This is a genomic window from Sinomicrobium sp., assembly GCA_029266035.1.
In the GTDB taxonomy this organism is placed as follows: Bacteria; Bacteroidota; Bacteroidia; order Flavobacteriales; family Flavobacteriaceae; genus Sinomicrobium.
The window spans coordinates 1-55916 of record JAJUFH010000021.1; the positions used below are offsets into that span (position 1 = coordinate 1).

Here is a 55916-nt window from a genome sequence, read left to right on the forward strand (position 1 = left end):
ATTCTTTGTAATTTCATAGACACGTAGAATAGAAAAACCCCGTTTTTTGGCACTTTGGCCAATTTTCGGGGTTTTGTTTCTCTAAATTACGGATTAATTCACTGAATTACAAATGTTTATTTAATTCTGAATGTACCTTTTATAGGAGTGAAAATATTCAAAAAAAAGCCCGAAAGCGTTTGTTTTCGGGCTTTTTTTTGTCGATATAGCTATTGAGAATCGCTGTCTTTTTTAAAGACGCGATATACCAGTCCGGCCAGTATAGCTCCGACGATAGGAGCCACGATAAATAACCAGAGTTGCTGTAAAGCGGGTCCGCCTACAAAAATGGCCTGACTAATACTACGTGCCGGGTTTACAGAGGTGTTGGTCACAGGAATACTAATCAGATGAATCAGGGTGAGGGCAAGTCCGATAGCAATTCCTGCAAAGCCCGCAGGGGCTCTTTTGTCGGTGGCGCCGAGGATTACGATAAGAAACATAAATGTCATCACGATTTCTGTGAGTAATGCCGCCTGCATACTGTAACCACCCGGCGATTGGTCGCCGTAACCATTGGAGGCAAAACCGCCGATATCACTGCCATTTCCAGTGGCGATAACATAGAGTATGCCCGCAGCCAATAAACCGCCCAATATCTGAGCTACGATATAGGGAGCTAGTTCTTTTCCACTAAAGCGCCCTCCGATAAATAATCCTACAGATACCGCAGGGTTGAGGTGTGCTCCCGAAATGTGCCCCAAACTATACACAATGGTCAGTACAGTTAAACCAAAGGCTAGGGCAACTCCTAGAAATCCGATTCCTGTTTCTGGAAATGCCGCCGCCAGAACTGCACTTCCGCATCCTCCCAGCACCAGCCAGAAAGTACCGATAAATTCAGCTAAAAATTTTTTCATAGGTTATTAATTAAGTTAAACTAACAATAGGGAGTCTCGTTAAATGTATTGAAGGAAAAGTAGTTACAGATTGTATTGCTCCTGCATGATTTCGTATTGTTCCATGATGCCATCCATACCAATAGTAGCTATGAGTGTGATGAAGTATACAAAATAGGCAAGGTTCAACACTATGCCGATAATGGCGATAATCTTTGCCGTTTTTACATTGTTGTAGTTGCTGTACAATTCGGGTTCTAATTTATATTTTTTTGTGTCTTTGTTGGCCAGAACTAGAGCTATGACTGCAGGTATAATCCCCAAGCCGTAAAAACAGCAACACAGTAAAGAGGCGATTCCGAGTACAAGAGCCATGGTGGCATTTGGTAATTTTTGCGTTTCCATAAGTAAAGTTTAGTTTGTTTAAATGAATTTAAGCATATAATTTCCAAGAATAAAGACAACGCTGATTGCGGCCAATATCCATGAGACATTTGAAAGCTTACTCTTTTCCCAAAGCTTATCCGCCAGCAATGAGGCAAAAAATAATACGAGGGGGTAGATGGCAGGGTACATGTGAAAAGCTCCGATAAAATCACCTTCAAATATAAGGGCAATAGCGCGCTGCATTCCACATCCCGGGCATTCTATGCCGAGAATTTGCTTGTTGATGCAGGGAAGCATATAGTGATCTGCCTTCAAAATTGAAAAAGGTATTTGTACGGTTATCTAAATTAATATTATTTTTGAGAAAAAGAAATATGCGCCTTAAAAATCACCCTTTGTTTTATCTTTTTCTGATTGTTATCGGAGCAGTTATGGCTTTTGTAGGCCAGGGACAAGGAGGCGAAGACAAGCCTTATATACTGATAGTGGGATTTGTTTTGTTGATGTACGGTCTCTACGGGACTGCCACAAAATGGGTAAAAGACAATCCGCGTCAAGATGAAGAGGATGATTCAGACGAGGATGAAGAGGAAACCACATAATTTAGGATTTCGGAGATGGAAGAAATAGGAAAGGGAGACCGGATAGAGGTTATAGACGATTCGCTTCGCGGGGATGTGATCGGTGTAGAGAAGGGGATACTTGTAGTGCGTACTGATGAGGGTTTTGAGTTGCGCCTGTCTAAGGCCGAGGTGGTAAAAATACCCGATGAATCCTTGTTGCACAATACCTCTTTGTCCCCCGAAAAATACCTTGCACATAAAGAACAACCCAAGCGAAGAAAAAAACCGACACCTAAGGCTAAAGAACGCGATATGCCAGGGATGGAAGTAGACCTTCATATCGAAAAATTGGTGTCGTCTGTAAAGGGGCTCAGCAATCACGAGATGCTCAATATTCAATTAGACACGGCTAGGAGACAACTGGAATTTGCTATTCGAAAACGGATCAGGAAGGTGGTGTTTATACACGGTGTGGGCGAAGGGGTGCTCAGAGCTGAACTCGAATTTCTCTTCGGTCGATACGACAATCTCAAATATTACGACGCGGATTACCGAAAATACGGAATGGGAGCTACCGAAGTTTATATCTACCAGAATGCGTAAAATATCGCTATCTTTGCAACCTTAAAAATATGAACTTATGCAAAATGGAATTTATGCGAGATTCCACACCACTAAAGGGGAAATCCTCGCAAAACTCACTCACGATAAGACGCCTGGTACGGTTGGAAACTTCGTTGGACTGGCAGAAGGAACCTTAAAAAATGACGTAAAAGAGGAAGGACAGCCTTATTACGACGGATTGAATTTTCACCGAGTAATCCCGGATTTTATGATTCAGGGTGGATGCCCTCAGGGAACCGGCGTAGGAGGTCCTGGCTATCAGTTTGACGACGAGTTTCATCCGAACCTCAAACACAGCGGTCCAGGCGTGCTTTCGATGGCCAATGCCGGCCCGGGTACCAATGGAAGCCAGTTCTTTATCACTCATGTAGAAACGGCTTGGTTGGACAACAAGCATACGGTATTTGGTTTTGTAGAAGAAGGTCAGGATGTGGTAAATGCCGTTCAACAGGGAGATCGTATAGAAAAGCTGGAAATTGTAAGAGTAGGTGAAGAGGCAGAACAATGGGATGCCGTTGAGGCCTTTAGAAAATTTGAAGCCTCTAAAGAAGAGCGACTCGCCTTGGAAAGAGAGCGGGCAGAATCGGCTTTACGCGAGCTTACCGAGGGCTTTGAAAAGACAGAAAGCGGACTTTGGTATAAAATATTGGAAAAAGGAGAAGGAGAAAAAGCTGTGAAGGGAAAAGAGGTTGCGGTTCATTATGAAGGGATGCTTACTGATGGTACCGTATTCGATTCTTCTTTCAGGAGAAATCAGCCCATCAGTTTCCGACTAGGTGCCGGACAGGTAATTTCCGGTTGGGATGAAGGTATTGGTTTGCTCACTACCGGAGGTAAGGCGAGATTGGTAATTCCCCCACAATTGGCCTATGGAAGCCGAGGAGCTGGCGGAATTATCCCTCCCAATGCCACTTTGGTTTTTGATGTGGAACTGGTGAAAGTAGGATGATATAATACGCTGCACAAAGACGCAGTAGTCAAGCTTTGCAGTGAGCAGGAAGAGTTTCCTGATGTTCGATAAAATGAATCGCGGTGGTTTAATTAAAACTATCGCGATTTTTTTTTAGATATGGCATAAGTAGGTGATAGAGAGAATGTATATCTGTGTGAATGTTAACCTTTTGTATAAACAGACATTAAAAGGCAAACTAATACATTCATACATCATGAAAACACAATCCAATACTTACAGTTTTTTAAGGGGGTGCTACCTCTTAGTGTGCAGACTGTTTTGTTTTTCAGAAAAGCAAACTGTTGCGAAGACCAAATTCGGACTAATGTCGCTTTTGTTCGCTATTGTACTGCTTTGCAGCTGTGATAATGACAGTGACAACAATGACGACATGGACGACAATTTGCCTCCTGAAGAAAATTTGTTTGACTGTGAGGCGAGTATCGACTTTGAAGATCAAACTCTAAACGAAACATTCACTCCCGGTGTTAACTTTACCGCTTCTGAACACTCGGTGTACATCGGAGATTTTACATTTGGAGATGGCACTTCCTATGCTGAAGATACAGCTCAAATACAAAACAGCATCAGTCCTGATAGTACCGGATTGAGACTTTGGTTTGAAAATACTAAAGCAGGCTTTTATTTTGGCGGTGATCTCAGTGGTCTCAGTTTGCGGTATAGCGATTACGGAGGTAATTCAAATATTGTGGTCAATGGCGAGTTGGTCATATTTAAAGAATTTTCTGAGATAGACGGTACTACTATTAGTGGCGTAGATATTTCGGCTCGCATTGATACCCCCAGTTATATCAGTGACTTGGGAATACTTCAATTAGATGGTGACATAAGGTCTTTTGCTATAGGTGGACAGGAATTGGCCGTAGACAACCTCTGTGTTCAGTATGCCGAAACTTCTGGAGATTGTGATGTAAACATGGCTTTTGAAGATCAAACCTTAGGCGAAGTTTTAACTTATGGAGATGAAATTACCGCTTCGGGATACACGGTTAATTTGCAGGAGTTTACGTTTGGAGATGGTGATACCACTGACGAGGGAGAGGTCTATGTGAGCAATAACCTTATGGCCGGTGGTTCCGGATTGGATATCGGGTTTAACAATCTCAATGCAAATTTTGACTTTGACACTGGCATCAGCGGTCTAAGCATGCGATATGGTGCTTATGGAGGAAATTTGAATATAGAGATCAATGGCGAATTTGTCAATTTTGAACAATTTTCAGAAATAGACGGTACCACCATAGGAGGCGTTGAGTTGAGCTTACCGGTATACGGGGGCGATAGAGGTATATTGAAGCTGAGCGGTACTATATCTTCACTGCTTATAGGCGGACAGGAACTTTGGATAGACGATGTGTGCATTTCATTGCCATAGTAATCAGCCTTGCCACATATTTATTAAAAAAGGAGCGATAACACTGTGTTTGTCGCTCCTTTTTTATGGTGATATATTACAATACCTTCTGTTTAGTCGAGGTTAGGTTGTGGCGTAAGCCTTAGATAAGGTTTTACTTCTTTAAAGCCCTTTTTGAATATACCTGTAGCCTCTTCGTTGGAAATTGCAGGAGAGATAACTACATCTTCACCGTTTTTCCAGTTTGCAGGAGTGGCCACTTTGTGATACTGAGTGAGTTGTAAAGAATCGATAACTCTCAGCAGTTCGTCAAAGTTTCTACCGGTAGAAGCCGGATAGGTGATTATCAATTTGATGGTCTTGTCTGTACCAATTACATAAACCGAACGAACAGTAAGTGTAGAGTTGGCATTGGGGTGGATCATGTCGTAAAGGTCGGAAACCTTGCGGTCTTCATCGGCAATGATAGGGAAGTTGACCGTGGTAGATTGGGTTTCGTTGATGTCCTTAATCCAGCCTTTGTGCGATTCCAGTCCGTCTACGCTAAGTGCAAGTACTTTTACATTTCTCTTAGCAAATTCGTCCTTGTATTTTGCTACAGCTCCGAGTTCGGTAGTACATACCGGGGTGTAATCTGCGGGGTGTGAAAAGAGAATGCCCCATCCGTCTCCGAGGTATTCGTAGAAGTCTATTTCTCCTTCGGAGGTCTGCGCCTTAAAGTTTGGAGCCTTATCTCCTAATCTCAGTGTACTCATAACTTTATTTTTAATGTTGTTTTTATATAAAACTATTTAGTCGATAAAATTAGTAGACTAATATGAGAAAACGAAATTTTGGGCATAAAAAATTTAAATAAAGGAATAGTTTTTTGCAATGGATAGAGCGGGTTTACTGTTTTTTCCATTTTATGTTACACCCTATACTGGGTTTTTGCACTTCACTGACGCTTTGTCCGTTTAACAAAGCGTCTAGAGCTCCTCTGAGGTCATGGCCTGTTACCGGAATGCCGTTTCCCGGTCTCGCATCGTCCAACTGTCCTCGATATACGAGGAGGAGCTCGGCATTGAAGATATAGAAATCGGGAGTACAGGCGGCGTCGTACGCTTTGGCTACCTCTTGTGTTTCGTCGTAGAGGTATGGGAAAGTAAATCCTTGTTCTGCTGCGTTTTTAGTCATGAGTTCTGGGGAGTCTTGAGGGTAATTTTCTACGTCGTTGCTGGAGATGGCTGCAAAGGCGATTCCCCTTGGAGTGTATTCTTTAGCTAAGGCTGCAATCCCGGGATTGACTAGTTGTACGAAAGGGCAGTGGTTGCATATAAACATGATTACCGTAGCCTTTTTTCCTCTAATGCTATCGAGATTTATATGTTTTCCCGAAACCGTATCGGGAAGCTCAAATGGAGCTGCTTTTGTTCCTAAGGGAAGCATATTACTGGGTGTCCTTGCCATTTTTATCTGTAAAAAAACTAAAATAGAGGTATAGGTATATGAGCGATACCTGCGAGAGGCTAAGTTACAATTTTTTGTGAAACCTCTCTTGTACGGGGTATTTTACTGTAGTATTTTTGAGGGTGTAACAACTAATTAAACCTTAGTAATATGGAAATAAGCTGGAGTGATTTTGCAAAAGTAGAGATGCGCATAGGCACCATTGTTGAAGTTCGCAATTTTCCCGAGGCACGTAAGCCTGCTTATCAGCTAGTTATCGATTTTGGAAAAGAAGTCGGAATACGCAAGTCGTCGGCTCAGATTACCAAAAGATACAAAAAGGAAGAGCTGTTGAATCGTCAGATTGTAGCCGTGGTGAATTTTCCGAAAAAACAAATCGCAAATTTTATGAGTGAATGCCTGATTATAGGTGCTGTAGGCGATGAAGGAGATGTGGTGTTGCTCGCCCCCGATTTTAAAGTGGAAAACGGACAGAGGATTGCTTGATAGCATATTCCTCTATCCGTTTTAAGTTTATGGAACTACATTAATTTGTTGAAGAAAATCGCATTCATCAACAACTTATTAGTGCCAAACCAGAAGGCTCTGAAATTGGTGTTGTCGGTAAACAAAATAACTCTTCCTTTGCCCGATTTTAGCACCTTAAAGGGGACGGATTCTTTCAGTAGTTCGAGGTTTTCTTCAGAGATATACCCGCTTACAAGAGGGGTGTCGGTATATTGAATAGGATTGTTGTAGCTCTGTTCGCTGGGTTCCATAAAAACATTGGTATTTCGAAACAGCGCTATGTCAGTGTTTTTATACCCAAAATTTATAGGGTGTGACCGATCGGTGGTCGCTTTAAATATAGCACCACCCGTTACCTGTGCTCCGCGAAAATTCCGCTGTTCTTCAAAAGTGATGTCTTTGGCGACAATGGCTTTCTTTCTGAGGTTTACATCGATAAGTTCATTGCTTTTTAGCCAATTTATAGCATTTCTGTAAGCGATAAGTGTACCTCCTTCTTTTACCCATTTCTTTAGCTTATTGGCAATAGAGCTGTCTATACCACTTCGAGTATTGGTGATTATAAAGGTGTTGTATTTGTCGAGGTTTACCCGGTTAAAATAACTCTCGTCTATTTTGGTGACGGGGATATTGTATCGCTGATCTAGTAAGTGCCACACTTCTCCAGCATCATATGGGGTAATGCCAATGCCAGTAAGCATAGCTATTTTTGGAGTGTTGAGTGTTCTGAATTGACTACTGCCGAGATCTGTCCCTATGGCGTGTCCGGTAGATACACCCTGTATTTCTATATGTGATTCTTCGGCAACTCTCGTTAAAAAAGAGTATAGCTCATCGCTGTTTATGATTTGGTTTTGTACCGGAATCATTACGGTACCGTAATCGTACTGCTGTCCGTTTATGGAGAAAACTTTTTTCCCCACCTTGGCGCGTATCCCTTTTTGCAGTATTTGATAGAGGGCTTTCGGAGTGTAGTACTCATGCCACTCAAACAGATAGGCATAGTTGCTTTTTTCTGTGACTTTCCCTTTTGGAAGTTGGAGATCTTCGATTTTACGACCGGTATGAGAGCTGTTTGTGTCGGTGTAATCCAGGCCAAATGCCAAGGGAAAAGTCCAGGATGAAATATCGTAGAAGAGGCTGTCTGTAAACTCGGTGCGGGTTTCGAACATAGCCTCAATAATCTTGAAATTTTTCTGATTACGGGGTACGATATAGCTATACCCTTTTTTGTACACTTTGCCTTTTTCTGTAAAATCGTCGGCCACATCGTATAATTCGATTTGGTGTTTTTTGAGTACTTCTGCCAGATGATAGGTTTTGGCCGCATCTTTTTCATCGCCAAATACTATGGCACTACCTTTACTTTTTGCAGCTTCTGAACGGGTTTTGTCGTAGAAATCTCGTTGGTAGTCGAGCAGTTTTTTTCGCATGTTTTTAGCTGCTTCAAGTGTAGAAAGGGCAGTGGTGAACTGGTTTTTTATGGTAAAGGGAAAGGTCAGAAGTCCGTTGTCACTTTCCTGTATATGTCCTCTTGAGCTACCCTGCTCAAAGAGGATGCCCACTCCGCCGTTTATATCGGGAAAAGTAGAGCCTTTACCGTAATAGAAATCGTCGTAATTCTCTTCTGAAAAATAGAGCGATCCGATGCTGTCTAGGGCCTTTATATGAAACTCTGCGATCTCTCTGGTCAGTTCTTGGTTCATTTCGGAGGTGAGTGGGTGTACTCGTGAAGGTTCTCCCGGTTGAAAGAAGAAGGTAGAATTTGTGCCCATTTCGTGGTGGTCGGTAAGGATGTTGGGTAACCATTGGTGGTAGGTAGCTAATCTGGAGCGGCTTTCGGGCAATTGGATAGGAAGCCAATCGCGGTTCATATCAAACCAGTAGTGATTGGTTCTTCCCCCCGGCCATGTTTCGTGGTACTCCCTTTCATTATTATCCGGATTGAGGTTATAGCTCCGATTTGTATTGGCCCAATGGGCAAATCGCTGCATACCGTCTGGGTTAAGAGAAGGGTCAAAGAGTATAACAACGCTCTTGAGTAACTCTTCTATTTCTTGTCCTTGCCCGGCTGCGAGGTAATAGGCTGCCAACATTGCGGCATTAGACCCGCTGGGCTCGTTGCCGTGAATAGAGAAGCCTTGATATACCACTACAGGCATAGTATCTGTGTTTAGATTTCCGCTTCCCGCTTCGGTGAGTTTGATATGTTGTTGTCGAATATTTTCGATATTACTTTGATTTTCAGGAGAGGAGATGATAAGTAGGGGTAAGGAGCGCCCTTCGTATGTAGTACCTCGTTCTTCCAGGGTAATTCGATTGGATGAAGCAGCTAGTACCTTCATGTATTCGATAAGTTTGTCATGGCTCACGTGCCATTCGCCAACCTCAAAACCGATAACGCTTTTCGGGCTTGGGATATCCGGGTTGTACGTAATGTTTTGAGGTAGGTAATAGTCGAGGTCTGAAGTTTGCTGTGCATACGAAAAGCGTATGAATACCAGTAGAGATAGTAGTGCTAATTTTTTCACGATTGGTTGCTTTTACAGTTGATGATAAATATAAAAAACCGTTCCTTTTTGAGGGGAACGGTCTTAGATTTTTAGAAATTTTGACCTCTAAATGTCGTCAAAACTCAGGTCGGTAAAATTATCGCTGGGAGAAGATTCTCCGTCAATTCCGATAACTTCCTTTTTAAAATCTTTTTGATGACGTTCTGAAATTACCTCTTCTCCTTTTTGGTCTACCACATAATCGGTCATTTCAGTTAGTATTTCCCTAAAAGCCTCAAAATCTTCCTTATAGAGGTAGATCTTGTGTTTTTTGTAGTGGAAAGAACCATCATCATGTGTAAATTTTTTACTTTCCGTAATGGTGAGGTAGTAATCTCCTGCTTTGGTTTCCCTTACATCAAAGAAATAAGTTCTCCTTCCGGCCCGTAAAACCTTAGAGAATATTTCATCTTTCTCAAGTAAATCTTTTTCACTCATAATCCCTCTAATCTTAAATTAGTTGTATAGTTAAACGGAATCAAAAATGTGAAAAAAAATGAAAACAAGCAACAAAAATATTAGATTTCTTTTTCGGGAAGCTGATTTAAATACAGTTTTTTATAATATCCTTCTGTATTTACAAGTTGATTGTGAGTGCCTTGCTGTATTACTTTACCTCCTTCGAGCACAATTATTCTGTCGGCATTTCGTGCTGATGAAACCCTGTGACTCACGATTATGGTAGTCTTATTGCTGGAAACCTTGTGAAGGTGTTTGAGTATTTTTTCTTCTGTTTCCGTATCTACGGCAGAGAGGCAATCGTCAAATAGATAGATTTCCGGGTCTTTGAGCAAGGCTCTGGCAATGGCGATGCGCTGTTTTTGTCCTCCGCTCAATGTAATACCGCGTTCTCCGAGAACCGTGTCGTACTTCTTTGTGAATTTCTCAATGTTTTTGTGTACCTCTGCCCGTTTTGCGGCATTTTTTACCTCTTCGTCGGTGGCTTGCGGTTTTCCGAATTTTATATTGTTTTTGATGCTGTCGGAAAAGAGAAAAGCCTCTTGAGGTACTGCACCTATGGCTCCCCTCAAGTCGTTGAGATTGAGCTCTGTTATAGGGGTGTCGTCTATGAGTATATCTCCTGACTCGGCGTCGTAAAGTCGCGATATCAGGTCGAGTATGGTCGATTTTCCCGATCCTGTATGGCCTATTACAGCCAGGGTTTCGCCGGGATTTAGAGTGAAGGATAGATTTTTTAGGGCGGTGACTCCGGTGTCTTCATAGGTAAATGAAACATCGCGAAATTCTATTTTACCCTTTATCGGGGTATGGGTGCTAATGTGATTCTGTATTTGGGGAACTGAATTCAAAAATTCGTTGATCCTTTTCTGAGAAGCTTCGGCTCGCTGTACTGTGGAGGTGACCCAACCTACTATGGCCACCGGCCAGGTAAGCATAGAGATGTATATGATAAATTCGGCAATGGTACCTACCGTGTCTATATCTCCGTTTATATATTGTTGTCCTCCAACATATATGGCTATAGTACTACTGATACCGATAAGGAGTACCATAAGAGGCATAAACCATGCTTCTACTCTGGCGAGATTCATGCTTTTTTCTTTCCCTTCTTCGGCCAGTTGTTCCAATTCTCTGTTTATTCTGGGGTGTATTCCGTAAGCCTTGATGACGAATATACCGGAAAAGGTTTCCTGAGAAAAAGTAGAAAGGGTGGAAAGGTATTGCTGCACCACGGTACTCTTTTTGTGAATAACCCGGCTTATCTTGTACATGAGTATGGAGAGTATGGGAAGGGGAATAAGACTGTACATAGCCATGGTGGGAGATTTGTAAAACATAATTGGGACAACGCACAAAAAAAGTGTAAGTGTCTGAATGCTATACATCACTGCCGGACCTGTGTACATACGCACCTGATTGACATCCTCACTGATACGGTTCATCAAGTCGCCCGTACGGTTCTTTTTGTAAAAATTAAGAGAGAGTTTTTCGTAATGGGCAAATATTTCGTTTTTGAGGTCGTACTCTACATATCTGGAAACATTGATTATGGTTTGGCGCATCAGGAAGGTAAAGAAGGCAGAAAGAAGGGTGGTTCCTACAATAACCAATATATTGGTGAGCAGAAGGGCGGTGAACTGTGCCCTATCGGCATTCGGATCGGAGAGGAATTGTTCTACCGCCGCTATAGATTTGCTGACATAGGGAGGCATAATCAGGGAAAATATCCGAGCTATAATGGTAATTACAATACCGATTAGAATTTTTGTTCTGTACTTTTTAAAGTATTTGTTGATGTATTTCAGTTCTTTCATAAAATCGTCAAAAACGAAGCTGTGTGTATCGGAGCAAAGATACGGGATTCAAAACAATTACGGGTATACTAAAAGGATGGGATGTGCGGATTTTGTGTGAATTTTACAATTGAATTTGTGCGATATGACAGGAAATACAAATTATTTGTATAGGGGGTGAGCACCCGAAAATGCTATGGTGGTATGTGGTGTCTGATTGAAAATTGAGTTAAGGTAATATAAAAAACTTGTAATTTGAAATCGGAAACCTTTATTTTTGCAGGGCGAAAGAATAGTTCTATCGCCTCGATTTTTCAAGACAGGTTCTTTAATATGCTAACAAGAAGACATATTCGCGTTAAGGTAATGCAGTCTATCTACGCACTCACACAGTCTCAGGAGGCTGATTTGGATAAGGAAGAAAAGTTTCTTTCTACAAGTATGGAGAATATGTACGACCTCTATCTGATACTGCTCAACCTGTTGAGGGAAATGAGCAAAATGGCTGGGGAGAAGCTTTCAGCTTCCGAAAAGAAATATCTCGCCACAGATGAAGAAAAAAATCCCAACAGGAAATTTGTAGACAATCAGGTGATTGCCTTGCTGGTGAATAACGTCAGTATTTCCGACGAACTGGAAAACAAAAAATTGAACAACTGGTATCTCGACGAGGAGTACGTAAAAGTATTGCTCCGAGAAATGGAGGAAAGCGAGTTTTATCGCTCTTATATGTCTACAAGAGAGTCGACATTTCAGGAAGATAAAGAATTTGTTCAGGAGCTTTTCAAGGAGGTGATAGCACCAAATGAAAAACTCTATGAATATATAGAGGACTACAATCTGACCTGGGTTGACGATTTGCCGCTGGTAAATACTTTTATTTTAAAACAATTCAGAAAGGTGAAACCTTATGCGGAGGAGTCTTATTTTCTTCCTAGGCTTTTTAAAGACGACGACGACAGGTTCTTTGCTAGAGAACTCTTCAGAAAAACATTGCTGAACGACGAGATACTGGCAAAGGAGATAGCCGGAAAGACTCCGAATTGGGATGCCGATCGCATTGCCGAAGTAGATGAGGTGCTGTTGAAGATGGCTATATGTGAATTTTTGAAATTTCCGTCCATACCTGTTAAAGTGACGATGAATGAATATCTCGAGATTGCCAAGGAGTACTCTACGCCCAAGAGCAGTATTTTTATCAACGGTATACTCGACAAAATGGTAAAGGAGTTCCAATCGGCCAATAAATTGAACAAAGCGGGGCGTGGATTAATCTAATTATCCTTATTTTTACACCGTTTAGTAAAAGAATTAATTATATATGATTATGAAAAAAGTTTTATTACTCGCATTTGCAGTGGCAGCTTTTACAGCTTGTAAAGACAATGCCACCAGTAAGGTGAAATCTGAAAACGTAGAACAGGCTGCTATCAGAGATGAGGCTTCTAAGAAGTTTCCCGTAGTCGAGTTTGATAAAGTAGAACACGATTTTGGCACCATTGAAAAAGGTAAGCCGGTAGAGACGGTGTTTAAGTTTACCAATACAGGCGAAGCTCCTCTTGTTATTACCGATGCTACCAGCAGTTGCGGGTGTACAATTCCGGAATATCCTAAAAACGAACCTATAGCTCCAGGAGAAACAGGAGAGCTGTTGGTGAAGTACAACGGTTCAGGACAGGCTGCTATCTCTAAAACCGTGACCATTGTCACCAATACTGAAAAAGGGAATGAGCAGGTGAGGATAAAGGCTTATGTGGAGGAAGCCGCCAATTAAAACAGTGAAAACTTCTTTAAATTAACTTATGGAATCAATCAGTCAACTTGCTCCTTTTTTATTGATGTTTGTGGTGATCTATTTTTTTATGATTCGCCCGCAGATAAAACGGCAGAAGCAGGAAAAGAAATTTGCATCAGAGCTCAAAAGAGGTGACAAGGTAGTTACCAAAAGCGGGATGCACGGTAAGATTGTAGAATTGAACGATGCCGATCAATCCTGCGTAATAGAAACACTTGCAGGTAAAATAAAGTTTGAACGATCAGCGATTTCCATGGAAATGAGCGCAAAGCTCAAGGCTCCGGAAGTATCAAATAAATAATACTACCCGCACTAAAAAGCAAAAAACCGTCTCGCTGGAGGCGGTTTTTTTGTGCTTATTAAACTTCTAAGCCGTTGATAGAAATTTTTTCTCTTTGATACTGGCTTTCTTTATCGGGTTATTTTTGTTCTGCCGTGATTTTAGCAATTTGTACAATCACTTCAGTAGCTTTTTGCATGCTCTGTACGGGTACGTATTCGTATTTTCCGTGAAAGTTGTGTCCGCCGGCAAATATATTCGGACAGGGGAGTCCCATATACGAGAGTTGAGAACCGTCGGTACCTCCGCGTATAGGTTTGATAATAGGGGTTATTCCCACAGCTTTCATCGCTCGTTCTGCTATCTCTACAATATGGAACACAGGTTCGATTTTTTCGCGCATATTGTAATATTGGTCCTTGATCTCGAGACTTATGACATTGCCATATCGGAAATTCAATTCGTTGGTTATTTTTTGAAGTAGCTCTTTTCGCGCTTCAAACTTGTCAAAATCGTGATCTCTTACAATACCTTCAAGCACGGTGTTTTCTATATCTCCCTTTATGCTGGAGAAGTGAAAAAATCCCTCTGTACCCTCCGTCAATTGCGGTATTTCTCTATGTGGAAGCATATTGGCAAATTTGTTGGCTATCAATATAGAATTTACCATTTTTCCCTTGGCATATCCGGGATGTACACTTTTTCCTTTTATTTTAATGGTAACACCGGCAGCGTTAAAGTTTTCGTATTCCAGCTCTCCTATCTGACTACCGTCCATAGTATAGGCCCATTCCGCTCCAAACTTTTCTACATTGAACTTGCTCGCTCCACGTCCTATTTCTTCGTCGGGCGTAAAACCTACTCTGATTTTCCCGTGTTTGATTTCGGGGTGTTCTATCAAATATTCCATGGCGGTTACGATTTCCGTAATTCCGGCTTTGTCATCTGCCCCGAGCAAGGAGGTGCCATCGGTAACGATAAGAGTTTGCCCTTTGTACTGTATAAGGTCTTCAAAATAACGCGGAGAGAGAATGATATTTTCCTCTTTGTTTAACACTATGTCTTTTCCGTCGTATTTTGGTATAACTCGGGGTTTTACATTAGCACCGTTAAAATCGGGAGAGGTATCCATATGTGCGATGAAACCTATTACAGGAACCTCGCGATCTATATTAGATGGCAGTGTTGCCATCACATAACCGTTCTCGTCTACCGAAACATCTTGCATGCCGATGCTTTTGAGTTCTTCAACCAATTTGTTGGCGAGAATCCATTGCTTGGCAGTACTTGGGGTGGAGGTCGATTTAGGGTCGGATTGGGTGTCTATGGTCACATAGCTGATAAAGCGGTCTATTATCTTCTGCATTCCAAAAAAATTTTTACGAAAATACTACGAATAGCGGTAATTATAAAATTTTGAACCGCTTCTTTGTCAACAGAAATTGGGCTATTTTTGCACTAATAGGACAGCTTGATCTCCTTGTACCTCACACCGTGGGGCCCAGCGTTTATTCCCAGAGTTTAGCTCTGTCAAAATTTGTATCTTTCCGGAAAATTTCGGCAATAATTTAATACCTGTAATACCATGGCAAAAGAGAAAGGGGTTGTCGCCTGTAACGGATTGGACGATTATATGACCAGAGTCACCGATGGAAAACATGTCTTTTTTGTCGACGAGCCGGAAAGTGCAGGGGGAAAAGACAAGAAGGCTTCACCTTCAGATTATCTTTTGGGTGCTTTGGCGTCTTGTACAGCGATAACCATGCGGATGTATGCTCAGCGAAAAGAGTGGTCGCCTGGAGCGATAAACGTACGAGCCTTCTTCGCCCCTGTGATGGCATCGGAAGGAGTGCAACAGCGAATCTGGAAAGAAGTCTCTTTTGAAAATGAACTTTCAGAAGCACAGATAAAGCGCATGATGGAAATTGGGGAAAAGTGTCCTGTAAGTAGAGTGTTGGGTACAGCCATACCGATGGAGATGAAAAATGTAAAGTGGAGTACCGAGGAAAAGTAGTCGAATATAGTTTACAATTGTTGAGATGTTACAGTTGATTCGAAATGTTTAAATAGGAATAAAGAAACTGTCGATCGAAAAATCTAATATTGTATATTTGTGCCTTTGAACTTTTTTGATAGAAGTTTAAACAGGTTTTTATCAAGGCTAAAAGCCATTTTTTAAGGTGTTTTTTGAATTGTTGTGCTGAGACTTCACGATAAATATTTTGAACCGTTCATTTCTGCGACCGATATCGATCGGTCGGTAGAACGTTTAGCGCGACAAATTAGCAGTGATTTTCCAGGAGAGGTGCCGATTTTTGTAGTGGTGCTAAACGGTGCTTTTATGTTTGCTTCAGACTTTTTGAAAAAGTACCCTAGGAACTGCAAAATATCTTTTGTGAAACTGGCCTCATATCAAGGGACTTCTTCTTCAGGACAGGTAAAGCACCTTATCGGCTTGGAGGAAAATGTAGAAGGACAGACTGTAATTGTGCTGGAAGATGTGATCGATACAGGAAATACTCTGGTGGAAATTCACCGTATATTTTCCGGTATGAATGTTAAAAAAATTAGGGTGGCCACGCTTTTTTACAAGCCAGAAGCCTACAAGCAGTCGTTTCCTGTCGATTATGTGGGTATGAAATTACCTGAGCGTTTTGTCGTAGGATATGGTCTTGATTACGACGGATTGGGAAGAAACCTCCCTGAAATATACCAATTAAAAGAAAGAAATATGATTAATTTAGTACTCTTTGGAAAGCCGGGAGCTGGCAAGGGAACTCAGGCAGTTTTTTTAAAGGAAAAGTACAATTTGGTACACATTTCAACAGGTGATGTGTTTAGGTACAATATCAAGGGAGAGACCGAGCTCGGAAAACTGGCAAAGCAGTATATAGATCGAGGTGAGCTAGTTCCTGATGAGGTGACCATCAATATGCTGCAAGCTGAGGTAGATAAGAATCAGGGAGCGGAGGGATTTATCTTTGACGGTTTTCCGAGAACTACTGCCCAGGCTGATGCCTTAGATCAATTGTTGAAAGCTAAAGGGATGAGTGTCAGCGCGACCATAGCGTTAGAAGCCGATGACGAGGTCTTGATCGGCAGATTACTCGAACGTGGAAAACTAAGTGGGAGAAGCGATGATCAGGACGAGAGCAAGATCAGGTTTCGCTTTGAAGAGTACAACCAAAAGACGGCTCCTCTTATCGATTACTACAAGAAGAGGGGTAAGTTTTTTAGCGTAAATGGTATAGGGAGTATAGAGGAGATAACAACTCGTTTGTCGGAGGTTATAGAAAAACTGGATACTGCGGTAAACAAATAATCCGAATTTAGGATAAGAGCCATAGACTATGACGGAGGGGAATTTTGTCGATTACGTAAAAATATATATTTCGTCGGGAAATGGGGGAAAAGGATCTGCCCACCTGAGGAGAGAGAAGTACGTACCCAAAGGTGGACCAGACGGCGGTGACGGCGGACGAGGTGGACATATAATAGTGAGGGGGGACAAAAACTTGTGGACGCTTTTCCATTTCAAATTTAAAAAACACTTCCGTGCTGGACACGGCGAACACGGAGGGAGTAGTAGAAGTACCGGAGCCGATGGGAGCGATGTGTATTTAGATGTGCCTCCGGGAACTGTGATAAAAGATACGGAAACGGGACAGATGCTGTTTGAAATCACTGAAGACGGAGAAGAAAAGGTTGTAGCCCGTGGAGGTAAAGGAGGTCTTGGAAACTGGCATTTTAGGTCGTCCACCAACCAAACACCGCGCTATGCGCAACCCGGACTGGAAGGAGAGGAGAAAAATATAACCTTAGAACTAAAAGTGTTGGCCGACGTAGGACTGGTAGGTTTTCCTAATGCGGGAAAATCGACCCTACTTTCGGTGGTCACCGCAGCCAAGCCCAAGATAGCTGATTACGAATTTACCACCCTAAAACCCAATCTGGGAATAGTACAGCATCGGGATTTTCAAACTTTTGTAATGGCCGATATTCCCGGAATTATTGAGGGTGCAGCCGAGGGAAAAGGACTCGGACACTATTTTTTGAGGCATATTGAACGCAATTCTATACTGTTGTTTTTAATACCTGCTGATAGCGATGATATCGCAAAACAGTACAGTATACTGCTAGACGAACTAAGGAGGTATAATCCTGAGATGTTGGATAAGAACCGGCTCATCGCTATCTCTAAATCGGATATGCTGGATGAGGAACTCAGATCTGAAATGAACGACGATCTTCGCAATGCTTTTGACGGTACTCCCTATATTTTTATTTCGTCGGTAGCTCAACAAGGGATACAGGAACTCAAAGATCGCCTTTGGGAGATGCTCAACCGCTAGCAAGGCTAGAGAGTGATACTTTTGCATAAATTGCTTACTTTTGAGAAAAGCAATATGTTATGCGAATTAGTGTTGTATTAATAATTCTTCTGTTTTTTGTGAGCTGCGCTTCCGTGAAAACTGATTACGATCCCTCGGTACAATTTTCTAAATACAGGACTTATGGGTTCTATCCCGATATGCGTTCGGGCTTGAATCAACTCGACGAGAAGAGAATAGTTGTTGAAGTGGAAAGCCTTTTGCGGGCAAGAGGAATGAGTTTGTCAGATCGTCCAGATATGTACATTAATATTTTCACTAAAAGTTATGAGAGACCCTATAACAGTTCTGTGGGAATTGGATTGGGAACCGGAGGCCGCCGAGGTGGAATAGGGATTTCTGGTGGCATCCCCATCTCTATCCGCTCTAATGCTACCTCACAAGAAGTGACTTTCGATTTTATTGATGCCGAAAAGGATGAGTTGTTTTGGCAGGGGGTTTATGAGGTAAAAGTGCGCAAAAACGCGAGTCCGGAAGCCAAACAAGAGGTGTATCGCAAGGTGGTGGAAAAGGTATTTGCTGCCTATCCCCCCGAGATGAAATGACAGAAGCCACCTCAAAAGGGTGGCTTCTTCAAATTTACTGACTAGACTAAATCTATGATTAAGAAATCGCAATAAGTTTTTTAGCCTTGGGTAATGCTTCTTCTCGTTTTGGTAATGTGAGTTTTAGAATGCCATTTTCGTATGAAGCATTGATGTCGTCGTCATTTACAGTATCGGGAAGATTAAAGGTTCTCTTAAAGGAAAAATGGCGGTACTCTCTATGGCTGTATCTCTCGTTTTCCTCATTTTTTTCTTCCTTGTGTTCAGAAGTGACGGTCAACACCTTGTCGTCTACCTCGATATTAAAATCCTCCTTGCTCTTTCCGGGGACTACCAACTCTACTGTAAACTCCTTGTCGTTTTCCTTGATGTTTACAGCTGGAATACGGGTAGCTGTTTGAATACCTCCCATCCAGTCGGGTTTAAAAAAATCTTCGAAAATAGTGGGAAACCAAACATCGTTATTTCTTTTTATAAGGCTCATAATACTGTTGTTTTAAAATTAGACATTTTTGTTTTTCGATTAGTGTATAGCAAATAAAAGTCCAATATTAAAAATAAGACAATTTGTCATTTTACATTTGATTTTCGATGACAAAAAGTCAGTTTTGTTGTTTGCCAAGCCCAGAAAAAGGAGAGAAAGTTGGTGTTGTGATAGAGCGGGATGAAATGGAGGAGTATAAAAAAACTCCCGGGAAAATTAATTCCCAGGAGTTTTTTAATATACTTTTTTGAGTATGATATGAAATCTTAGCTCAAAACTTCTTTTACTTTATCGGCAGCCTCTTGGAACTGTACAGCTGAGTGAACGGCAAGACCTGAATTGTCTATCAGTTCTTTGGCGATTTCGGCGTTCGTTCCTTGTAGTCTTACAATAATTGGAACTTGTATGCTATCTCCCATATTTTTGTAGGCATCTACTATACCTTGAGCAACGCGGTCGCAACGTACAATACCTCCAAAGATATTAACGAGTATAGCTTTTACGTTGGGATCCTTGAGAATGATACGGAAAGCAGTTTCCACGCGTTTAGCATCGGCAGTTCCACCTACATCCAAGAAGTTGGCAGGCTCTCCACCAGCTTGCTTAATAAGATCCATGGTAGCCATAGCCAAACCAGCACCGTTTACCATACATCCCACATTTCCGTCTAGGTCTACATAGTTTAGTCCAACTGCTTTGGCCTCTACTTCTATGGGGTTCTCCTCGCGGAGATCACGCATTTCATTATAGTCTTTATGACGATACAGTGCATTGTCGTCAAGAGTTACCTTGGCATCAACGGCCATAATCTTATCGTCTGATGTTTTTAGTACGGGGTTAATCTCGAACAAGGAAGCATCAGATTTAATATAGGCGGTGTACAGCGCGCTTACAAATTTAGTCATTTCTTTAAACGCAGTTCCGCTGAGTCCGAGGTTAAAAGCAATCCTTCTCGCTTGGAAAGGCTGTAGGCCTACTGCTGGATCGATCTCTTCTGTAAAGATGAGATGAGGAGTTTTTTCGGCAACTTCTTCGATGTCCATTCCACCTTCTGTAGAGTACATTATCATGTTTCTACCCTTGGCACGGTTTAACAATACAGACATATAAAATTCAGAAGTCTCACTATCGCCAGGATAGTACACATCTTCGGCTACCAACACCTGGTTTACTCTTTTCCCTTCCGGAGGGGTTTGCGGAGTTACCAGATCCATACCTATAATCTGCTCAGCTAATTCCTCTACCTGTTTCAGGTCTTTGGCCAGTTTTACACCGCCCCCTTTACCACGTCCACCTGCGTGTATTTGAGCTTTGATAACATGCCAACCGGTTCCGGTTTCCTGAGTGAGTTGTTTTGCCGCCGAAACAGCTTCCTGAGCATTGTGCGCTACGATACCGCGCTGAACCCGTACGCCAAAACCGGCCAGTATTTCTTTTCCCTGGTACTCGTGTAAATTCATAACAAAGATTTCAATCTGTTTGTATTTATTTTTCTTTTTACAAATCGGATTTTTTGTCCGATTGCCTGTGTACACTTAGTCGTAAACCCGACTAAATTGCCGTTTGTTTAAATAAAGTACAAAAGTAACAAACCTACCCTAATATAAACCAGTTTATCCCTGTTTTTTTAAGTAGATGTGCTAAACAGAAAAGGTCTTGATATGGTATTGACACAACCTATATGGCTGTTTGCCGTTGTGAAGATGATATTTTGTTTTATATATCACAAATTGTTTGTTTTTTATTTTATAGTTCCGTTTTTTCTTTTCTCTGTAGGTAAAACATTTATATTTGTGCGCTTATAGTTGAAAATACCGAATATTAATATTGTTATTTATATGAATAATCAGGATCTGTTACAGGTAGCGAATGAATACGGAGCTCCGGTATACGTTTACGATGCAGAGAAAATAATTTCTCAGTACGAAAGACTTACTACTGCTTTTGGAAAGGTAAAGCACCTGAAAATAAACTATGCCGTAAAAGCGCTTTCCAATATTTCGGTGTTAAAGTTACTGAATAAACTCGGAAGCGGATTGGATACCGTTTCACTACAGGAGGTACAGTTGGGTTTAAGGGCAGGATTTTCTCCGGGAGACATTATATTTACTCCCAACGGAGTCTCCTTGGAGGAGATAGAGGAGGTTTCGGCTTTAGGGGTACAGATCAATATCGACAACCTTTCTATATTGGAACAATTCGGAGCCAAACATCCAAATGTTCCGGTGTGTATCCGCATCAACCCTCATGTGATGGCAGGAGGAAACACCAATATTTCGGTAGGTCATATCGATTCTAAATTCGGAATCAGTATTCACCAAATACCACACCTGCTTCGCATTGTTGAAAATACCAAGATGCATATAAACGGCATTCATATGCATACCGGGAGCGATATTCTCGATATAGAGGTCTTCCTATACGCCTCCGAAATTCTTTTTGACACGGCAAAACAGTTTGAAAATCTCGATTTTATCGATTTTGGAAGCGGATTTAAGGTACCTTATAAAGAGGGAGATATAGAGACTAATATAGAAGAATTAGGAAAGAAACTCTCTAAACGGTTCAACGAATTCTGCAAGGAATACGGCAAAGACCTGAGCCTGGCTTTTGAACCCGGTAAGTTTTTGGTGAGTGAGGCCGGGTGTTTTCTGGCTAAGGTAAACGTAGTAAAACAAACTACTTCTACCGTTTTTGCGGGAGTAGACTCTGGTTTTAATCACTTGATTCGCCCTATGCTTTACGGAGCTCATCACGATATTGTCAATATCTCTAATCCCGGCGGGCGTGATCGCTTTTATTCGGTGGTAGGCTATATCTGTGAGACAGATACTTTTGCCAACAACCGTCGCATTGCCGAAATCAACGAAGGAGATGTGCTTTGCTTTAAAAATGCCGGAGCCTATTGTTTTACTATGGCCAGCAATTACAACTCTCGATTTAGACCTGCAGAAGTATTGTGGTATAACGGACAGTCGCATCTCATCCGAAAACGCGAAACCTTCGAAGATCTAGTACGCAATCAGGTAGAGGTCGATTTGAATACGGTAAAACAACAAACAACACAATTGGAGGAAGAAAACATAGCCGTAAAATAAAACCCGTTTTTAAAAGGGAAAGTAGTATACATTCAAATACAAAACCTGTGGTTTGAAGGCTATAACTTCTATACCACAGGTTTTTCTTATTACAAGGCTGTCTTTTATATTTTTATTCTATTGCTGTAAAGTTTGCATCACTCAGCGTTTTCATAAATGCAATCAGCTCTTCTTTTTCTCCTTCTGTAAGAGGAATGCTATTGCCGTTTTCTTTAAGTATAGGATCGAGGTTGGGAGCGTCGATGACGCCATTGTCAAAATAGTCTAGCACCTCTTTTAGAGTAGAGAACTGTCCAAAACTCCCGTAAGGAGCAGTGTATTCTACATTTCTCAACGAGGGTACTCTGAAACTCATATAGTCTTCCGGTTTTCCGGTAACTCTACCGCGGCCGGCCTCATCGGGATTAGGGTTTGTTGGAAATCCTATATTTCTGAAACTTTGGTCGGTAAACAGTTCTGTACTGTGACAAGCTGCACATTTCTGCTCGAAAATTTGATAGCCTCTCAATTCGCTTGCCGTAAAAGCTTCTCCTTCGTTCCGCATCACCCTGTCGTATTTGCTGTTGGCCGAGATCAGGGTGTATTCGTATTGGGCGATGCTGTTGTAAATTCGTTGAGGACTTATCTCTTCGTCTCCAAATGCCTTGACAAATAGTTTTTTGTAGTCCGGGTCATTGCTGAGTTTGTCGATGATTTCGAGAATGGATGAATCCATTTCTTCATGGGTTACAATGGGTACCAGAGGTTGTTTTTCGAGTAGGAGGATATTGCCGTCCCAGTTGTAAAATCTCATAAAGGACATATTCTGTATGGGCGGGGTGTTGCGCAGTCCTATCCTGTGGTGCACTCCTATGGCCTGGGGGCGATTGTCGGTAAAGGCATTGGACTGTTGGTGGCAACTGGCGCAGGAAATACTGTTGTTACTGCTGAGTTTTTTGTCGTGAAACAGTTTTTTGCCCAGTTCCACTCCGTATAGGGTAGGGGGATTGGCTTTTACCGAGGGATTGAGCTCGGGAAAACCTTTAGGAATATATATCGGGATCTCCGGATTGTCATAAAAAAATGAGGCTTCTGTGCCGTCTGCTTCACAGGACAGCAACAGCAGTACGATGGCGAAGATCCCGAATGTCTTTTTCATGCCTTATTTGTAGCTGGGTGTGGCTATATCAGTTGATTACTTCTTCTACAGAAAACATTCCGCTGAGGTCACTGGTGCCATTTCCGCCCAGATTATCCACAAATTTCAGCATAGCTTCAGCCGTATGAATGTTGGGTGTAGCATTGTCTTCTGCACTATCTCCAGTACTCAGGATAATAGTGTTGGTCTTTCCGCTGAGCAGTTTGTCAAAATCGGCCTTGATCGTTATGGTGGGAGCATTTTTCCCTACTGTAGCATTTACTGGAAGGTTTAAGCTAATATCCCTGTAGGCATCCACTCCTTGCGTATAGCTCTCTTCGTCTCCCTTGGTACCGGTTACTGTACTCCCGGTATGAATAGACATTTGTTTGTGATCGGTATCGTAAAAGCCTTCCAGTTTTACAAACCGGTAGCCGCTTCCCCATTCCCACATCATTTCCGTATCGTTAGCTCCTGCTGTGGCATAGAAATTAGGAAACCTCAGTTCGTCTAGAGTATTCAGCTCTTGTTTGATTCCCAGACCAAATTTTATACCGCTGTATTCTCCTGAAGGAATGTTGGTCAACACAAAATCTAAACTTTCCGATTTTGACTGGTCTATCACGGTTGCTCCTCTGTCGAGGTCGTTTATGTGATAGGGGAACTCCTCTCCGTTTTTACCTATCAGCCGGATGTTGCTGATCGCGTATTTCAGTTCTGAAAAATGATGAAGCTGTCCGGCTGCCGATTTGTTTGTGGTAGCCTCTGCGGAGGTAGCATTTCCGAGAACAATACCCGTGTCTTTAAAGGTGTTGTGAAAGTGTAGGGTGATCTCGTTGGCGACGGGATTGTCGTCGTTTGAGCTACAGGATAGTAGCGTAAATGTCAAGATTGCAAACAGTAGGAGGTTTTTGTAATATTTCATTGTTTTGATGTTAAGATTGATGTTTGTGTTTAAAAATTGAATTTCAGTGAGGTGAAAATGTTTCGTCCCATTCTCGGTATATTGCCCCAATCGGCATAAGTGCTGTAATATTGGTCGAACAGATTTTCTGCACCCACTTGTACAACAGTTACGCAATCGCCCATTGCAAAAGTGTAATCGGCAGAGACATTCCATATCGCATAGGCCGGGGTTTGGTCTTCTCCGTAAAAGGGACTGTAATCCCTTTGTGTCGCATCGCCGTTAAAGGAGGTTTGTAGGCCAAATTGATCTACTTTAAAATGCAAGGTGGTTTGATAGCTCAATGGGCGGATAAAAGGAAGGTTCCCATCGTTTGCATCTCTTCCTCGCGCATAGGTGAGTGCCGCTTCCCAATGCAGATTGGACAAAACTTGATAGCTGGCGTTTAGCGACAGATTGAAAAGGGTTGCATGGGGCAGAGAAGTATAGCCTTTTACTCCCACCGACTGATAATTCATAGGACTTCCGGCGTTTAAAATTTTCCCGACGATATAGTTTTTAATGTAGAAGTAGTTGACCTTGGCCTCTATGCTTGCTTTGTTGTTTTTAAATCCTGCACCGGCATTGATTTCATAGGAAATCTCGTTTTTTAGATTTGGATTTCCTATGTAGTCGTAGCGGTCAAAGCTGTTGTATATATAGTATCCGTAGCCCTCAGATACCGAAGGTGCCCTGTGCCCGTATCCCGACCCGATACTAAATTGAAAGTCTCCTGTTTCCAGCAGGTATCCCAGGTGTAGGTTTGGGAGAAACCTCGTCTTTTCGGCAGCTGCTTCGGGGTGAAATATACGGTTGAATTCGGCGTATTTTGAGCGGTTGTAATGCAGGGCGACAGCGCCTCCGAAATTCAACCGGCTCTTTTCTGAAATCTCCCAAGAGCCGTTGGCAGAAACCCCGGCAAAGCGGGTGGTGACCTCCGGCCAGCTATAGGCAAACATCGTCTTTTTGCTACGGTCTTGTGGGTACATATGCATTTCGGCTATCGAGAGGTTTTCATAGGCATTCAGTTGTATTTCGGAGGTGAATCGGCCTTGTTGCAGACTGGTTTTTGAAAGTAGACCATAGGTGGTGCTCCATCCGGGCATATCCATGTGAACTAGGTTTTCAGGACGGGTGGTGTCGTCCATATAGTGTTCAATAGCATTGAAATAGAGCTTGGTTTCCCAGTTTTTTGCCAGCTTACCTTCAAATAGCTGTCGGTAAGAAACAGAGGTGATTATCGCCCTAGACAACCACAAATCCATAGGTAATGCGGGAAAACCGACATTTTTGGCTACGTCAAAAATCGCATCGGCTCTCACCGAAGAGCGTTCTCCTGTTTTATAAGCCATTCCTAGAGAGGTGTTGAATTTACTAAACTGTGAGTGTTTCACTTCGTCATTATTCCCATCCGAATAATTGCCTGCCTTTCTGTAGGAAACGCTTGCATCTGCCGCCAGCCTTTTGCCGGAGTAGGATATATTACCGAGGTTAAACCACTGATTGTTGTTGAACTCAAAACCGGACTGATAACTAGCGCCCCATTTTTTTTCCAATCCGAAAGGAGTATTTTTTCTGTTCAGGTCGATATTCCCTGCAATGGTGGCGCCGTGCAGACTGCCAGTCTGTCCTGATTTTATTGCTATACCCGAAAGGTTATTGCTCTCTACATACGAAGTAACGGGATCCATCTTATCGGTACAGGCACCGAAAATATGCATTCCATCTATGGTTACCGAGGCGCGTTCGCTACTCATATTGTGGAGTAAAGGCTCCCAGGCGAAACTGCCTCGTTTTATAAAACTTATATCGGTAGAGGAAGAGAGGTATTCATCTACAGTAACTCCCATTTTTAAATCGGTCTCTATCTTCTTTTTGGCTGTACCTACTACTTCTACTTCTTCTAGAGTTTGTACACTGTCTTTTTCTGCTGGTACGGTTTGAGCATTAGCGGCCATTGTTCCGAAAATTGCTATTGCGATGATAAACTTCATACTGTCAGAATAAAATATCGATAAACAATTCGCTTTTTACTCCTTCCACTCCTGGAGTAAAATCTGAAGGTACTTTAGTCCCTTTTACGATTTTTCCGCTTTGGTCCAACAAGATAAAGTTGAGCGTCCAGTTGCCAGTCATGGTGTAGTTTACTACTCCGTGATACAGGCTGTCGCTTTGCTGAGTCAAATCTCTGTTGTTGGGAGAAGAGTGGTTTCCCATAGAGGGCTCTGGCATTCTCGGATCTAATTGCAGTGTATACCCATTTACCCGACTGTATGAAAAATGAGAAGAGTCGGGAAAGGTCTCGGGTTCTCCTGTGGGGTGATTGCGCTTGTAAATACCAGCTACGATATCGTTTTCGGCCACTTCTGGCTTTCTCGGAGCTATAAGAGCTATGGTGTAGGCTTCGCCATCATTTCCTGTAAACGAGGTCATATTCAGGTTTTTATTGGTCTGCTCGTTTACGGTGATGGAGCCATTGGTTTGGTAGGACACTCCGTTTACTGTAAAACCGATATAGATTTGCCAATCGCCCTTCTCACTCTCTTCGGTAAACACCGCATAGCCTTCAAAATACCCGTCGTCGTTGTGAGTAAGGTGGTATTGATGTGGGCAAGACAGATTGCTTCCATCGGCATACCTGCTCATAATTGGAAGGGAAGTTACTGTCGAGGCGTTTGCGTTTTTACCCTTAGAGTCTTCAATTTTTACGCGAATTTCGTTATATCCCTTGCGGAATTCGCCGTTTGGGACTTCAATACTGATATTGTAGCCTTGGGTGTGGAGAGTGGTTGCCTCTTCAAATTCGTATCGATCAGTTTCTGAATTACCGGCCTCCGCTTCGTAATCTGCTTTATCTATGGTACATGACACAGCGGTACAGCATAACGCCATGACAAAAAATATAAATTTTTGCATTTTTGGTGATGTTGGATGAGTATGGCTATTTCCGAGAATCCGGAACAACGATAGTTCTATTTTTCCGATATTGCCTTTTGGGCTTTAGCCATGCTCTCTTCGATGAGGTCTCTCATCTTGTTGACCTCTTCGCGTTCGGTTTTCAGCAATTCGATATCCCTTTGCAACTCTTCAGTAGTCTTTTGCAAGGGATCGGTGCCATAGGGAAATTTTTCACTGAAGTCTTTCATCCAATCCATCATGGTGGTATGCGATAATTTCAAACTGTCCAGTATCCCGGTATGTGACGATGAAACAGAATCTGTTTCTTCTTTTAGGGTTTTGGACAGCTTGTTGAGCTCTCCCATTTTAGGCATTACCTCGTCGTGAACGGCGATGATTTCTTGATAGAGTTCTTTGTATTTGTTAACTTCCTCAGAAGCTTTGTCACTGCAAGAGATAGTTGCCGTAAATGCGATAACCGACAACAGAGAAAAAAGGGTATACGATCTCATTGAATATATTTTTTGAATAAATAAATGTGATTGTCACCTACCGGAAAATTGTTTGATTACCGGAAGGGTGATGTTGTAATGATAACCATTACGACTGCTTAAGACAACGAGATCGGAGGTTTGAGGAAGGTTTTGATAAAAAGTGAGTTGTAGTGTTGCTGCTTGAGGCAGAAGTTTTCTTGTCGATGGGCGACGGTTGGGGTATCGGGCGCTTTTGTAACGATATTCTGGTGGAAGAGAAGTTGGTGTTCAAATTTTACGGTAAGAGTTTTATCTTTCTCGTCGTTTTCCACCTCTTTTTTTACTGCACTCATCAGGTAGCACTTGCCGAAACACTGCTCTTCAGGTTTGTCTTTGTTGATACATAGTACCTGCGATATATAGTCGTAATTTAGCGCATAATCCAGAAAGGGAAAGGCCGGTTTTAGACTGATAACTACCGCTACTATGAAGAAAAACTGTTTCACAGTACAAAAGTAAGGAATATAAGTTAGTTCTCGAAGACGTATTGTATAATATTAGCACCCATTTGTAGTGCCTTTTGCCGTACTTCTTCGGGATCGTGATGTACTTCGGGATCTTCCCAACCGTCGCCCAAATCAGATTCGAAGCTGAACAAGAATACCAATCGATCTTCGTGAAAATATCCAAATGCCTGTGGGCGTTTATTGTCGTGTTCGTGTATTTTGGGCAAGCCGTCGGGAAAGTGGAACTTCTGGTTGAATATAGGATGGTCTGGCGGAATTTCGATCCAAGTCTTGTCTGGGAATACTTTCTGCATTTCCTTTTCGATATATGGCTTGAGTCCGTAATTGTCGTCTACGTGAAGAAAGCCTCCCGACAACAGATAAGTACGAAGGTTTTCTGCTTCCTTCTCACTGAAAAACACATGTCCGTGTCCAGTCATATGAAGCAAGGGGTACTGGAAGATATCTATACTCCCCACCGCAACAGTGGCCGGTTTTTCTTCTATATGGGTGTTCAGTTGCTCGTTGCTGAACCGGATGAGATTGGGTAGGGCAGTGGGGTTGGCATACCAGTCGCCTCCTCCGCCGTATTGGAGAACAGCGATCTCCTGTGCAGCTACCAAAGAAGAGGTGAGAAACAGAAACAGTACGACCAGTTTGTTCATATTGTTTTTTTTGATTTGATACCGTTATTGATTTACAAGTGCTGCCGTATGACAGGCCACTACGGCGGCAGTTTCGGTGCGGAGCCTCGTGTTTCCCAAAGATATGGGAATATATCTTTTGTGCAGTGCCTTTTCGATCTCCTCTAGGGAAAAATCGCCTTCCGGTCCGATCAATATGGTGTAATGCTCTCGAGCTACAAGTCGCTGTTGTAGCAGAACGCGCTCCTGCTCTTCCTCGCAGTGTGCTATAAAAGTCTGTCCTTTTCGTTCCTGCTCCAGAAAGTGCGATAGAAGTAAAGGGGGATTGAGCTTGGGTAAATAGGTGGAAAGCGACTGTTTCATGGCCGATTGAACAATCTTTTCCAACCTTTCACTTTTAACGGTCGTCCTTTCAGAATGGTCGCAGATCACTGGTGTTATTTCGTCTATCCCAATCTCTGTCGCTTTTTCCAGGAACCACTCGTAGCGGTCGTTCATCTTGGTAGGAGCCACTGCCATATGCAGGTAATAAGGCTTCCTGGGCTGAGTGTTTTGCCCAGTGATGGCTATGGTGCAATGCCTTGAATCGGCAAGGGTGATTTCGGCTTGGAACAATTGGCCTCGACCATCGGTAAGATGTATGAAATCGCCTTCCGATTTTCGAAGGACTTTTACAATATGTCTGCTCTCTTCTCGGTCGAAGGTAAACGAATCGCTCTGATCAGTAATATCGGGATTAAAAAATAAATTCATCGACTTTAACTTATCCACCGACTTACAGATTTGTCGACATGGCTTGCTACTTTAGTGCGAAGATAGGAATATTTACGTATCGTATTCAATCTTTATACCTATACTTTAAAACGAGCTTTAGCAGTTACACCCTGAGAAGAAAAATTGTTTTCCAGATATTTGAGATAGCCTGTGATACCGATCATGGCGGCATTGTCTGTGGTGTATTCGAATTTTGGAATATAAGTTTTCCAACCGTATTTTTTTTCCCCTTCTTTTAAAGCGTCTCGTATTCCGGAATTGGCCGATACCCCACCGCCAATGGCAATCTGTTTGATGCCTGTTTCCTTGGAAGCCTTTTTTAGTTTGTCGATCAGTATGTTTACAATGGTGTGCTGTATGGAGGCACAGATGTCTTTCAGGTGCTGTTCTACAAATGAAGGATCCTCTTTCTGGTGTTTTTGTACAAAATAGAGTATAGAAGTCTTCAATCCACTGAAGCTGAAATTCAGTCCGCCTACCTTGGGTTTCGGAAAGCTAAATGCTTTGGGATTACCCTCTCTGGCATAACGGTCGATCAACGGCCCCCCGGGATAGGGAAGTCCGAGTATTTTGGCGCTTTTGTCAAAGGCTTCTCCTACGGCATCGTCGATGGTTTCTCCTATCACCGTCATATCGAAAAAATCATCTACGCGTATAATCTGCGTATGCCCTCCGCTAATGGTCATGGCGAGAAAGGGGAAGGAGGGTTTGTTTTGTCCTTCGTCTTCTATAAAATGAGCGAGGATATGCGCTTGCATATGGTTTACTTCGATGAGCGGGATGCGAAGTCCAAGTGCGAGAGACTTGGCAAAGGAAGTTCCTACGAGCAGCGAACCCAAAAGTCCCGGACCGCTTGTAAAAGCTATGGCAGATAAGTCTTTTTTACCGATATTTGCCTTGTTTAGGGCTGTGTGTACTACGGGAACAATGTTTTGCTGATGTGCCCGCGAGGCCAGTTCGGGAACAACACCGCCGTATTCTTCGTGAATTTTTTGGGTAGCGACAACATTACTCAAAACTTTTTCGTTAAGGAGTACGGCAGCCGAAGTGTCATCACAGGAAGATTCGATGGCGAGAATATATGTGTTTTGTTCCTTCATCTGGACTTTTGGAATAAAAATTGCTAGCTGCAAAGGTAAGTATTTTATAGCTGTTTCGAATAATTTGGCCAACTACCACCGCGCTTGTTTATAAACCCTTAAATAGTGTAAGGACTTATCAGAAAATTGAGGAAAATAGTAGTCAGGCTATTTATAGCGCTGTTCTTGTTGCTGATTGGGCTAAGTGTTTTTCTAGTGCTTCCCCCAGTACAGACTGCTATTGCCAAAAAAGTGACAGCTGTACTAAATGAAGACTTCGGAACTGATATTGAAGTGAGAAAGGTTTATATCTCTTTTTGGGGCAGTGTGAGTCTCCGCGATATCTATATAGCCGACCACCATCAAGACACTCTGATTTCGGTAGGACGACTGAACACTTCACTGCTGAGTGTGAGAAATATAAAGAGCATGATAAACGGTAAGCTCAATTTTGGAGATATCGATATGCAGGGGGTGTATTTTCATCTTAAAACCTATGAGGGAGAAGAGTCGACTAATCTCGACAATTTTGTGGCAAAACTGGAGGGACAGGATACCACAAGGACCAAAACATCTACTTTTTTACTCACCACTTCAGAAATACAATTGGAGGATGCGCGTTTTCGCATAACTGACAGCAATGCTAAAAAACCAGATATTCTCTATTTCAAAGAATTGAATGCCGAAGTTGAAGACTTTAAGATAGAAGGCCCCGAAGTAGATGCAAATGTTAGGCAATTGGGATTTGTAGCAGATAGGGGGATTAGGGTAGAAAATCTGAAAACCAATTTTTCATATAGTCTGAACCAAATGGATTTTAAGGAGCTTTCTATAGAAACTCCACGGTCTAGTATCAGAGGTGAACTGTCTTTTTTGTACCAAAGAGAAGATATGTCAGATTTTTTAAACAAAGTAAAAATCAAGGGTAGTTTTTCCAATGCAACCATAGCCTTTGATGAGGTGAATGTGTTTTACAACGAATTTGGAGGAGGAAGACAGGTGACATTCAGTTCGGAGGTAGACGGGGTACTAAACCGTTTACACACCACAAATCTCAGAGTAACCACCGATAATACGAGCATCAATGGGGATTTTGATTTCAAGGGACTCTTTTCTCCCGATATTCCTTTCCGCATAGATGCAGATATCAGCTGGGTTTCTTCCAATTATTATCAGCTTACGGGGCTACTTCCAAATATCTTGGGGCATGCCCTTCCTTCAACGCTTGCCAAGCTCGGACAGTTTAAGGCGAGCGGAAAGGCTGTGATTACCAAAAATGCTGTAAAGACAGATCTTGAATTGGAGACCGAACTCGGAAAAGGCTCTTCAAAACTGGAGCTTACCGATATAGACGATATAGACAACGCTTCCTACACAGGTTCTATCAGTATGACCGATTTTGATTTGGGAGAATTTATAGAAATAGAGAAGTTGGGTAAGACATCGCTTCACGTAGATGTAGACGGCAAAGGGTTTACTAAAGAAAATCTCAATACGGAAATCATAGGAGAGGTAAACAGCTTGGCGTACAACGCTTATCACTACAAGGATATAGCGGTGGCGGGGGTGGTCAAAGATCAGCTGTTCGACGGTTCTCTGGTGTCTATGGATGAAAATCTTGAAATGAATTTTGAAGGTCTTGCCGATCTGTCGGGAGAAGAAAATCAGTTCGATTTTAGAGCCTCTATCACCCATGCCGACCTCCGCGCTCTCCACTTTGTGTCGAGAGATAGCATATCGATCTTTTCGGGAGATATCAGTATGAATATTAGCGGGAATGATGTGGATAACCTAAAGGGAGAGATCGGTTTTCTGGAAACGAGTTACAAAAACCAGAACGACAACTATTACTTTGAAGATTTTAAAATTATTTCTGTTATCGACGAGACCGGAAGAGTGCTTACCGTAGACTCTCCCGAGATTATCAATGGTTTTATGAAGGGCAATTTCTCGTTTAGAGAACTTGGCAAAATAGTGCAGAATTCCGTAGGGAGTATCTATACTAATTACAGTCCGCACGACATTATGCCCGATCAGTATGTAGATTTTAACTTTTTTATAAACAGCAAGATTATAGAAGTGTTTTTTCCGGAAATCAAATTGGGAAAAAACACCTATATAAAAGGTGAAATGATTGCCGATGAAGGCGATTTTAGATTGAATTTTCGCTCTCCTAATATAGATGCCTTTGGAAGTAAAATTGAAAATATCGATTTGCAAATAGACAACAAGAACCCGTTGTTTAATACCTATGTAGAAGTAGGTGAGATACACACGGGTTTTTACGATATTTCCAATTTTAATCTCATCAATACTACCATTAAGGATACGCTGCTGTTCCGCACCGAATTTCGAGGTGGAGATGGAGGCAAGGACGAATACAATCTCAATTTTTACCACACCATAACCCCCGATAATAAGTCGGTGATAGGATTCAAGCGATCCGAGATCGGTTTTAAGGGAAACAAATGGTTGTTGAATAAAGACAACAATCGCCAAAATCGAGTGGTTTTTAACCAGACTTTGGATACGGTGACTATAGAAAAGGTGGTGATGAACCACGAGGAAGAGCAGATCAATCTACAGGGAAAGATAATCGACTCTACTTACAAAGACCTCTCTGTGCTTTTTAGGAATGTAAATTTGGACAAGGTGACCCCGGATATCGACAATCTGAGTTTGAAAGGATTGGTAAATGGAGAGTTTTACGTGCTTCAACAGCGCGATAACTATTTTCCATCGTCTAGCCTTCGCATCGATAATTTTACGCTCAACAATATCGATCTCGGGAATTTTGATGTTGGAATAGTAGGGAGTCAAAACCTCTCGAGTTACGGTATCGACGCGGTTATTCAAAAGGGGAATAGTAAAGTTTTGGATGTAGTAGGAAATGTCTCTTTCGACAATAATACTCCCTCTATGGATGTGGAGATGAAACTGTCAGGTTTAAATATGACGGCATTCAGTAAATTAGGAAAAGACGTTATATCCGATATCCGCGGATATGTGTCTGGAGATGCTCATCTCACAGGAACTTTTAAAAAACCTGATCTCAGTGGGCAACTCCAACTACAAGACGCAGGGATGAAGATTCCTTATCTCAATGTAGATTTGGATTTTGCCCCTAATACTGCCGTTGATCTTTTTGGACAAACTTTTAAATTTGACAATGTAAATCTCACCGATACCAAGTATAAAACAACCGCCTCGCTGAATGGAACCATTACGCATAACCATTTTTCTGATTGGTATCTCGATCTCGGACTGGATACGGGTGGGAAGCGTTTTTTGGCACTCAATACTCCAGAGACAGAAGAGGAATTGTTTTACGGCACAGGCTTTATCAATGGGGAAGCCCAGATTTATGGACTCACAGACGAACTCACTATCAAGATGTTTGCCGCTACGGCTAGAGGGACATCGCTGAAGATTCCTCTCGACAATGAGGTGACCGTTGGAGATGCTTCTTTTATCAATTTTATAGACAAAAATGGCGAAACCTCTTTTAGCTCCGACGAGCGAGAGTTACAGAGCTACAAGGGACTCGAACTGGAATTTGATCTAGATATAAATCCGGAAGCGGAAGTAGAAATTGTGATAGATAAAGAATTGGGAAGTTCGCTAAGGGGGCGTGGTGCAGGAAATATACTGTTAGAGATTAACACCAACGGTAAATTTAGGATGTGGGGAGATTTTACAACCTATAGTGGAGATTACAATTTTAAATATGGAGGGATTATAGAGAAGAAGTTTAAGGTAAAACCCGGAGGGTTTATGAGCTGGAATGGGGATCCGCTCAGAGCTAATGTAAACCTAGAGGCAGTGTACAATCTGAATGCCAATCCGGCGGTTTTATTAGACAACAATTCGGTGACGCGCAAGATAGAGACCGATCTTATTATAAAGCTGAATGGGGAATTGCTACAACCTGATATCGACTTCGATATTCAATTTCCGGGTACCAATGCTGTTATAAATTCGGAGTTGCAATACAAGCTCGACGACAAGAGCAAGAGGGAGTTACAAGCACTTTCACTCTTGTCGCAGGGAGCGTTTATCAATAACGAGATCAATATAAGTGGAGGAGGAGTAGCTGGGAATTTTATCGAGTCGGGTTTTAGTATGCTCAATGATATACTGAACTCTGGCGATGGTAAATTTGATATAGGTCTGTCGTACGAACTCGGTACAAGAGATCCCAATCTCGATTTTGAGACCAGAGACAGGTTTGGGGTAACGGTTTCTACTCAGATAAGCGACCGCATACTGTTGAACGGCAAAATTGGGGTACCTATAGGAGGTGTGGCAGAAACTGCAGTGGCGGGTGATGTTGAGGTACAAATACTCCTCAATGAAGACGGTACGCTGAGAGCTCGTATCTTCAATAGAGAAAACGAGATTCAGCAATGGCTGGCCGATCGGATAGGTTATACTCAAGGAGCGGGTTTGTCGTATCAGGTAGACTTTAATACCTTTCGGGAATTGCTCCAAAAGGTATTTACGCCCAAAGAAAAGAAAAGCAGGGAAGCCTCTCCCAAGGAGGCTACTTCTGCCGAAACTATGGGCAATGGTTTGGTGAGATTCGGAAATAAGACAAGTAGCGGAAACTGATGGAATTGTATCTGAATTTTCGGCTACATTACATCTTTTTTAATGCGATTCCAAACAGCCATAAGTAGTATGCCCGATATCAATACAAGAGCAGTAAGCCCTATGGCCATCGGATAATTTCCGTATATCCAGTAACCTGTGGCAAACAAGCAGGAATATATAAGTATGCAGCCCAGTATTGTGGCGAGTATTCCCGATGGTACTGCCCATTTTTGTCTCCCATCTACAATATTGACATCTTCAGCACGAGCTTGGTCTGTGATTTTTTTCCAGCCCGGTCCTCCCGGCTGTGTTGTCTGATAAAAACTGTAAAGCACTTCTTTGTCTTCCGGTTTGGTGATAAAGGTGACGATCAGCCATACGAGAGTGGTTATAATTACTGTAATGGGAAGCGTAGCCCACGAAGGGAATACTCCAGCGGTGAGCGTGCCGTCTGTCGCCGTACTTCCGAAGAGGAAACTCCCGAGGGGAGACAAGGTAAACACCATACTAATAATGGCAGCGGTAAACATTACCGAAATTTCACTCCAAGCATTGATGCGCCACCAGAACCATCGAAGTATATATACCAATCCTGTTCCGGCTCCAAACATGAGGATGATGTCGAACAGCTGCTTGGCATTGGTGAGCAGAAGCGCAAGTATAGCACTTGTTACCATAAGTAGTACGGTAGCTAATCGCCCAATATTGACCAGTTCTTTTTCCGAGGCATTTTTCCGAAGATTCTGTCTGTAAAAATCATTGACAATATATGAAGAACCCCAGTTGAGTTGGGTTGAAATAGTACTCATATAGGCTGCTCCGAGAGAGGCGAGTACCACACCCAGCAAACCACTGGGAAGTTTGGTCAGCATAGCCGAATAGGCCAGATCGTGTCCTAATTTACTTTCTTCTACATTTGGAAAGGCCTGATGTATACTTGCTATATCGGGAAATACGACGAGTGAGGCTAGTGCTACTAATATCCACGGCCATGGGCGGACGGCATAGTGCATAATATTGAAAAAGAAGGTAGAGGCTATGGCGTGATTCTCGTTTTTAGCAGCCAGCATACGCTGAGCGATATATCCTCCACCTCCCGGCTCGGAGCCCGGATACCACGAGCTCCACCACTGCACGGCCAATGGGATAATGAGAATGGTAATCAGAGCTTCCTTATCCGAAAAATCGGGGAGTATAGAGATTTTGTCGATTACATTCTCATGCTGAATCATTTTGGTTATTCCTCCTACTTCTGGGATATTAACGAGATAATAGGCCGCACCTATTGCCCCGACCATAGCCACAAAAAACAATATAAAATCGGTGTATACAACTCCTCTGAAACCTCCTATAGCACTAAAGATAACGGTGACAACACCCCCGATTAACAGAGTTTGTACAGGGGTGAGCCCCAGCATTACACTGGCTATTTTAATAGCAGCAAGGTTTACTGCGGCAAGCGTAATGACATTAAAGAAAAAACCGAGGTATATCGATCGAAAGCCCCTGAGGAATTTGGCGGGTTTACCTCCGTAGCGCAGTTCGTAAAATTCCATATCGGTAAGCACATTAGATTTTCGCCATAGCTTGGCGTAAATAAACACTGTAGACAAGCCCGTGAGGAGAAAGGCCCACCAAGTCCAGTTTCCCGAAACCCCACTTCCTCTTACCAGGTCGGTAACAAGGTTGGGTGTGTCTGTAGAGAAAGTGGTGGCAACCATAGAAAAACCGAGAAGCCACCAAGGCATACTCCTTCCCGAAAGAAAGTATTCTGTAGTGTTCTTTCCTGAAGATCGGGAAACGAGAAGCCCTACGAGAAGGGTAATAGCAAACAACCCGATAATAATTGAATAATCTAATGTTGAAAGTTTCATAAAGTTGTAGTTAGTCGTTTTGCTTGTTGATATTAAAAGTGCTCAGCCAAGACACTTAACGCATCAGATTCGCTATCTATAATTATACATTTGATTTTCATCGGTAAATTGTGCATTTAGAGGGCTATCTGAAGTTTGTTTACAGGGGTGAAACCCTAGTGAAACGAACGTCAAAACTCAAAACGAGAGAAAAAATAGATGTAATTTTACTGATAACAAAATGTTTTTAAAAAAAATTAAAACTTCAAAATACTAATATTTATTGGTGTTAAAAGGATGTTATTGGTGCTGGTTTGACTGTTGTTTAGCTGAAAAATTTCCATCCACACGATCTAAACCATACTTTAGATTGCTGAAAAACTATAATTCATTTCATTAGTTATTCGTCTGATTACGAAGGTGCTACGTTGTATAAAACCGGAATCTTATATGGACGATTGTTGGGTGTGGCTGTATCGCGGAGCATGGCACGAGTGGGGTAGAGGAGATAGAATGGCTGTTTCTACGAGTCCCGATCAAGTGGTATAAAAGCGGAATGCTATACTGTTACATCAGTCGCAGAAAGATCGCGTAATGTTTCGGGGTGATGATTTCAGAGAATTTTGGGTTCGCGCTGAAGAGCAAAACAAAGCTACGGCCGGATTGTACGACGCTTTGGTACTCGCAGAATACGAGGCTATAGAAGCGTTTAAGCGATATTACTTTTAGTATTGTAGATTATTGTATGAACAGTCAAAGGGTTTATAGGGATGTGATTTATTGCTTTTGAATCCGCTTTTCTAAGTTGTTAAACCAATCTTTTTCTAACAGAGGAAACTGTTGTTTTAGAGGAATTTGGAAGACAGTGTCCAAATGGAAAATAATAGTTATTAAAGTAGTCTCCGACGGTTGAGTTTATCTTTCGCGTAAAGGTGTTGAAGCTAAACGTAAAAAGTTTTCAACGAAAACGTTAGAGATTTCCAAACACGAGCAATAAGGTTTTTATGTAGAAAATTATTAGATATATTTGATAGCTTCATTAAAATGGAATATATGTCAAACAACATAAAGAAGATCGCTGTACTGACTTCCGGAGGGGATGCTCCGGGGATGAATGCAGCTATCCGTTCTGTAGTTCGTACCTGTGCGTACCACAATGTGGGATGCGTGGGAATATACAGGGGATACCAGGGGATGATAGAAGGAGATTTTAAAGAGATGAATGCCCGTAGTGTAAACAATATCATCAACCGAGGGGGTACCATTCTCAAATCGGCGAGATCGACAGAATTTCAAACTCCTGAAGGGAGAGAGAAGGCTTATAAAAATCTATGCGACCACGATATTGATGCTTTTGTGGTAATAGGAGGTGATGGTTCTTTTACCGGAGCTATGCTGTTTAGTGAATCTTATGATTTTCCGGTAATGGGTATTCCGGGAACTATAGACAACGATATTTACGGCACGAGTTTTACACTGGGATACGATACTGCACTTAATACAGTAGTGGAAGCCATAGATAAGATCAGAGATACGGCTATTTCGCACAACCGCCTGTTTTTTGTGGAAGTCATGGGGAGAGATGCCGGGCATATAGCGCTGAATACAGGTTTGGGAGCCGGGGCAGAAGAAATTCTTATCCCCGAAGAGGATTTAGGTCTCGATCGTTTACTGGAATCTATGGAGCGAAGTAGACGGTCTGGAAAATCGTCGAGCATAGTAGTGGTGGCAGAGGGTGATAAAATAGGAAAAAACGTTTTTGAACTCAAAGATTACATAGAAGATAACCTGCCTGATTACGACGTACGTGTTACGGTTTTAGGTCATATTCAAAGAGGAGGAAGACCCACTTGCTTCGACAGGGTGCTGGCCAGCCGTATGGGGGTTAAAGCCGTGGAGAGTTTGCTCGAAGGAAAAACTCATTATATGGTAGGACTTGTCAAAGATAAAATCGTATTAACGCCTCTGGATCAAGCAGTAAAAGGGAAGTCGAAGATTGATAGAGAACTCCTCAGGGTGTCTGATATTATGACCACCTGATCACCTTGAGAGAGTTTGAAAATAAAATTTAATTCTAAACAGATAATATTATGTCAAATTTAAAAATTGGGATCAACGGTTTCGGGAGAATTGGACGTATGGTGTTCAGAGAAACTGTAAAAAGAGATAATGTAGAGGTAGTAGCTATCAATGATTTGCTAGATGTAGAACACTTGGCATATCTGTTGAAATACGATTCTGTACACGGTACTTTTAAGGGTACAGTAGAGGTGAGAGATGGCAATCTTGTAGTAAATGGAAAAACAGTGAGAATCACTGCCGAAAGAGATCCTAAAAATTTGAAATGGGATCAAGTTGGTGCAGAGGTGGTAGCAGAGTGTACCGGAATTTTTACTACTCTCGATACCGCCCAGCAACACATAGATGCCGGAGCAAAAAAAGTGGTGATTTCAGCACCTTCTAAAGATGCTCCAATGTTTGTAATGGGAGTGAATCACAAAGATGTCAAGGCGTCAGATAATATAGTTTCCAACGCTTCGTGTACAACAAATTGCTTGGCTCCCATTTCTAAAGTACTCAACGATGCTTTCGGTATAGAAGAGGCTCTTATGACTACAGTACACGCTACTACAGCGACTCAACTTACGGTTGACGGTCCGTCGAAAAAGGATTTTAGAGGAGGGAGAAGTGCATTGGCCAATGTAATCCCGGCAGCTACCGGAGCGGCAAAAGCGGTGACTAAAGTGATTCCTGCCCTAGAAGGAAAACTTACCGGTATGGCATTTAGAGTTCCCGTTCCCGATGTTTCGGTAGTAGACCTTACGGTTCGGTTTCAAAAAGAAACTTCTTATGAGGAGATTAAGAAGGCTGTAAAGACCGCCTCTGAAGGAGAACTTAAGGGAATTTTAGGATATACCGAAGAGCTTGTAGTATCTCAGGATTTTGTGGGCGATACGCGTACTAGTATTTTTGATGCCGAAGCCGGGATAGAGCTCAATTCCAAGTTTTTCAAGATAATTGCTTGGTACGACAATGAGGCCGGATATTCTAGCAAATTGGTCGATCTGGCACTTCACGCATCCTCACTGTAATAAAAACCAAACAACCTCGTTTTACAAGAGTGTTATAAGAGGCGGCAAACAGAGAATACGACGCGTTTGTCGGCTCTTGTTTTTGGGGTGTTGTAATAAACAGAAATTATGATATTGGTTGTTGATAGCGGTGCTACAAAATCAGACTGGATTGCCCTTGATGAAGCGGGGAATAAGTTATTTCTTACCAGAACTCTCGGTCTCAGTCCAGAGGTGCTTACCAAAGAAATTATAGCGGAGCGGCTTGCCAATAACTTCGAGCTCAGCGATAACAGAGAAAAAGTAACGCAGCTTTATTTTTACGGTGCCGGCTGCGGTACCGATCGGATGAAAAATTATCTGACCAAGATATTTCAGAATTTCTTTGTGAATGCTAAGTTTTCCATAAAAGAGGATACCTATGCGGCTATTCACGCAACGGCAAATCCCGGGGAGCAGGCTATAGTCTGTATTCTCGGAACCGGTTCCAATTGCAGCTATTACGACGGACATGAGGTTTTTCAAAAGATTACCTCTCTCGGTTATATTCTGATGGACGATTGTAGTGGAAATTATTTTGGACGTCAGTTGCTCAGAGATTATTACTATCACAGGATGCCTGAAGGCTTAGCTCACAAGTTTTCAGAGGCCTACGAGCTCGATGCGGATGTCATTAAAAACAATCTCTACAAAGAACCTAATCCCAACACCTATCTCGCTACCTTTGCGAGGTTTGTCATCGAAAATAGACAATACGAATACAGTCGTAAACTCATACGTAAAGGCATGCAGTTGTTTATCGACAACGCCATTCGTCAATACGAGCAGGCCGATACTGTAGCTATACACTTTATAGGAAGTATAGCTTTTTATCTTCAGGAAGAGCTAAGGGAAATAATGGCGGAAAACAAGTTGACCGTTGGGAGAATACTGAGACGTCCCATCGATAATCTAGTGGAATATCACAGGAATATCGCTTCTAATTAGGTGAGACTCATAAATAAAACTATCAGATTACTGGGTGTGATAAAATAATAATTACTACACCCAGTAATTGTTTTTACAACACTGCTATCATCGATATTTCTACATTGACAAATTTGGGTAGGTTGGCTACCTCTACAGTCTCTCGAGCTGGAGCATTTTCTTCGTTGAAGTAGCTGGCATACACCTCATTGATACGCGAAAAATTGTTCATGTCACTGATAAATATAGACGATTTTACAACGTTTTCAAAAGTCATTCCAGCTGTCTTGAGAATGGCTTCGAGGTTTTGCATTACTCTGGTTGTCTCTTCCTCTACAGACCCTGAAACAAGTGTTCCGCTCTCGGGATCCAAAGGAATCTGTCCCGAGATATAAAGCGTATTTCCAGCGAGTACCGCCTGATTATACGGTCCAATAGGAGCCGGAGCCTGATCGGTGTTTATAATCTTTTTCATTTCAAAAGTTTTAGGTTACACTATATTTTTGTTTACAGTCACAATCTCCTCATCTCCCCATCACCAAATCCCTCCATCACCTCATCTCCGCATCACAAAGTCTCCGCCTCACCCCATCTCAAAATCACCTCCCCAGTCCTCTGTTGGGTTCGCGTCTTTTTTCCCATTTGATATCGCTGAGCATGGAACTCTTTATCCCGATAAAGAAATACCACGAAGTACGGGTTCCGAAGGGAGTCCAGCTAAAGTTCATGCGCCAGCTTTCCAAATCTCGTTCAAAGCGGAGTTGGGTAAAACTGAACCCTTTGTTTTTAAAGTCATAGCCAGAGGAGACTCCTACGCGCCATTTTGGTGTCAGCTCCACATTTCCTGAGAACATGAGTGAGTTGTTGCTAATATCCCGTTGTCTGGCGGTATTCGAATAGGTCATCGAATAGGCAAGTCTCAAATCCCAGGGTAGCTTTGACCCGTATAATTTGGTGTCTTCTTCCTCTTCTTCGTCATCGTCGTCTTCTGGAAACATTCGTCCGTCGCTGTAATCCATAGACGAACCGAAAAGGTCGTCGTCTCGTCCACCACTAGCTGTATTGTCGTTGTCGCGATCTATGCCGCTTCCTTCAAATGTCTTGCTCGATATGGTATAACTCGTCGTGACATTGGCATTGGTAAAACGGAACAGGCCTCCTCCGTTGTCTATATTCCACTTGTTTATTTTTCTCCCTGCATTGTCTATGGCATAGGGGTCGAGTGTACCGCCAAAATTGACGGTCATCTTTCCGTCAAAAAATGGAATATTACCAGTAAATCTCAAGGGTTGCCAGGGCAGCGAGTCGGCTACAGCGTTGTAACTGGTGTTGAAGTTGAGGTTGAGCAGGGTAATCTTTTTGGGTTCTGTAGCTGTAGTATCCTTGTCTTTAACCTTGGCCTCAAAATTGTTTTGCAGCGAAAAACTTACGCTGTTACTCATACTTCTTCCGGGGGCGCCGTACAGTCCGCCTTCAAAACGGGTGTATTCTCTGATTTCTCCTTCTTCATTGGCAACATACTCCTCGTAATACTGGTCAAATCCGGGAGTGTATCCATAGCTTATAGAAGGTCTCATAACATGTCGAACAGCCTGTATTTTGCTATCTTCATCAAAAACAAGGGTACCGTATAGTGTGGTTCCCAGGCTGGCTCCAAAACTGTATTGAGCGAAGCGATCGAAGCCGTTGATGGTGTCTGTAGGAGCCATTTCGAGCTCGGGATCGTAGTCGTGTCGGCGAATAGTCTTGAGTTGCCAAGTCTCGTCGTAATTTACATTGAGCGAAGCACTCAGGTATTTCAAAATCTTAAAGTTTGTACTTATCGGTATAGAATGTCTGAACCCGGTTCTGGCATCGGCAAACATCTCTTTTTTGAAAAACAGGGAGTCGGTGGTCTGGAAACTGTTTTCGGCTCTCAGACTGTACTGAAAGTTGATGTTTTGCAAAATTCCTTTTTTGACTCCCGATTTCGGAGCAAAGGGATATATCCGTTCTACACTGGCCTGAAGTGTAGGCAGTGTCATATTTATGGTCTCTGTATTGGTGTTCTGTGAGTGAGAGGCAGTGAGACTCACATTTACCGCAGGATACCCCGGAAAGGTCTTGGAATACGAAATAGACGAAGTCAGCGTATTCTGCATAAAATTCCCGGTATTGATCTGGTTGTACGAATCTTTGTAATACCGGCTACTACCGAGGTTTACACTGGCAGAGAATCGAGAGTTGGGACTGGCCTTAGCGTCTTGGCTGTGCGACCACTGTATGTTGTAGGTAGTACCCCGGCTGTAATCGGGAAATCCTTTTTGGCCCTGTACGAGGTTTTCAAATCGGAAATTGAAATTCCCCCGGAAACGGTAGCGTACGGAATAACTACTTTCTGTGCGGAAGCCGTAACTTCCATTGGTGTAGTAATCTCCCAATACAGCGAGATCTACATAGTCGTTTATAGCAAAATAATACCCGCCGTTTTGCAAAAAATACCCCCTGTCGTTAATCTCACCAAAGGTGGGGAAAATCAGGCCCGACTCACTGCTTTTTTGAGACATGGGAAAATAGGCAAAGGGTACGGCAATAGGAGTAGGTACATCGGCGATGTACATATTGCTAAATCCTGCAATCACCTTTTTTTTGGGTACAAACTTTGCTTTCCTCACTCGGATGTAGTATTCTGGATCGTCTAAGTTCTTAGAGGTAGTGAGTTTTCCTTCGTGTAGAAAATAGACCGAATCGTTTTCTTTTTTGGTGACTTCGGCAAACACGTTCATTTCTCCTCCTACGGTTTGCTCAGAGCGAGAATTCCAAATCAACGCTCTTTGAGTGTCGAAATTATAACGGATGGAGTCCGGTTCTACTATATTGCTCCCTTGTTTGAAGTACGGTGCTTGTACAAGCGTACCGGTAGTGTCTTTTATTCTACCTGCGTAAACCTCTTTCTTTTCGTAATCGATAACGATGATACCCGCTTTGAGTTCGGTGTCTTGATAGTACACTTCGGCTTCGTTGTACAGGTATATCTTATTTTCGCTCCGGACTGTTTTCTGATAGTCTTTAGCCTTGTATTTGATTTGGTCGTCCAGGAAGTTTTTTTTCTTCACCACACTGTCTTTACTTATACTGTCGCGAGAAATACTGTCTTGTACAATGCTGTCTTGTAGCACAGAGTCCTTTATCGCCAGATCGGGAAGTATCTCCGATACCGGTATATCGGTCGAATCTTGCTCGGCCTCAATGTTGAGGGACTGCCTTACCGGAAGTTCCTGCGATTGGAGAAACAGTGGGCACAACAGCAAAATAAGCATTAAAAGTATGTATGGGTTATTTGCTTGCAATGCTTTAAATCCTATTTTTGTATAAAATATAGCCTGATGTGTGATCTGTGCTTCGGAGGTGTTAGCCTCCGGCCTGTGATTACATTGGCAAAGATGTGAAAAAAATATGCGAATTCCTCGAAACGGTTTTTGATTTTGTGTTTTTTTTGCGAGACGGGGACTCCTCGCTAAATGGGAGTACCAAATTCTCTGTGAGGGTATTGTGTGTTAAAAACAAGGTTAACCCCAAATAACGCTGGTTTCTTACAATATTTTTTCACGAGATCGTTTAAAAATAACAGTGTTACCACGAGGAATTCTCTCAAAAAAATAAGTGCATGAAAAAAAGGCTATGGTTGTTGTCGGTGTTGCTTACAGTTGTAGGTTGGCACAGTTCTTTTGGTTGGGAAAACGGGAATGATGAGCATCGAAACAAGAAGTTTACCGTAGTGCTCGACGCTGGTCATGGTGGTCACGATCCGGGTAAAGTAGCCAACGGTGTAAAAGAAAAGGATATCGCCCTCGATTTGGTGTTGTTGGTAGGGAAAGAGCTGGAAAAACATCCGGATATCAAGGTGGTTTACACCAGGAAGACCGACAAATTTGTCAATCTATACGTAAGGGGAAAAATTGCCAACGAAGCCGAAGCCGACCTCTTTGTGTCTATTCACTGCAATGCGCATCACTCCAATGCTTATGGCAGTGAAACTTATGTGCTAGGACTGCATGCCAACAGGCAGAATTTTGAAGTAGCCAAGGCAGAAAACGAGGTTATTTATCTGGAGGAAAATCACGAGGCAAATTATGCCGGATACGATATCAATTCTCCTGAATCTATCATTGGTCTTACCATTATGCAGGAAGAGTTTTTAGGACAGAGTATACGTCTGGCCAAATTGCTGCAGGAAAATTTCTCGGTAAAACTCAAGCGCAAAAACAGAGGAGTAAAGCAGGCTGGTTTTATAGTGTTACACCAAACTTTTATGCCCAGTGTACTCATAGAGACAGGCTTTATTACCAACAAAAACGAAAAGAACTATCTGAGTTCTAAAAAAGGAAAAACAGAAGTGTCCGACAATATAGCCGAAGCGATCATCAGATATAAAAAAGATTTGGCGGTCAATACAGCTATAGACAATTTTCAGGATGTTTCTAATGAAGGAGAAACCGCTGCAGCTGCGGGAGTGACTTTTAAGGTACAAATCGCAGCTGGAGGTAATAAAATTGAGACCAAACGCTATAATTTTAGGGGGCTAGAACCCATTTCTATGGAACAGGAGGGTAGTGTTTATCGCTATTTGTATGGAAACACTACCGAGTATGAGGAAGCTAAGAGTTTGCAGCGTCAGGCCAAAGCCAAAGGCTATAAAAGCGCTTATATCGTAGCCTATCGCAACGGTCAGCGCATTTCGGTAGAAGAGGCACTGAGGCTTTAGTTGTTTACAAGTCAATTTGTGATATTTCTGTAAATAATAGAGAGAGAAAACGAATTTTATATATCTTTCTCTTCAAAAGTTTAACCAAATTTAAATCATGAGAATACGATACTGCTTTGCATTGTTGTTCATCTTGTCCTTTTTCAGCTTACAGGCACAAGATGCAACCCGTTTTGAAAAAACTATAGTTAAATTCCGACAACAGTCAGACACTCTCGACGTTTCCAATTACGACGCTGTGATGGTAGGGAGTTCTTCAGTGCGTTTTTGGAAGGATATAAATTCTTATTTTCCGGGCTTTTCATGGCTTAACAGAGGGTTTGGAGGATCGCATATGAGCGATGTATTACACTACAAAGAAGACCTGGTATTTAGGCATCCCTTTAAGAAGATATTTTTGTACGAAGGAGATAACGATATCGTTACAGGAAAAAGTGTTGAAAGGACAAAAGAAGATTTTGAAAAGCTATTGGATGAAATAAGAGAGCGCATGCCCGAAACGGATGTTTACGTTATCGGAGTAAAACCCTGTGTGAGTAAGAAAAGAGCGGCTAAGCGAGAAGAATACATAAGGTTGAACCAGCAGATAAAAGAACTGTGTGATCGTAACGAAAAACTCCACTTTATAGATGTGTGGGACGATATGTTGGATGCCAATGGCAACGCCAGACCTGAGCTATTCCGCGAAGACGGAACGCATATGAATGCCAAAGGATATGCCATCTGGGCAGAGAATATCAAACCTTTTTTGAAATAGATTGATTTGCCTTTGCGCTTTTGGAATACTGTTGTTTTCTACGGTTTAAGTATATCAATAATACTGCAAAAGTGACAATCAGGATTGCGAATATAGCATATTGGTAATCGGCGGTGTAGGTTTGTTTTTGCTGAAGGTTGCCGTAATATACAAATGCTCCCCAGTAATACGGAGATTTTTTGATGTTGGAAATTTTGTCGTCGGCGAGATAATCTGTTTTTGCTTTCCGGTTGGCTGTAGCTGCTCCGTATTTTTCGCAATGTCGATAAAAAGAGGTCATCAATTGGGCTGTTGCTCGGTCGTTGACTTTCCAGAGTGAAAAGAGAAGTTGTTTTGCTCCGGCATACTGAAAACCACGAGCTATGCTTATCGGTCCCTCGCCTTTTTGTATTTTTCCTATTCCGGTTTCACAAGCACTTAGAACCACCAATTTGGGTTTAAATTCCAAGCTATATAGCTCGTGTAGTAGCATAGTGTCGTCACTGAAAGCAATACTGGGAGGAACCACAAAATTCCCGCCACTGGAATGTGTAGAAAGATGGAGAATACCGTAGTTTTTTGCATTTTGCACAAAAGAACTTTTGGTGGCATTTTTTCCGGTGATAATCGCTGCTTCTGTCAGAGCTTTGATACTCTGAGCTTCTTCGAGAGAGTAGGGAAGTGCTTCAGGGGTACCTTCAAAGACTGGAAAAATGCCGAGTAGTTTTTTTCCGGAGATAGGCGGTGAAGCCCGGTGGTAAAAAGAGGCAGAGGTGAGATAGGAAACCTGGTGACGATATAGGAGAAAAGGCATGGTTTTGTATGAAACGCTCTCACTTTTTGAAGTGAGCAGGGTTTCGATAGGTATAAAAGATAGCAGGCCATCTGGTACAACAATAAGTTTTTTTTCGGAAATAGGAAACGGGAATAGCTTGTTGAATAATGAATGGGCTTTATGGGCATAATCTGAAGGGTTGTTGTTTATGGAATGTGGATCCTCAAAAAGGCTGAGGTACGCTCTGATTAAATTATCAGTCTCAACCGTATTGTCTTCACGGTACATTTCTGAACTATTGCTGCTGACGGAAAAGATAAACCGTTGCTTCTTTCCACTAAAGTAAATCACCATGCACGCCTGGTCGTCTCGCAGTAATTGCCTGATACTATCGAGAGATATCTTTTGGTCCGGATTTATCATAGACGGGTATTTCAGGTATGCTTTTTTGTACAGTGCCCCCAGTTGTAATTGAGTATCATTAAGCGCTTCGGTATAGTGTTTTGTACCCTGTATATTTCCCGAAAGTTGAGCGCGTACTAGTTTGTTGATGAGTTGCTCCTGTTGTGCAGACCATTTTTTCACTTCAGAGAGCAGAGGATCGTCGGGAAAAGCTTCAGCGATTGATTTGCGATAATCGGTTTTTTTGAGAATAGATGCCTTGTTGTTTTCGGAATAGTGGAATGCACGTTCCATATATTGAGGATTTCCGGTATCTCTGTACATGTCATAGAGAAGTGCAATGCACTTTTCACTGCGGTTTTTGTCTTCTGCCAATTGTAATAGTGCAGCTTCTTGTGTGATGATTTGCGTTCTGATAAGTTTAGAGACGTGAAAGCTGAGTTCGTAATATTCCAGCGATTTTTCCGGTTCAGATTGAAGGGCAGCCATGGCGTCGAAAACGGATATAAACACATTTTCGGCATAGAGCATCTCTGTAGTGGGTTTATCGTGTTTCCGGTGTTGAGGTAATAAAAAATTTAATGCGCGGAACAACAAGTCTTTAGCCTTAGGATACTGATGATTTAAAGAAGCTAGTTCAGCTTTTTCAACGTAAATCCGAGCCAATTCTCTAGCTGACAAAGAGTGTGTCAACAATTCGTTTTCTGCCCTATCTAGATAATTTTCAGCTTTGGAGAGTTCTCCTTTTGCCTTGGCGAGCTGTGCAGCATTGCGATACAGATTGAAAGCGATTTGAGGTTGTGTTTTAGAAACTTTTTGAAGTGTTTTTTCTACGGCATCGTATTGTTTCAATGCAAAATAATTGGCGGCCAGATTGTTGAGTAGGGATGTTTTCTGTTCTGATGCCAGAGAAGAAACCGACAGCTGGGTTTCCAAAAGGCGAGCGGCCATACGAAAATTTCCCGCATTGTGATACACTACGGAAAGATTGAGAATGGCGGCTGTTTCCTGTTCTGTATCGTTTTGTTGTTGTGCGATAAAGAGATAAGACTTTATAGTGTTTTCTGCCCTTGTTAGGTCGCCGGAAATGGTGTACAGGTTTCCTAAGGGTTTGAGACAAAATTCTGTGATGTCGTAATGCTCAATTTTCCGACCTCTGTAATTTTGCCATGCTTTTTCATATAAAGCTATGGCTTTTAGGTATGCACCGTTCTCGCGGTAATAATACCCCATATTGCATTGTAAAATCAGTAAGGCGGTGTATTCTTCAAGACTATTCGCTTTTGTGGCGTATTGTATTTCTTTTGTCTCCAATTCTCTGAGAACTACTGGAGACGGGGAGGTGGAAAGTCTGTCTATATCGTCGTATATATGTGATGTGAGCTGTGCTTTGAGTAGAGAAGAGTACAGTATCAGTACAGCGATTAACCATATTTTTTTTACGGTTATCTTGTTGTATTTCCTTCTCAGAATTTCCATATAGCATACAGCTGTATCTGGTTGTGTGGATTGTTGAGGTTGTAAACATACCTGGCTCCGATGCTGGGACCTATGCGTGCAAGCCCTGCGTTAAATCCGACAAAGATTCCCGTTTGAAAATTTTGGAAGGCATGTGTGACGTCGGTTTGACTTATTTCATCTTTGGTATTATCTCTAAAATCGATTCCCTCCGACGGTATAACCAGGGAGTATTCACTGGTAGTCGTGGTACATTGCGCACTGCTGAGATCGGTTCTAAACTGAATTCCGCTTCCCACAGCCAGATAATTGTTGATGTTATACCGATACGATACGGGTACAATATACAATGAGATATTGCGGTATTCTTCCAAGGCTTTTAGCCTGTAAGTGTCTATGGTGTTATTATTTCCTATGACCTCTTCGGTAAATGTTTTCAGCTTGTCGAAAGAATTGGCGGAGAGCATGATTTCTGCCTGCAGATACCCTCGATAGGATTTGTAGGGAGATATGGTTGCTCCTACAAAATATTCCTTGTGGTGATCCAGATCAGGGCTCCACATATAGCCGGCCTTTGCTCCTATGGATATTCCGGGAAGGAAGCGGGTGATGGCGTAATTAGTGATAACAGGCTCGTTCTTATCGAAAAAGATGGCTGTACGACTTTTGGTTTCTATCTTGTGAAAATTTTTGCCAGGTTTTATTCGGTATTTTACAAAGCCTTTAGTAGAGTCGTATTCTTTGACATTTTGTTGTTCGCTTCCCGGAAGATATATATTTTTAAAAGTAAAAATGGCTTTATTTTCCTTATAGGTGGTGTCTATACAGCTATAAGAAACCTCTTTGTCGTCTGGGCATATCGGACATTTGGGGTGGAGGTCTTCTATTTCGATAGTACTCTTATCAAATATTTCCGGAATCTCAGTTTCCAGCCGTATGGTGTTTGCCGGACCTTCGCCATTGTTCTGAAATCTTATTTTGTAGCGAAAAGTTTTGAAGTTTGCCAGCCGGTAATTCATCACAGTAGCATTTGAAGACATACGATTGGGATCGTGGGAGGTGACTATTTCCATTTCCATGTCCTTTACCTTGTGATTGTCGTAGTTTTCATCCGGTACATAAATACTCCTTACGGTGACTATGGCGCTGGTGTCTTTCAGCATTTCTGGGGCGGTGCGCAGGCTAAAGAAAATATTGCGTTCCTCTTCGGGAGCCATCTGATTAAATTCCAAAATACTCCAGTCTTTGTAATAGCTTTTTGACTCTTCGAGAGTGAGTGGGAGGTTTGTCCTTTCTGTAGTGTCTTGCACTTGTTGTCTCGCTAAGCTAAAGTTTGCTGTGGAAGCCAGCATAGGTTCTCCGTTTGCAGTTATTCCGGTGTAGGCAAACTCCACCTCCGATATGCTTCTTTCACCGTGATAGGTGCGGGTATCAATAAGTTCGAAGTTCTTTTCTTTGTATTGCTGTTCGTTGTAAAAAAGATATAGCTTACCTCTGGTAACATAGGGTTTAGGGTTTTTATAGCTCAGAATAACGACAATATCTTCTTCCGGAACGGGTTCGCGATTTCGCTGTAATAGTAGATCTTCACCTAGCGAGGCCTGATCGTTATAATTTTCGGTAATCGTTTTAACTTCTAACTTTTGCGGGCGAGTACTGGGGGTTTTGCCATTGTCGTAATGATTGGTAGCCCATAAGTTAACCTCATAGGTTCCCTGGTTTTTATAGGTGTGTAGGGGTTGTTCTTCACGACTGTAATTACCGTCTCCAAATTCCCAAAAATAGGAGTAATAGGCCTTGGGTGCCCCAGCCATTTGGATTAGAGGGGGAGGCTGTGGCAGGAATTCTACTGCATTTCCTGAAATATGGGGGGTAAAGGTGACTGTTCGCTGCACGCTGTCAGACAATTGTTCTTCCTGTGCAATACCCGTGAGATAGAATAACGTGGCGATTGTAATAGTAAGGATATTCTTGCCGTTGCTCTGTGGTGATATGTGGTGTATAAGTGATATCATTTCTGTATTTTATCCGGGTTAGGGTAAGTCGTTTATGACTGATATAAGAGTTTCGGAGCTCGCTCTTTGTGTTTCACTATGAGCAAGGGTGTAGGTAGTGTTTTCTGTGACCGTTATTTCTTTTATTCCATACCTCCATTGTCCGTCGTCTTCCGAGAGGAAAATGAGATAGGCTTGCGGTATGTCGGGAAGGGGATAAGGAGAGTGGAACATTCCAGTTTCTCTGTCGTAATGAAGTTGTGCCAGTCCATTGTTGTCGTTAGGATAGGCGATGTACACCCTGGCATTATCACTGTTGTATCCCTCCGATACCAGAACCCGGATGTCGTTTGTGGTCTCGGAGAGTTCTACGTTTTTGCTTATAGCCCTCCATTTGCCATAGAGAAAACTGGTGATGTAATTGTCAGCTTCGACTAAGAGTCCTCCGTCTAAGGGGAGCCATGGGGCGGTTCCCTGATAGATTTCATCACCATTCCAAAGGTTCAATTCCCGATCTGTTTCTGGCAGTAGTGAAAAGGGAATGGTAATCAGCATTTCGCAGTTGCTGAAGAGCTCGGAATCACCTTGGTAAAGGTGAACACTAAAGAAGGCCCCTATATTGAGTAAAGCCGTAATATCTGTGTTAGTCCTGGCCCATGAAGGAATGCTGGCGAGAAGGGTAGTTCTCCGGTCGTAATACTGAAGAAATTTCAAACTTACTTCTCCGTCGACTGATGTTCCGTCTACGGTGTTCACACAGTTAGGGTAAACGCGGATTTGTGTTCCCTTAGCGGAGGTCGCATACAGCCCTTCGTTGGTGTTAAACACAAAGGTTTCTGCCAGACTATCCGTAAACTGTTGTTGTAATCGCTGAAAGTCTTCTCTTGTAGGCGGGTTGAAACTTGTGTTTTCCGGAGGGTCATCGCAACAGGTTTTGCGATCACAACTACCGAGTAATGGATAAAGAAATAGTATAAAAACACAAGGGAATATTACAGTCCTCATATTGGAATTGGTTTTGGTTAGCAATTCAAAAATAGGAAAAAACTTGATAGAGAGGGGTTTTCTTTTATTTTGTTCCTCCTAGCCCGGTTACAAACAGTTTGAAATCCCGCTCCGAAATGACATACGGAAGCGGGATTTCTTCACTAATGAACCTAAAAAAATAGTGTTGTGGAGATCCTTTTATGGTATTGATGATATTTCTTTGTTACCACAGCCAATCGAAGAATTCAACTACAGCTGAGGCTGCACTGGCTGCTCCTGCTCCAATACCTGCCCCTGGACCTGCGCCTACGCCGCCGGCAAATGCTCCTGTTATCGCTCCGCCGATTGCTCCTTCTACGTCTGATTTTCCCACACATTTCCAGCAGTATTCCGCAGCTAAACTTTCATCGGCATTAGACCAATTGCTTTGCGATTTTAACACGTGCATTTCATTGTGCCAATATGCGGCCGAATGGCGTGCCACGGTAGCGTAATTTAAAAGAGCGTATTTTTCAATTTCGTCCATTCTGGTATCTTCGAGTATTTTTGCTTCTGCGGCTTTGATTTCCTCTATGTATTTCAGAATACGATCTGTAGCCTCTCCTTCTTCAACATCGTCTAACGTCAATAAGGTAGGGAAGGGCCACTTAATAATGTCGCAAAGTATTGGAATATCGAAGTATTTACATAATCTGGATATAGATTCAGATCCCGGATAGTGTATTTTAGCTTCAGCATAGAAGTCGAATACTTTGTGGTAAATCTCGATATCTGATGCTTCAAAGTCTATCTTTTTTACACTGTGAAACTCCTCTATTAAGGAGAAGAGCTTTTCACGGTTCATCTCTTTAGAACTGAGGTCGACTCGGGTGATGAAGAAATCTAGGAACTCGTTGTGCAGCATCCCTTGATCGTCGTAGGGGTTCTTTTCATAGCGCATTTCACTTACTTTGATTTCTCGTTCTTTTTTTTCAATCGGCAGAGGAGTATTATCGTCTTCCTGATCGCAAGAAACTACTACTGTGAGTACTGTACATATGGCTAAGGCCATTTTAAATAACTTTTTCATCTTGTTTTGATTTTGAATTATCCTACTCTGTTTTTTTTAAAGGTTTTTCAGAACCCACCTTTGTTTTTATATATATCAAGAGATAAAATTTTTGTTACCTCTAATACGACTATTTTTTTGCAAATTTTGAAATTAGGGGTGATAACGACTAATAAAGCATGAATACTGCGCTTGCGTAAGCCCCGAGAATAGCCCCTGTAGTATCGTTTAATAGTGCACTCCCCACAGCGGTAGCAACAGCGTCTACGCGCACTACATCGCACAAATAGCATGGTCCTATAGCGGCTACACTTTGTTCGGCAAACTCGTACCAGTCGCTTTTCGATTTTTGTACGCGCATTACGTTGTGCCAATAGCCCGCAGAATACCTTGCTACTGCAGTGTAGTTTAATAGGGCAATGCGCTCTTCATCATTCAGTTCACTGTTCTCCAGTATCTTGTTTTCTTCGGTTTTGATAGATTGCAGATAGTTGAGGGCGCGTTCGGTGTCGGTGAGATTTTCATCGTCATTTCCCTCACTGTTAAAAAACGGATCGGGCCAAGTAGGTGAGGGGTTATAAGGGCCAGGAGTCCCGATATTGCATAAGAAAGGTACGTATTCGCAAAGATTTAAGATCAGATTGTCACCGTACATATTCGCTTCTTCAAAGATATATATGGCTTCTTTAAAGGTTCCGATGTCTACGGTGTTAAAATCCATTTTCTTAGATTCGTAAAATTCTTTTGTAATTGCAATCCAACGATCGGGATTGATGTCTTTTACGTCTTCCGTATGCGCTATGTAGAAATCGAGTAATTCGTTGTGTATCACCCCCTGTTCGTCATAAGGGTTTTTTTCATTGCACATTTCTTTTGCAGTAATTTCCCGTTCTTCTTTTTTTTGGGTCAGATCTAGATCTTCATCTGCTTGGGTAGTATCGCAGGAGATCATTAGAGAACCCAGGATTAAGGCAGTTGTAAAAAATAAATTTTTCATTACATTTTAATTTTAGATTTGTTTCTACTTTAATTTTTAAGGTTTTTCGGAAACCATCTTTGTTTTTCTATCTATACATCCAGAGATAAAAGATTTGTTACCCATATCTGAAAAACTTTTTTATTTTAGTACTTTAATCCGCTAATAGACCGAAGAGGTATGGCAGACAAGAAAGTGCACGACGACCAGAAGTATATAGAGGGACTGCTACAGAACGATGTTCGGGTTGTAAATGCTATTTACGAAAAATTTGTACCTAAAGTGGTTCGCTATATCTGCAATAATAGCGGAGATGCTTCGTCTGCTGAAGATGTTGTGCAAGAGGTGTTACTCGTTATATACAAACAGGCGAGAGACAAAGGATTACAGCTTAGCTGTCCGTTTGACGCTTACTTTTTCCTGCTTTGTAAGCGGCGATGGTTAAACGAGCTAAAAAAACTTTCCGGAAGAGAGGTAACAATGGGAGAGCAGGAGGTATATAAAGATGAAGGGGCTGAAATCCTGCTTGCCGAAACCTGTGTAGAAGAAGAGAAAGAAAAGATCTTTACCGCGATGTTTCAACGGCTTGGTGAGGTGTGTAAGGAGTTACTCCAGATTAGTTTTCGATTGAAGTCTATGGAAGACGTAGCTGAGAAAATGGGAATAACATATGCCTATGCGCGAAAGAAAAAATCACTTTGTACCGGTAAACTGGCCGAAATGATTCGTCAGTCTCCGGAATATAAAAAATTAAAATCCTCTCTCTGATGGACGAAATGGACGTAATATTATTTGAGGCCTATCTTTCCGAAAATCTTTCGATTTCGGAAAGAGGGGAAATGGAGCGACGCTTAGAGCAGGATGCAGATTTTAGAGAAGCTTTTGAGGCTTTTCGGGAAATTCATAGCTATTTGGAGGCTACTTTTGGAAGAGAAGCTGAAACGGAGGCTTTCAAAGAAACGCTAAGCGAGGCCTCTGCTGCTTATTTTGAGAATGAGAGGGTACGGAGTTTATCCAATGTCCGTGAGAAGGGGAGAATAAAACTATGGCAGTTTGCCGTAGCGGCATCCATACTACTGCTCTTGGGTATTTTTATTTCCCAGAACTTTACATCGCCTTCTTATGAGGATTACGCACATTATCCTCAGATTAGTCTAGCCGTAAGAGGAGATAGCAATGCTGTACTACAACAGGCAGAACAGGCTTTTAATACCGGAGATTACACTGAAGCGGCAGCACTTTTCGGAAGTCTTCCGGAAGAAGAACGCAAGCAGCCTGAAATTGTGCTGTATCACGCTATAAGCCTGGTGGAACAAGGGGAGTATGAGAGGGCCGATGGAATGTTTAAAACTCTTTTTGAGTCGACCTCGGCGTTTAAAAACGATGCTATGTGGTACGGAGGACTAAGCCTGCTTAAACAGAATAGGGTAGAAGCGTGTAAAACACTGCTTGAACAAATACCTGAAAGTTCTGAATATTTTGACACTGCTAAAAAACTGCTCAAAAAACTGTAAGGGGTTTAGTGGAATACAGGAAATATCAAAACAAAAACGCCGGAATTACTTGGCACATTCAGAATTAAATAAACATTTGTAATTCAGCGTATTAATCCGTAATTTAGAGAAACAAAACCCCGAAAATTGGCCAAAGTGCCAAAAAACGGGGTTTTTCTATTCTACGTGTCTATGAAATTACAAAGAATTTCGGAATTACAACACACATTTTCATTTTTATCTTCCACGGA

At 42.1% G+C, this 55916-nt stretch carries 49 protein-coding genes and 1 pseudogene; 22 read left to right on the forward strand and 28 right to left on the reverse strand.

Translation table 11 applies throughout. The features are described 5' to 3' along the window. Nucleotides 1–209: 209 nt before the first annotated feature. The 3 genes from aqpZ to ACYZZR_RS10050 form a co-directional block, all read right to left on the reverse strand. Complete coding sequence (aqpZ, locus tag ACYZZR_RS10040) at nt 210–899, reverse strand: aquaporin Z (RefSeq protein WP_461533874.1); 690 nt, start codon at nt 897–899, stop codon at nt 210–212. 63 nt (nt 900–962) lie between these two features. Next, entirely contained in the window at nt 963–1283 is a 321-nt protein-coding gene (locus ACYZZR_RS10045; protein WP_461533875.1) for a CCC motif membrane protein, read from the reverse strand. An 18-nt stretch (nt 1284–1301) separates the two neighbouring features. Further along, nucleotides 1302–1580 (reverse strand): DUF2752 domain-containing protein, encoded by a 279-nt coding sequence (locus ACYZZR_RS10050; RefSeq protein ID WP_461533876.1) that lies wholly within the window; start codon nt 1578–1580, stop codon nt 1302–1304. An 80-nt stretch (nt 1581–1660) separates the two neighbouring features. Between ACYZZR_RS10050 and ACYZZR_RS10055 the strand changes: the two genes are divergently transcribed. From ACYZZR_RS10055 to ACYZZR_RS10070, 4 genes are all read left to right on the forward strand, one after another. Further along, entirely contained in the window at nt 1661–1867 is a 207-nt protein-coding gene (locus tag ACYZZR_RS10055) for a hypothetical protein (RefSeq protein ID WP_461533877.1), read from the forward strand. Nucleotides 1868–1882: 15 nt separating this feature from the next. Then, a complete protein-coding gene (locus tag ACYZZR_RS10060) occupies nt 1883–2431 on the forward strand; it encodes a Smr/MutS family protein (RefSeq protein ID WP_461533878.1) in 549 nt (182 codons plus the stop codon). 37 nt (nt 2432–2468) lie between these two features. After that, on the forward strand, nt 2469–3401 hold the full coding sequence (locus tag ACYZZR_RS10065; RefSeq protein ID WP_461533879.1) for a peptidylprolyl isomerase: 933 nt from the start codon (nt 2469–2471) through the stop codon (nt 3399–3401). Nucleotides 3402–3729: 328 nt separating this feature from the next. Then, the gene (locus ACYZZR_RS10070) at nt 3730–4800 is read left to right on the forward strand and encodes a hypothetical protein (protein WP_461533880.1); all 1071 of its coding nucleotides are present in this window, start codon (nt 3730–3732) and stop codon (nt 4798–4800) included. A 92-nt stretch (nt 4801–4892) separates the two neighbouring features. Here the strand turns inward: ACYZZR_RS10070 and ACYZZR_RS10075 are convergent, their stop codons facing one another. Next, complete coding sequence (locus ACYZZR_RS10075) at nt 4893–5534, reverse strand: peroxiredoxin (RefSeq protein WP_461533881.1); 642 nt, start codon at nt 5532–5534, stop codon at nt 4893–4895. Nucleotides 5535–5667: 133 nt separating this feature from the next. Beyond that, nucleotides 5668–6228: a thioredoxin family protein gene (locus ACYZZR_RS10080; RefSeq protein ID WP_461533882.1), complete on the reverse strand. Its 561-nt coding sequence runs from the start codon at nt 6226–6228 to the stop codon at nt 5668–5670. Between the two features lie 150 nt (nt 6229–6378). Between ACYZZR_RS10080 and ACYZZR_RS10085 the strand changes: the two genes are divergently transcribed. Then, the gene (locus tag ACYZZR_RS10085; RefSeq protein ID WP_461533883.1) at nt 6379–6714 is read left to right on the forward strand and encodes a tRNA-binding protein; all 336 of its coding nucleotides are present in this window, start codon (nt 6379–6381) and stop codon (nt 6712–6714) included. A gap of 35 nt (nt 6715–6749) precedes the next feature. On the opposite strand, the gene ACYZZR_RS10090 is transcribed toward ACYZZR_RS10085, so the two are convergent. From ACYZZR_RS10090 to ACYZZR_RS10100, 3 genes are all read right to left on the reverse strand, one after another. Beyond that, on the reverse strand, nt 6750–9266 hold the full coding sequence (locus tag ACYZZR_RS10090) for a M14 family zinc carboxypeptidase (protein ID WP_461533884.1): 2517 nt from the start codon (nt 9264–9266) through the stop codon (nt 6750–6752). Between the two features lie 87 nt (nt 9267–9353). Continuing rightward, nucleotides 9354–9725, reverse strand: a complete 372-nt coding sequence (locus ACYZZR_RS10095) for a PUR family DNA/RNA-binding protein (protein WP_461533885.1) — start codon at nt 9723–9725, stop codon at nt 9354–9356. Nucleotides 9726–9805: 80 nt separating this feature from the next. Then, nucleotides 9806–11563 (reverse strand): ABC transporter ATP-binding protein, encoded by a 1758-nt coding sequence (locus ACYZZR_RS10100; protein WP_461533886.1) that lies wholly within the window; start codon nt 11561–11563, stop codon nt 9806–9808. A gap of 234 nt (nt 11564–11797) precedes the next feature. Between ACYZZR_RS10100 and nusB the strand changes: the two genes are divergently transcribed. The 3 genes from nusB to yajC are packed head-to-tail and all read left to right on the forward strand — an operon-like array spanning nt 11798 to nt 13638. Next, on the forward strand, nt 11798–12820 hold the full coding sequence (gene nusB, locus ACYZZR_RS10105; protein WP_461533887.1) for a transcription antitermination factor NusB: 1023 nt from the start codon (nt 11798–11800) through the stop codon (nt 12818–12820). 49 nt (nt 12821–12869) lie between these two features. Next, a complete protein-coding gene (locus ACYZZR_RS10110) occupies nt 12870–13316 on the forward strand; it encodes a DUF1573 domain-containing protein (protein WP_461533888.1) in 447 nt (148 codons plus the stop codon). A 28-nt stretch (nt 13317–13344) separates the two neighbouring features. Next, nucleotides 13345–13638, forward strand: coding sequence for a preprotein translocase subunit YajC (yajC, locus tag ACYZZR_RS10115; protein ID WP_461533889.1), 294 nt, complete (start codon nt 13345–13347; stop codon nt 13636–13638). A 118-nt stretch (nt 13639–13756) separates the two neighbouring features. Here yajC and pepT read toward each other — a convergent pair whose 3' ends face one another. Further along, the gene (gene pepT, locus ACYZZR_RS10120; RefSeq protein ID WP_461533890.1) at nt 13757–14983 is read right to left on the reverse strand and encodes a peptidase T; all 1227 of its coding nucleotides are present in this window, start codon (nt 14981–14983) and stop codon (nt 13757–13759) included. Nucleotides 14984–15202: 219 nt separating this feature from the next. Here pepT and ACYZZR_RS10125 point away from each other — a divergent pair, with 219 nt between their 5' ends. The 4 genes from ACYZZR_RS10125 (at nt 15203) to ACYZZR_RS10140 (ending at nt 18553) form a co-directional block, all read left to right on the forward strand. Next, nucleotides 15203–15631: an OsmC family protein gene (locus ACYZZR_RS10125; RefSeq protein WP_461533891.1), complete on the forward strand. Its 429-nt coding sequence runs from the start codon at nt 15203–15205 to the stop codon at nt 15629–15631. Nucleotides 15632–15808: 177 nt separating this feature from the next. Then, nucleotides 15809–16939: an adenylate kinase gene (locus ACYZZR_RS10130; RefSeq protein ID WP_461533922.1), complete on the forward strand. Its 1131-nt coding sequence runs from the start codon at nt 15809–15811 to the stop codon at nt 16937–16939. Nucleotides 16940–16967: 28 nt separating this feature from the next. Further along, nucleotides 16968–17969 (forward strand): GTPase ObgE, encoded by a 1002-nt coding sequence (gene obgE, locus ACYZZR_RS10135; protein WP_461533892.1) that lies wholly within the window; start codon nt 16968–16970, stop codon nt 17967–17969. 113 nt (nt 17970–18082) lie between these two features. Further along, nucleotides 18083–18553, forward strand: a complete 471-nt coding sequence (locus tag ACYZZR_RS10140) for a DUF4136 domain-containing protein (protein ID WP_461533893.1) — start codon at nt 18083–18085, stop codon at nt 18551–18553. 58 nt (nt 18554–18611) lie between these two features. On the opposite strand, the gene ACYZZR_RS10145 is transcribed toward ACYZZR_RS10140, so the two are convergent. Together ACYZZR_RS10145 and sucC are read right to left on the reverse strand one after the other, a co-directional pair. Beyond that, nucleotides 18612–19037, reverse strand: a complete 426-nt coding sequence (locus ACYZZR_RS10145; protein WP_461533894.1) for an Hsp20/alpha crystallin family protein — start codon at nt 19035–19037, stop codon at nt 18612–18614. 266 nt (nt 19038–19303) lie between these two features. Continuing rightward, on the reverse strand, nt 19304–20497 hold the full coding sequence (sucC, locus tag ACYZZR_RS10150) for an ADP-forming succinate--CoA ligase subunit beta (protein WP_461533895.1): 1194 nt from the start codon (nt 20495–20497) through the stop codon (nt 19304–19306). A 378-nt stretch (nt 20498–20875) separates the two neighbouring features. On the opposite strand from sucC, the gene lysA reads away from it, so the two are divergent. Beyond that, a complete protein-coding gene (lysA, locus tag ACYZZR_RS10155; RefSeq protein ID WP_461533896.1) occupies nt 20876–22135 on the forward strand; it encodes a diaminopimelate decarboxylase in 1260 nt (419 codons plus the stop codon). Between the two features lie 112 nt (nt 22136–22247). On the opposite strand, the gene ACYZZR_RS10160 is transcribed toward lysA, so the two are convergent. From ACYZZR_RS10160 to tsaD, 9 genes are all read right to left on the reverse strand, one after another. Beyond that, nucleotides 22248–23273, reverse strand: a complete 1026-nt coding sequence (locus ACYZZR_RS10160; protein ID WP_461533897.1) for a cytochrome-c peroxidase — start codon at nt 23271–23273, stop codon at nt 22248–22250. A 28-nt stretch (nt 23274–23301) separates the two neighbouring features. Further along, nucleotides 23302–24177 (reverse strand): MbnP family protein, encoded by an 876-nt coding sequence (locus ACYZZR_RS10165; RefSeq protein WP_461533898.1) that lies wholly within the window; start codon nt 24175–24177, stop codon nt 23302–23304. A 29-nt stretch (nt 24178–24206) separates the two neighbouring features. Further along, complete coding sequence (locus ACYZZR_RS10170) at nt 24207–26189, reverse strand: TonB-dependent receptor plug domain-containing protein (protein ID WP_461533899.1); 1983 nt, start codon at nt 26187–26189, stop codon at nt 24207–24209. A gap of 4 nt (nt 26190–26193) precedes the next feature. Beyond that, the gene (locus ACYZZR_RS10175) at nt 26194–27111 is read right to left on the reverse strand and encodes a hypothetical protein (RefSeq protein WP_461533900.1); all 918 of its coding nucleotides are present in this window, start codon (nt 27109–27111) and stop codon (nt 26194–26196) included. Nucleotides 27112–27167: 56 nt separating this feature from the next. Further along, the gene (locus ACYZZR_RS10180) at nt 27168–27605 is read right to left on the reverse strand and encodes a hypothetical protein (RefSeq protein ID WP_461533901.1); all 438 of its coding nucleotides are present in this window, start codon (nt 27603–27605) and stop codon (nt 27168–27170) included. 98 nt (nt 27606–27703) lie between these two features. Then, nucleotides 27704–28072: a hypothetical protein gene (locus ACYZZR_RS10185; protein ID WP_461533902.1), complete on the reverse strand. Its 369-nt coding sequence runs from the start codon at nt 28070–28072 to the stop codon at nt 27704–27706. Between the two features lie 23 nt (nt 28073–28095). Continuing rightward, the gene (locus ACYZZR_RS10190) at nt 28096–28737 is read right to left on the reverse strand and encodes a DUF4159 domain-containing protein (RefSeq protein ID WP_461533903.1); all 642 of its coding nucleotides are present in this window, start codon (nt 28735–28737) and stop codon (nt 28096–28098) included. 24 nt (nt 28738–28761) lie between these two features. Beyond that, nucleotides 28762–29469, reverse strand: coding sequence for a 16S rRNA (uracil(1498)-N(3))-methyltransferase (locus ACYZZR_RS10195; RefSeq protein WP_461533904.1), 708 nt, complete (start codon nt 29467–29469; stop codon nt 28762–28764). Nucleotides 29470–29567: 98 nt separating this feature from the next. Then, complete coding sequence (gene tsaD, locus ACYZZR_RS10200; protein ID WP_461533905.1) at nt 29568–30590, reverse strand: tRNA (adenosine(37)-N6)-threonylcarbamoyltransferase complex transferase subunit TsaD; 1023 nt, start codon at nt 30588–30590, stop codon at nt 29568–29570. A gap of 126 nt (nt 30591–30716) precedes the next feature. On the opposite strand from tsaD, the gene ACYZZR_RS10205 reads away from it, so the two are divergent. Next, nucleotides 30717–35180: a translocation/assembly module TamB domain-containing protein gene (locus ACYZZR_RS10205; protein WP_461533906.1), complete on the forward strand. Its 4464-nt coding sequence runs from the start codon at nt 30717–30719 to the stop codon at nt 35178–35180. A gap of 23 nt (nt 35181–35203) precedes the next feature. Here the strand turns inward: ACYZZR_RS10205 and ACYZZR_RS10210 are convergent, their stop codons facing one another. Next, a complete protein-coding gene (locus ACYZZR_RS10210) occupies nt 35204–37036 on the reverse strand; it encodes a sodium:solute symporter family protein (protein WP_461533907.1) in 1833 nt (610 codons plus the stop codon). A gap of 411 nt (nt 37037–37447) precedes the next feature. Between ACYZZR_RS10210 and ACYZZR_RS10215 the strand changes: the two are divergent. From ACYZZR_RS10215 to ACYZZR_RS10230, 4 genes and pseudogenes are all read left to right on the forward strand, one after another. After that, nucleotides 37448–37744 (forward strand): annotated as a pseudogene (locus tag ACYZZR_RS10215) (glucosamine-6-phosphate deaminase); the annotation flags it as partial. A 324-nt stretch (nt 37745–38068) separates the two neighbouring features. Beyond that, nucleotides 38069–39055 carry a 6-phosphofructokinase gene (pfkA, locus tag ACYZZR_RS10220; RefSeq protein WP_461533908.1) on the forward strand — a complete coding sequence of 329 codons (987 nt, stop codon included), beginning with the start codon at nt 38069–38071 and terminating at the stop codon, nt 39053–39055. Nucleotides 39056–39105: 50 nt separating this feature from the next. Further along, nucleotides 39106–40107, forward strand: coding sequence for a type I glyceraldehyde-3-phosphate dehydrogenase (gap, locus tag ACYZZR_RS10225; protein WP_461533909.1), 1002 nt, complete (start codon nt 39106–39108; stop codon nt 40105–40107). A gap of 108 nt (nt 40108–40215) precedes the next feature. Next, nucleotides 40216–41073, forward strand: coding sequence for an N-acetylglucosamine kinase (locus ACYZZR_RS10230; RefSeq protein ID WP_461533910.1), 858 nt, complete (start codon nt 40216–40218; stop codon nt 41071–41073). Nucleotides 41074–41146: 73 nt separating this feature from the next. Here ACYZZR_RS10230 and ACYZZR_RS10235 read toward each other — a convergent pair whose 3' ends face one another. Further along, complete coding sequence (locus ACYZZR_RS10235; protein WP_461533911.1) at nt 41147–41527, reverse strand: RidA family protein; 381 nt, start codon at nt 41525–41527, stop codon at nt 41147–41149. Between the two features lie 124 nt (nt 41528–41651). After that, complete coding sequence (locus tag ACYZZR_RS10240; RefSeq protein WP_461533912.1) at nt 41652–44351, reverse strand: putative LPS assembly protein LptD; 2700 nt, start codon at nt 44349–44351, stop codon at nt 41652–41654. Nucleotides 44352–44698: 347 nt separating this feature from the next. Here ACYZZR_RS10240 and ACYZZR_RS10245 point away from each other — a divergent pair, with 347 nt between their 5' ends. Together ACYZZR_RS10245 and ACYZZR_RS10250 are read left to right on the forward strand one after the other, a co-directional pair. Then, nucleotides 44699–45796: an N-acetylmuramoyl-L-alanine amidase gene (locus ACYZZR_RS10245; RefSeq protein WP_461533913.1), complete on the forward strand. Its 1098-nt coding sequence runs from the start codon at nt 44699–44701 to the stop codon at nt 45794–45796. 97 nt (nt 45797–45893) lie between these two features. After that, a complete protein-coding gene (locus ACYZZR_RS10250) occupies nt 45894–46553 on the forward strand; it encodes a GDSL-type esterase/lipase family protein (RefSeq protein ID WP_461533914.1) in 660 nt (219 codons plus the stop codon). Here the strand turns inward: ACYZZR_RS10250 and ACYZZR_RS10255 are convergent. The 5 genes from ACYZZR_RS10255 to ACYZZR_RS10275 all read right to left on the reverse strand — a co-directional run bounded on the left by ACYZZR_RS10255 (nt 46534) and on the right by ACYZZR_RS10275 (nt 54193). Then, nucleotides 46534–49188 carry a CHAT domain-containing protein gene (locus ACYZZR_RS10255; RefSeq protein ID WP_461533915.1) on the reverse strand — a complete coding sequence of 885 codons (2655 nt, stop codon included), beginning with the start codon at nt 49186–49188 and terminating at the stop codon, nt 46534–46536. The two genes, ACYZZR_RS10250 and ACYZZR_RS10255, sit on opposite strands and share 20 nt — an antisense overlap. Further along, complete coding sequence (locus ACYZZR_RS10260) at nt 49176–51182, reverse strand: PKD domain-containing protein (RefSeq protein WP_461533916.1); 2007 nt, start codon at nt 51180–51182, stop codon at nt 49176–49178. Before ACYZZR_RS10260 ends, ACYZZR_RS10255 begins: the two co-directional genes overlap by 13 nt. Nucleotides 51183–51200: 18 nt before the next feature. Further along, entirely contained in the window at nt 51201–52166 is a 966-nt protein-coding gene (locus ACYZZR_RS10265) for a hypothetical protein (protein ID WP_461533917.1), read from the reverse strand. 205 nt (nt 52167–52371) lie between these two features. After that, nucleotides 52372–53217 (reverse strand): hypothetical protein, encoded by an 846-nt coding sequence (locus ACYZZR_RS10270; RefSeq protein ID WP_461533918.1) that lies wholly within the window; start codon nt 53215–53217, stop codon nt 52372–52374. A 148-nt stretch (nt 53218–53365) separates the two neighbouring features. Then, the gene (locus ACYZZR_RS10275) at nt 53366–54193 is read right to left on the reverse strand and encodes a hypothetical protein (RefSeq protein WP_461533919.1); all 828 of its coding nucleotides are present in this window, start codon (nt 54191–54193) and stop codon (nt 53366–53368) included. A 159-nt stretch (nt 54194–54352) separates the two neighbouring features. Here ACYZZR_RS10275 and ACYZZR_RS10280 point away from each other — a divergent pair, with 159 nt between their 5' ends. After that, complete coding sequence (locus ACYZZR_RS10280) at nt 54353–54940, forward strand: RNA polymerase sigma factor (RefSeq protein ID WP_461533920.1); 588 nt, start codon at nt 54353–54355, stop codon at nt 54938–54940. After that, nucleotides 54940–55686 carry a tetratricopeptide repeat protein gene (locus ACYZZR_RS10285; RefSeq protein ID WP_461533921.1) on the forward strand — a complete coding sequence of 249 codons (747 nt, stop codon included), beginning with the start codon at nt 54940–54942 and terminating at the stop codon, nt 55684–55686. Before ACYZZR_RS10280 ends, ACYZZR_RS10285 begins: the two co-directional genes overlap by 1 nt. Nucleotides 55687–55916 lie beyond the last annotated feature (230 nt).

Bases quoted from the DNA above. Each gene is read 5' to 3' on its own strand.
- ACYZZR_RS10160 (WP_461533897.1), bottom strand. From the start codon at position 23,273: ATGAAAAAGACATTCGGGATCTTCGCCATCGTACTGCTGTTGCTGTCC.
- ACYZZR_RS10195 (WP_461533904.1), bottom strand. From the start codon at position 29,469: ATGAATTTATTTTTTAATCCCGATATTACTGATCAGAGCGATTCGTTT.
- ACYZZR_RS10285 (WP_461533921.1), top strand. From the start codon at position 54,940: ATGGACGAAATGGACGTAATATTATTTGAGGCCTATCTTTCCGAAAAT.
- ACYZZR_RS10240 (WP_461533912.1), bottom strand. From the start codon at position 44,351: ATGCTTATTTTGCTGTTGTGCCCACTGTTTCTCCAATCGCAGGAACTT.
- ACYZZR_RS10245 (WP_461533913.1), top strand. From the start codon at position 44,699: ATGAAAAAAAGGCTATGGTTGTTGTCGGTGTTGCTTACAGTTGTAGGT.
- pepT (WP_461533890.1), bottom strand. From the start codon at position 14,983: ATGCAGAAGATAATAGACCGCTTTATCAGCTATGTGACCATAGACACC.
- ACYZZR_RS10145 (WP_461533894.1), bottom strand. From the start codon at position 19,037: ATGAGCCTTATAAAAAGAAATAACGATGTTTGGTTTCCCACTATTTTC.
- obgE (WP_461533892.1), top strand. From the start codon at position 16,968: ATGACGGAGGGGAATTTTGTCGATTACGTAAAAATATATATTTCGTCG.
- ACYZZR_RS10270 (WP_461533918.1), bottom strand. From the start codon at position 53,217: ATGAAAAAGTTATTTAAAATGGCCTTAGCCATATGTACAGTACTCACA.
- ACYZZR_RS10065 (WP_461533879.1), top strand. From the start codon at position 2,469: ATGCAAAATGGAATTTATGCGAGATTCCACACCACTAAAGGGGAAATC.
- ACYZZR_RS10075 (WP_461533881.1), bottom strand. From the start codon at position 5,534: ATGAGTACACTGAGATTAGGAGATAAGGCTCCAAACTTTAAGGCGCAG.
- ACYZZR_RS10235 (WP_461533911.1), bottom strand. From the start codon at position 41,527: ATGAAAAAGATTATAAACACCGATCAGGCTCCGGCTCCTATTGGACCG.
- aqpZ (WP_461533874.1), bottom strand. From the start codon at position 899: ATGAAAAAATTTTTAGCTGAATTTATCGGTACTTTCTGGCTGGTGCTG.
- pfkA (WP_461533908.1), top strand. From the start codon at position 38,069: ATGTCAAACAACATAAAGAAGATCGCTGTACTGACTTCCGGAGGGGAT.
- ACYZZR_RS10230 (WP_461533910.1), top strand. From the start codon at position 40,216: ATGATATTGGTTGTTGATAGCGGTGCTACAAAATCAGACTGGATTGCC.
- ACYZZR_RS10190 (WP_461533903.1), bottom strand. From the start codon at position 28,737: ATGAACAAACTGGTCGTACTGTTTCTGTTTCTCACCTCTTCTTTGGTA.
- ACYZZR_RS10100 (WP_461533886.1), bottom strand. From the start codon at position 11,563: ATGAAAGAACTGAAATACATCAACAAATACTTTAAAAAGTACAGAACA.
- ACYZZR_RS10170 (WP_461533899.1), bottom strand. From the start codon at position 26,189: ATGAAGTTTATCATCGCAATAGCAATTTTCGGAACAATGGCCGCTAAT.
- ACYZZR_RS10180 (WP_461533901.1), bottom strand. From the start codon at position 27,605: ATGAGATCGTATACCCTTTTTTCTCTGTTGTCGGTTATCGCATTTACG.
- ACYZZR_RS10275 (WP_461533919.1), bottom strand. From the start codon at position 54,193: ATGAAAAATTTATTTTTTACAACTGCCTTAATCCTGGGTTCTCTAATG.
- ACYZZR_RS10175 (WP_461533900.1), bottom strand. From the start codon at position 27,111: ATGCAAAAATTTATATTTTTTGTCATGGCGTTATGCTGTACCGCTGTG.
- ACYZZR_RS10265 (WP_461533917.1), bottom strand. From the start codon at position 52,166: ATGAGGACTGTAATATTCCCTTGTGTTTTTATACTATTTCTTTATCCA.
- ACYZZR_RS10060 (WP_461533878.1), top strand. From the start codon at position 1,883: ATGGAAGAAATAGGAAAGGGAGACCGGATAGAGGTTATAGACGATTCG.
- gap (WP_461533909.1), top strand. From the start codon at position 39,106: ATGTCAAATTTAAAAATTGGGATCAACGGTTTCGGGAGAATTGGACGT.
- ACYZZR_RS10110 (WP_461533888.1), top strand. From the start codon at position 12,870: ATGAAAAAAGTTTTATTACTCGCATTTGCAGTGGCAGCTTTTACAGCT.
- ACYZZR_RS10080 (WP_461533882.1), bottom strand. From the start codon at position 6,228: ATGGCAAGGACACCCAGTAATATGCTTCCCTTAGGAACAAAAGCAGCT.
- ACYZZR_RS10085 (WP_461533883.1), top strand. From the start codon at position 6,379: ATGGAAATAAGCTGGAGTGATTTTGCAAAAGTAGAGATGCGCATAGGC.
- ACYZZR_RS10255 (WP_461533915.1), bottom strand. From the start codon at position 49,188: ATGGAAATTCTGAGAAGGAAATACAACAAGATAACCGTAAAAAAAATA.
- ACYZZR_RS10125 (WP_461533891.1), top strand. From the start codon at position 15,203: ATGGCAAAAGAGAAAGGGGTTGTCGCCTGTAACGGATTGGACGATTAT.
- ACYZZR_RS10280 (WP_461533920.1), top strand. From the start codon at position 54,353: ATGGCAGACAAGAAAGTGCACGACGACCAGAAGTATATAGAGGGACTG.
- yajC (WP_461533889.1), top strand. From the start codon at position 13,345: ATGGAATCAATCAGTCAACTTGCTCCTTTTTTATTGATGTTTGTGGTG.
- tsaD (WP_461533905.1), bottom strand. From the start codon at position 30,590: ATGAAGGAACAAAACACATATATTCTCGCCATCGAATCTTCCTGTGAT.
- ACYZZR_RS10250 (WP_461533914.1), top strand. From the start codon at position 45,894: ATGAGAATACGATACTGCTTTGCATTGTTGTTCATCTTGTCCTTTTTC.
- ACYZZR_RS10095 (WP_461533885.1), bottom strand. From the start codon at position 9,725: ATGAGTGAAAAAGATTTACTTGAGAAAGATGAAATATTCTCTAAGGTT.
- ACYZZR_RS10070 (WP_461533880.1), top strand. From the start codon at position 3,730: ATGTCGCTTTTGTTCGCTATTGTACTGCTTTGCAGCTGTGATAATGAC.
- ACYZZR_RS10210 (WP_461533907.1), bottom strand. From the start codon at position 37,036: ATGAAACTTTCAACATTAGATTATTCAATTATTATCGGGTTGTTTGCT.
- ACYZZR_RS10260 (WP_461533916.1), bottom strand. From the start codon at position 51,182: ATGATATCACTTATACACCACATATCACCACAGAGCAACGGCAAGAAT.
- ACYZZR_RS10045 (WP_461533875.1), bottom strand. From the start codon at position 1,283: ATGGAAACGCAAAAATTACCAAATGCCACCATGGCTCTTGTACTCGGA.
- ACYZZR_RS10165 (WP_461533898.1), bottom strand. From the start codon at position 24,177: ATGAAATATTACAAAAACCTCCTACTGTTTGCAATCTTGACATTTACG.
- lysA (WP_461533896.1), top strand. From the start codon at position 20,876: ATGAATAATCAGGATCTGTTACAGGTAGCGAATGAATACGGAGCTCCG.
- sucC (WP_461533895.1), bottom strand. From the start codon at position 20,497: ATGAATTTACACGAGTACCAGGGAAAAGAAATACTGGCCGGTTTTGGC.